The organism is Micromonospora sp. NPDC048887, from assembly GCF_040649715.1.
Lineage (GTDB): Bacteria > Actinomycetota > Actinomycetes > Mycobacteriales > Micromonosporaceae > Micromonospora.
The window spans coordinates 55,768-112,109 of record NZ_JBEZGA010000016.1 but is presented as its reverse complement, the minus strand read 5'-3'; the positions used below and the strand labels follow the sequence as shown (position 1 = coordinate 112,109).

At 73.0% G+C, this 56,342-nt stretch carries 51 protein-coding genes (1 of these 51 running past the window's edge); 29 read left to right on the top strand and 22 right to left on the bottom strand.

Annotated features, from left to right (window positions below):
• Positions 1-88: 88 nt before the first annotated feature.
• The 5 genes from AB0C17_RS23080 to AB0C17_RS23060 form a co-directional block, all read right to left on the bottom strand.
• Positions 89-580, bottom strand: a complete 492-nt coding sequence (locus tag AB0C17_RS23080; protein ID WP_357474690.1) for an N-acetyltransferase family protein — start codon at positions 578-580, stop codon at positions 89-91.
• Between the two features lie 98 nt (positions 581-678).
• Positions 679-1,410 carry a class I SAM-dependent methyltransferase gene (locus tag AB0C17_RS23075; protein ID WP_357474726.1) on the bottom strand — a complete coding sequence of 244 codons (732 nt, stop codon included), beginning with the start codon at positions 1,408-1,410 and terminating at the stop codon, positions 679-681.
• A 205-nt stretch (positions 1,411-1,615) separates the two neighbouring features.
• Positions 1,616-2,329, bottom strand: a complete 714-nt coding sequence (locus AB0C17_RS23070) for an ElyC/SanA/YdcF family protein (protein ID WP_357480387.1) — start codon at positions 2,327-2,329, stop codon at positions 1,616-1,618.
• Positions 2,330-2,351: 22 nt separating this feature from the next.
• Positions 2,352-2,714, bottom strand: coding sequence for a PH domain-containing protein (locus AB0C17_RS23065; RefSeq protein ID WP_357390957.1), 363 nt, complete (start codon positions 2,712-2,714; stop codon positions 2,352-2,354).
• 31 nt (positions 2,715-2,745) lie between these two features.
• The gene (locus AB0C17_RS23060) at positions 2,746-3,054 is read right to left on the bottom strand and encodes a 4a-hydroxytetrahydrobiopterin dehydratase (protein ID WP_357390959.1); all 309 of its coding nucleotides are present in this window, start codon (positions 3,052-3,054) and stop codon (positions 2,746-2,748) included.
• A 184-nt stretch (positions 3,055-3,238) separates the two neighbouring features.
• Here AB0C17_RS23060 and AB0C17_RS23055 point away from each other — a divergent pair, with 184 nt between their 5' ends.
• Positions 3,239-3,679 carry a (deoxy)nucleoside triphosphate pyrophosphohydrolase gene (locus AB0C17_RS23055; RefSeq protein ID WP_357390961.1) on the top strand — a complete coding sequence of 147 codons (441 nt, stop codon included), beginning with the start codon at positions 3,239-3,241 and terminating at the stop codon, positions 3,677-3,679.
• A 107-nt stretch (positions 3,680-3,786) separates the two neighbouring features.
• Here AB0C17_RS23055 and AB0C17_RS23050 read toward each other — a convergent pair whose 3' ends face one another.
• From AB0C17_RS23050 to AB0C17_RS23030, 5 genes are all read right to left on the bottom strand, one after another.
• On the bottom strand, positions 3,787-4,893 hold the full coding sequence (locus tag AB0C17_RS23050; protein ID WP_357390963.1) for a succinate dehydrogenase/fumarate reductase iron-sulfur subunit: 1,107 nt from the start codon (positions 4,891-4,893) through the stop codon (positions 3,787-3,789).
• Positions 4,893-6,806, bottom strand: coding sequence for a fumarate reductase/succinate dehydrogenase flavoprotein subunit (locus tag AB0C17_RS23045; protein WP_357390965.1), 1,914 nt, complete (start codon positions 6,804-6,806; stop codon positions 4,893-4,895). The genes AB0C17_RS23050 and AB0C17_RS23045 overlap by 1 nt, the downstream gene beginning before the upstream one ends.
• 10 nt (positions 6,807-6,816) lie before the next feature.
• Complete coding sequence (locus tag AB0C17_RS23040; protein ID WP_357474684.1) at positions 6,817-7,638, bottom strand: hypothetical protein; 822 nt, start codon at positions 7,636-7,638, stop codon at positions 6,817-6,819.
• A gap of 224 nt (positions 7,639-7,862) precedes the next feature.
• On the bottom strand, positions 7,863-9,272 hold the full coding sequence (locus tag AB0C17_RS23035) for a metallopeptidase TldD-related protein (protein WP_357390968.1): 1,410 nt from the start codon (positions 9,270-9,272) through the stop codon (positions 7,863-7,865).
• A gap of 156 nt (positions 9,273-9,428) precedes the next feature.
• On the bottom strand, positions 9,429-10,865 hold the full coding sequence (locus AB0C17_RS23030) for a TldD/PmbA family protein (protein WP_357390971.1): 1,437 nt from the start codon (positions 10,863-10,865) through the stop codon (positions 9,429-9,431).
• 193 nt (positions 10,866-11,058) lie between these two features.
• Between AB0C17_RS23030 and AB0C17_RS23025 the strand changes: the two genes are divergently transcribed.
• From AB0C17_RS23025 to AB0C17_RS23000, 6 genes are all read left to right on the top strand, one after another.
• Positions 11,059-12,630 (top strand): hypothetical protein, encoded by a 1,572-nt coding sequence (locus tag AB0C17_RS23025; protein ID WP_357480384.1) that lies wholly within the window; start codon positions 11,059-11,061, stop codon positions 12,628-12,630.
• Between the two features lie 190 nt (positions 12,631-12,820).
• Positions 12,821-13,924, top strand: coding sequence for an ABC transporter ATP-binding protein (locus tag AB0C17_RS23020; protein WP_357480381.1), 1,104 nt, complete (start codon positions 12,821-12,823; stop codon positions 13,922-13,924).
• On the top strand, positions 13,921-14,943 hold the full coding sequence (locus AB0C17_RS23015; RefSeq protein ID WP_357480378.1) for a dipeptide ABC transporter ATP-binding protein: 1,023 nt from the start codon (positions 13,921-13,923) through the stop codon (positions 14,941-14,943). The genes AB0C17_RS23020 and AB0C17_RS23015 overlap by 4 nt, the downstream gene beginning before the upstream one ends.
• Positions 14,940-15,947 (top strand): ABC transporter permease, encoded by a 1,008-nt coding sequence (locus tag AB0C17_RS23010; protein WP_357383585.1) that lies wholly within the window; start codon positions 14,940-14,942, stop codon positions 15,945-15,947. The genes AB0C17_RS23015 and AB0C17_RS23010 overlap by 4 nt, the downstream gene beginning before the upstream one ends.
• Positions 15,948-15,958: 11 nt before the next feature.
• The gene (locus AB0C17_RS23005) at positions 15,959-16,945 is read left to right on the top strand and encodes an ABC transporter permease (RefSeq protein ID WP_357383587.1); all 987 of its coding nucleotides are present in this window, start codon (positions 15,959-15,961) and stop codon (positions 16,943-16,945) included.
• A gap of 108 nt (positions 16,946-17,053) precedes the next feature.
• Positions 17,054-18,796 carry an ABC transporter substrate-binding protein gene (locus AB0C17_RS23000; protein WP_357480375.1) on the top strand — a complete coding sequence of 581 codons (1,743 nt, stop codon included), beginning with the start codon at positions 17,054-17,056 and terminating at the stop codon, positions 18,794-18,796.
• Between the two features lie 87 nt (positions 18,797-18,883).
• Here AB0C17_RS23000 and AB0C17_RS22995 read toward each other — a convergent pair whose 3' ends face one another.
• A complete protein-coding gene (locus tag AB0C17_RS22995; RefSeq protein WP_357383591.1) occupies positions 18,884-21,028 on the bottom strand; it encodes a prolyl oligopeptidase family serine peptidase in 2,145 nt (714 codons plus the stop codon).
• Positions 21,029-21,114: 86 nt separating this feature from the next.
• On the opposite strand from AB0C17_RS22995, the gene mshB reads away from it, so the two are divergent.
• From mshB to AB0C17_RS22980, 3 genes are all read left to right on the top strand, one after another.
• The gene (mshB, locus tag AB0C17_RS22990; RefSeq protein ID WP_357383593.1) at positions 21,115-22,038 is read left to right on the top strand and encodes an N-acetyl-1-D-myo-inositol-2-amino-2-deoxy-alpha-D-glucopyranoside deacetylase; all 924 of its coding nucleotides are present in this window, start codon (positions 21,115-21,117) and stop codon (positions 22,036-22,038) included.
• A gap of 17 nt (positions 22,039-22,055) precedes the next feature.
• Positions 22,056-22,529: a hypothetical protein gene (locus AB0C17_RS22985; RefSeq protein WP_357383595.1), complete on the top strand. Its 474-nt coding sequence runs from the start codon at positions 22,056-22,058 to the stop codon at positions 22,527-22,529.
• Positions 22,530-22,614: 85 nt separating this feature from the next.
• The gene (locus AB0C17_RS22980) at positions 22,615-23,079 is read left to right on the top strand and encodes a hypothetical protein (RefSeq protein WP_357383597.1); all 465 of its coding nucleotides are present in this window, start codon (positions 22,615-22,617) and stop codon (positions 23,077-23,079) included.
• Between the two features lie 12 nt (positions 23,080-23,091).
• Here the strand turns inward: AB0C17_RS22980 and AB0C17_RS22975 are convergent, their stop codons facing one another.
• Positions 23,092-24,111 carry a GNAT family N-acetyltransferase gene (locus AB0C17_RS22975; RefSeq protein ID WP_357480372.1) on the bottom strand — a complete coding sequence of 340 codons (1,020 nt, stop codon included), beginning with the start codon at positions 24,109-24,111 and terminating at the stop codon, positions 23,092-23,094.
• Positions 24,112-24,190: 79 nt separating this feature from the next.
• Between AB0C17_RS22975 and fdxA the strand changes: the two genes are divergently transcribed.
• From fdxA to AB0C17_RS22950, 5 genes are read left to right on the top strand one after another with little or no spacing between them, the layout of a single operon-like run.
• Positions 24,191-24,517, top strand: coding sequence for a ferredoxin (fdxA, locus tag AB0C17_RS22970; RefSeq protein ID WP_091422126.1), 327 nt, complete (start codon positions 24,191-24,193; stop codon positions 24,515-24,517).
• Positions 24,514-25,623: a succinyldiaminopimelate transaminase gene (dapC, locus tag AB0C17_RS22965; protein WP_357480418.1), complete on the top strand. Its 1,110-nt coding sequence runs from the start codon at positions 24,514-24,516 to the stop codon at positions 25,621-25,623. Before fdxA ends, dapC begins: the two co-directional genes overlap by 4 nt.
• A 1-nt stretch (position 25,624) precedes the next feature.
• Positions 25,625-26,641, top strand: coding sequence for a prephenate dehydrogenase/arogenate dehydrogenase family protein (locus AB0C17_RS22960; protein ID WP_357480369.1), 1,017 nt, complete (start codon positions 25,625-25,627; stop codon positions 26,639-26,641).
• Between the two features lie 5 nt (positions 26,642-26,646).
• On the top strand, positions 26,647-27,291 hold the full coding sequence (locus tag AB0C17_RS22955) for an SIMPL domain-containing protein (RefSeq protein ID WP_357480366.1): 645 nt from the start codon (positions 26,647-26,649) through the stop codon (positions 27,289-27,291).
• Positions 27,291-27,935, top strand: coding sequence for a nucleoside/nucleotide kinase family protein (locus AB0C17_RS22950; RefSeq protein WP_357383605.1), 645 nt, complete (start codon positions 27,291-27,293; stop codon positions 27,933-27,935). The genes AB0C17_RS22955 and AB0C17_RS22950 overlap by 1 nt, the downstream gene beginning before the upstream one ends.
• Before the next feature lie 17 nt (positions 27,936-27,952).
• Here the strand turns inward: AB0C17_RS22950 and AB0C17_RS22945 are convergent, their stop codons facing one another.
• The gene (locus tag AB0C17_RS22945) at positions 27,953-28,519 is read right to left on the bottom strand and encodes a sugar O-acetyltransferase (RefSeq protein WP_357383607.1); all 567 of its coding nucleotides are present in this window, start codon (positions 28,517-28,519) and stop codon (positions 27,953-27,955) included.
• A gap of 141 nt (positions 28,520-28,660) precedes the next feature.
• Here AB0C17_RS22945 and AB0C17_RS22940 point away from each other — a divergent pair, with 141 nt between their 5' ends.
• Positions 28,661-31,999, top strand: a complete 3,339-nt coding sequence (locus AB0C17_RS22940; RefSeq protein WP_357472443.1) for a S8 family serine peptidase — start codon at positions 28,661-28,663, stop codon at positions 31,997-31,999.
• 51 nt (positions 32,000-32,050) lie between these two features.
• Here the strand turns inward: AB0C17_RS22940 and dapD are convergent, their stop codons facing one another.
• Positions 32,051-33,010, bottom strand: a complete 960-nt coding sequence (dapD, locus tag AB0C17_RS22935) for a 2,3,4,5-tetrahydropyridine-2,6-dicarboxylate N-succinyltransferase (RefSeq protein ID WP_357383611.1) — start codon at positions 33,008-33,010, stop codon at positions 32,051-32,053.
• A 103-nt stretch (positions 33,011-33,113) separates the two neighbouring features.
• Here dapD and dapE point away from each other — a divergent pair, with 103 nt between their 5' ends.
• On the top strand, positions 33,114-34,187 hold the full coding sequence (dapE, locus tag AB0C17_RS22930; RefSeq protein WP_357472439.1) for a succinyl-diaminopimelate desuccinylase: 1,074 nt from the start codon (positions 33,114-33,116) through the stop codon (positions 34,185-34,187).
• Between the two features lie 49 nt (positions 34,188-34,236).
• Here dapE and AB0C17_RS22925 read toward each other — a convergent pair whose 3' ends face one another.
• Entirely contained in the window at positions 34,237-34,398 is a 162-nt protein-coding gene (locus tag AB0C17_RS22925) for a hypothetical protein (RefSeq protein WP_181726661.1), read from the bottom strand.
• Positions 34,399-34,571: 173 nt separating this feature from the next.
• On the opposite strand from AB0C17_RS22925, the gene AB0C17_RS22920 reads away from it, so the two are divergent.
• The 8 genes from AB0C17_RS22920 to AB0C17_RS22885 all read left to right on the top strand — a co-directional run bounded on the left by AB0C17_RS22920 (position 34,572) and on the right by AB0C17_RS22885 (position 46,252).
• The gene (locus AB0C17_RS22920; RefSeq protein ID WP_357383917.1) at positions 34,572-35,435 is read left to right on the top strand and encodes a TIGR00730 family Rossman fold protein; all 864 of its coding nucleotides are present in this window, start codon (positions 34,572-34,574) and stop codon (positions 35,433-35,435) included.
• A gap of 3 nt (positions 35,436-35,438) precedes the next feature.
• Entirely contained in the window at positions 35,439-35,984 is a 546-nt protein-coding gene (locus AB0C17_RS22915; protein WP_281579811.1) for a TIGR00730 family Rossman fold protein, read from the top strand.
• A gap of 319 nt (positions 35,985-36,303) precedes the next feature.
• Positions 36,304-40,032 (top strand): PD-(D/E)XK nuclease family protein, encoded by a 3,729-nt coding sequence (locus AB0C17_RS22910; RefSeq protein WP_357480415.1) that lies wholly within the window; start codon positions 36,304-36,306, stop codon positions 40,030-40,032.
• A 55-nt stretch (positions 40,033-40,087) separates the two neighbouring features.
• Complete coding sequence (locus tag AB0C17_RS22905) at positions 40,088-43,486, top strand: UvrD-helicase domain-containing protein (protein WP_357383616.1); 3,399 nt, start codon at positions 40,088-40,090, stop codon at positions 43,484-43,486.
• 204 nt (positions 43,487-43,690) lie between these two features.
• Positions 43,691-43,894, top strand: coding sequence for a cold-shock protein (locus AB0C17_RS22900; RefSeq protein ID WP_013288421.1), 204 nt, complete (start codon positions 43,691-43,693; stop codon positions 43,892-43,894).
• A gap of 177 nt (positions 43,895-44,071) precedes the next feature.
• Positions 44,072-45,325, top strand: coding sequence for a DEAD/DEAH box helicase (locus AB0C17_RS22895; protein ID WP_357480363.1), 1,254 nt, complete (start codon positions 44,072-44,074; stop codon positions 45,323-45,325).
• Between the two features lie 171 nt (positions 45,326-45,496).
• The gene (locus tag AB0C17_RS22890; RefSeq protein ID WP_357383621.1) at positions 45,497-45,682 is read left to right on the top strand and encodes a hypothetical protein; all 186 of its coding nucleotides are present in this window, start codon (positions 45,497-45,499) and stop codon (positions 45,680-45,682) included.
• 51 nt (positions 45,683-45,733) lie between these two features.
• On the top strand, positions 45,734-46,252 hold the full coding sequence (locus tag AB0C17_RS22885; RefSeq protein WP_357383623.1) for a GNAT family N-acetyltransferase: 519 nt from the start codon (positions 45,734-45,736) through the stop codon (positions 46,250-46,252).
• Positions 46,253-46,263: 11 nt separating this feature from the next.
• On the opposite strand, the gene AB0C17_RS22880 is transcribed toward AB0C17_RS22885, so the two are convergent.
• From AB0C17_RS22880 to AB0C17_RS22865, 4 genes are read right to left on the bottom strand one after another with little or no spacing between them, the layout of a single operon-like run.
• Complete coding sequence (locus AB0C17_RS22880) at positions 46,264-46,707, bottom strand: Rrf2 family transcriptional regulator (protein ID WP_357383625.1); 444 nt, start codon at positions 46,705-46,707, stop codon at positions 46,264-46,266.
• Between the two features lie 4 nt (positions 46,708-46,711).
• Entirely contained in the window at positions 46,712-47,596 is an 885-nt protein-coding gene (locus tag AB0C17_RS22875; protein ID WP_262013976.1) for an ABC transporter permease, read from the bottom strand.
• The gene (locus tag AB0C17_RS22870; protein WP_357383627.1) at positions 47,586-48,365 is read right to left on the bottom strand and encodes an ABC transporter ATP-binding protein; all 780 of its coding nucleotides are present in this window, start codon (positions 48,363-48,365) and stop codon (positions 47,586-47,588) included. The genes AB0C17_RS22875 and AB0C17_RS22870 overlap by 11 nt, the downstream gene beginning before the upstream one ends.
• Complete coding sequence (locus tag AB0C17_RS22865; RefSeq protein WP_357480360.1) at positions 48,362-49,423, bottom strand: ABC transporter substrate-binding protein; 1,062 nt, start codon at positions 49,421-49,423, stop codon at positions 48,362-48,364. Before AB0C17_RS22865 ends, AB0C17_RS22870 begins: the two co-directional genes overlap by 4 nt.
• A gap of 148 nt (positions 49,424-49,571) precedes the next feature.
• Here AB0C17_RS22865 and AB0C17_RS22860 point away from each other — a divergent pair, with 148 nt between their 5' ends.
• Genes AB0C17_RS22860 through nudC form a run of 3 tightly spaced genes read left to right on the top strand, consistent with a single transcriptional unit; the run spans position 49,572 to position 53,157 of the window.
• On the top strand, positions 49,572-50,882 hold the full coding sequence (locus tag AB0C17_RS22860) for a pitrilysin family protein (RefSeq protein ID WP_357480357.1): 1,311 nt from the start codon (positions 49,572-49,574) through the stop codon (positions 50,880-50,882).
• Complete coding sequence (locus AB0C17_RS22855) at positions 50,879-52,213, top strand: pitrilysin family protein (RefSeq protein WP_357383633.1); 1,335 nt, start codon at positions 50,879-50,881, stop codon at positions 52,211-52,213. Before AB0C17_RS22860 ends, AB0C17_RS22855 begins: the two co-directional genes overlap by 4 nt.
• Positions 52,210-53,157: an NAD(+) diphosphatase gene (gene nudC, locus AB0C17_RS22850; protein WP_357383635.1), complete on the top strand. Its 948-nt coding sequence runs from the start codon at positions 52,210-52,212 to the stop codon at positions 53,155-53,157. The genes AB0C17_RS22855 and nudC overlap by 4 nt, the downstream gene beginning before the upstream one ends.
• A 143-nt stretch (positions 53,158-53,300) precedes the next feature.
• Here nudC and AB0C17_RS22845 read toward each other — a convergent pair whose 3' ends face one another.
• From AB0C17_RS22845 to AB0C17_RS22835, 3 genes are all read right to left on the bottom strand, one after another.
• Positions 53,301-53,570, bottom strand: a complete 270-nt coding sequence (locus AB0C17_RS22845; protein ID WP_357383637.1) for a hypothetical protein — start codon at positions 53,568-53,570, stop codon at positions 53,301-53,303.
• A 196-nt stretch (positions 53,571-53,766) separates the two neighbouring features.
• Positions 53,767-54,006 (bottom strand): DUF397 domain-containing protein, encoded by a 240-nt coding sequence (locus AB0C17_RS22840; RefSeq protein WP_357383639.1) that lies wholly within the window; start codon positions 54,004-54,006, stop codon positions 53,767-53,769.
• A 71-nt stretch (positions 54,007-54,077) separates the two neighbouring features.
• Positions 54,078-55,058, bottom strand: a complete 981-nt coding sequence (locus AB0C17_RS22835; RefSeq protein WP_357383641.1) for a helix-turn-helix transcriptional regulator — start codon at positions 55,056-55,058, stop codon at positions 54,078-54,080.
• A gap of 71 nt (positions 55,059-55,129) precedes the next feature.
• Between AB0C17_RS22835 and AB0C17_RS22830 the strand changes: the two genes are divergently transcribed.
• On the top strand, positions 55,130-56,342 hold the 5' portion of the coding sequence (locus AB0C17_RS22830; protein ID WP_357383643.1) for an MFS transporter. It continues 116 nt past the right edge of the window; only the first 1,213 of its 1,329 coding nucleotides appear in the window; the start codon lies at positions 55,130-55,132; its stop codon lies off the right edge, out of view.

Below are 56,342 nucleotides of genomic sequence, written 5' to 3'. Positions count from 1 at the left end.
ACGTCACCCGGACCAGGCCGACCGGACACCAACTCCTTGATCACCGGGGTGAGCCGGGGGCGGAGGCGGGGGAGGGCGGGGGCGGGGGTCAGATCTCTGGGCTGCGGCGTTCGATCAAGGTTACGTCTCGCCAGGTGCCGTGGTGGCGGCCGACCCGCTCGCGGGTGCCGACGACGCGGAAGCCGCACGCCGCGTGCAGCGCGAGACTCGCGGTGTTCTCCGGGAACACGCCGGACTGGATGGTCCAGATCCCGGCCGCCTCGGTGGAGGCGATCAGCGCCTCCAGCAGCGCCCGGCCGACCCCGCGCCCGCGCCCCCTCGGGTGCACGTAGACGGAGTGCTCGACCACGCCGGCGTAGACGCAGCGGTCGGAGACCGCCGAGCAGGCCACCCAGCCGAGTACGTCGCCCGCCTCGTCGAGCGCCACCCAGCGGTGGCCGGGCAGCCGTCCAGCGGTGAACCGCGTCCAGTCCGGCGGCTCGGTCTCGAACGTGGCGTTCCCCTCGGCGATGCCCAGGCGGTAGATCTCCAGCACGGCGTCGGCGTGCGAGTCGTCCATGGCGGCGACGGTGACTGTCATCGGTCCCTCCTGCCCGGGACCGCGCAGACCCCGGCGGCGTCAGCGTATCGGCGCAGGCCGAGGGCCGGGACGCGAAACCCCGGCCCTCGGCGTGACCGCTACCGGCGCCGGTAGACGGAGATGTGCGCGCTGCTGTCCGCGTCGAACGGCGACCGGTCCCAGTCGGCGTACCGCTCGGTGAGCCGGAGCCCGGCCCGCTCCGCCAGCTCGTCGATCTGCTCCGGCCAGGCGTACCGCATGGCGAACGGCTTCAGGTGCACGCCGGCGGCGTCGAACGTGACGGTCTGCCGCACGAACGTCTGCGCCGCCCGGTCGTACCGGTGCATGCGGATGGTGGCCGAGTCCTCGGTCACCTCCCGCACCTGGACCTGCTCGTCCCGGTCGAAGTCCGCCGGGTCGGGCACGAAGGTCTCGATGACGAACGCCCCGCCGGGCGCGAGCACCCGGGCGACGTTGCGGAAGCACGCCGCCTGGCGCTCCTCCGAGACCAGGTTGAACAGCGTGTTGAACACCAGGAAGACCAGACGGTACGGCCCCGGGACGGGGACGTCCGCCATGTCGCCGATGGTGACCGGCATGTCGGCGCCGCCGGGCTTGGCGCGCAGGTGCGCCACCATCTCCGGGGACGCCTCGACGCCCTCCACGGCCAGGCCGCGCGCGGCGAGTGGCAGGGCCACGCGGCCGGTGCCCACAGCCAGTTCGAGCACCGGACCGCCCTCGGCCAGCGGGGCGAGGAAGTCGACGGCCGGGGCCGGGTCGGGATTGCCGGGGCCGTCGTAGGTGGCGGCCCAGAGCCGGCCGAACAGGCCGGGATCGTCGAAGAGGGACATCACGCGCCCTCCCGCCGGGCGGACGGGACAGGACGCGGCGCGAGGTCAGTGACCTCCGCCGGAATGGGGTACGACAACACGAAGCCTCGTTTCGGATGGGGTGACGACGGGGCGGCTGGGCTTCGCAGCGTGTGGCATGGCGGTGCTCCCTCCGGTCGGCTTCGCGGGTTCAGCAGAACAGCCACCGGCCCGGGCGACAACCGGATTACGCCCGCAACGCGTCGTCCACGCCGGTCTCCCGGCGGCCGAGGTGCACCGGGTCACGCCCGGTGAGCACGTCCACGGCGGCCTTCACGCACGCCCCGTACTCCCGGGTGGAGCTGATCCGCCACTGGCGGGCGTACCGGCGGGCGGTGTCGTCACCGACGCCGACGGCCTCGATGCCGGCGTCCCGGCAGAGCGCCACCGCGCGCGGCAGGTGGAACGACTGGGTGACCACTGTGGCCCGCCGCACGCCGAAGACCCGGTACGCGCGCACGCACGAGTCGTACGTGTCGAACCCGGCGTGGTCCAGCACCGTCTTCTCCGCCGGCACACCCCGCTCGACGAGCCAGCGCCGCATCGCGTCCGGCTCGTCGTAGTCCCAGTCCATGTGGTCGCCGGAGAGCAGGAGCGCCTTGACCTTGCCGGCGGCGTACAACTGGCGGGCGGTCTCCAGCCGGCCGGCCAGGAATGGCGACGGCGTGCCGTCCGGTTCCACCTTGGTGCCCAGCACCACTGCCACCGGCGTCTCCGGCGCGCCAGCGGCGTCGAACAGGTGGCCCTCGGCCGTGTCGCGGACCCAGGTCACGCTGGCGACGGTCGCGGCGCCCAGCAGCAGCGCGACGGCGGTGGCGAGCACCAAGAGGCGGCCGGCCAGGCGTACGGCCCGCCGGTGCGCGCCGCGCCAGACCCGCCACCGCGCCGTCAGCCCTCGCATGGCGGCGATTGTGCCAGGCGGGTCAGGAGATGTGGTGCAGGATCACGTTGTGGACGTGGTGGCTCTTCTGCTCGCCCCGGAACTCGACCTCGTAGGTGTGCGTGCCGACGTGCACAGCGATCGACCCGGTGGAGAAGAACGAACCACCCCAGGACTTGTTGCTCACCACGCTCACGCTGGTGATCTTCGAGTACGGGATGCTGGTGATCGCGTACCGCTTGCCGACGAAGGAGCGGTCCTGGATGATCACGCGCCGGTCGGTCAGGCCGATGAAGCCGGTGCCGGTGCCGATCGCGTCGTAGACGGCGATGATCTGCTCACCGGGCAGCAGCCCGCTCTGGATCTGCTGGAACTGTTCCTTGCGGTCGTACGTGGGGCCAGACATGCACCACAGGGTAGGCGGGACGCGCCAGCGCTCAGTGCTCGGTGACCGCCCGGACCGCGTCCTCGATGCGCGCGGCGAGCAGCACCTCACCCTCGGTGAGCGGTTCGCCGTCGTCGTGCCCGAGCCGGATCTGGGTGCGGTCGGCCCGGCGGCTGATCTCGGGGCGCAGCCGCAGCGCGTCGGCGACCACCGCCACCCGCTCGGTGAGCGCGGCGTGCTGCGTGTCGTCGAGGACGATCGTGCGGCGGATCTGTTCGCCCTCGCGCGTCCATCCGGACAGCAGGGCGAGTGCGTCGCTGAGATAGTCGTGCTTCGCACGGCCGCTGAACAGCACGCGCATCACCGCACCTCCCAGGCGTCGTTGCCGGCTTGTGGCCAAATCGTCGCCATCCCGTGTCCCAGTCGACGCCCTCTAGTCTCTCGCCGCTCAGATGGTGTGTCCACGCCCACACTTCCGTGTTCTGCTGACCTGACGGCCGACGCAGCTACCCAAACCGCCGATTGATCTGGCACGCTGGTGGCCCGTGCGGACCGAACGGGTTAGCGGAAGCGGGCAGGCCGACCGGCGGGAGCCGAGGGTGGTCGTCGGGGCGGCGATCATCGAGGGCGGCCGGGTGCTGGCATGCGAGCGCTCCGCGCCCCCCGAGGTGGCGGGGCGTTGGGAGTTCCCGGGCGGAAAGGTCGAGCCGGGCGAGGCCGAGACCGACGCGCTGGCCCGGGAGTGCGTCGAGGAACTGGGCGTACGGGTGTCCGTCGGCGCCCGTGTCGGCCGCGACGTGCGGATGGCGCACGGCCGGTCCGTGCTGCGCGTCTACGCCGCCCGTCTGCTGCACGGTGACGAGCCGAAGGCGCTGGAGCACGCCGAGCTGCGCTGGCTGTCCGCCGCCGAGCTGGACAGCGTCGACTGGCTGCCGGCCGACGTGCCGATCGTGGCCGCGCTGCGACCGCTGCTCGACGCCTCCTGAACGAGCACGGCACGGGCCGGGCCGTCCGGAGAACCGGACAGCCGGGCGGAAACGGGACGAGGGCCCGCGGCGTGTGCCGCTGGCCCCCGTCATCGTCGTGCTGCTGTTCAGTGCTTCGGCTCGTCCTGCTGCGGGTGAGCGAAGTTGAGGTGCTCCGGCGGCAGCGGGAACGTCACGTCGTCGCCGAACGGCGACGGCGCGGCGGCCTTGTTGAACGTCAGCTCGGTCAGCGGCAGCCGGCCGTTGGCGTCCACCGCCGGGGCGGTCGGGTGCGGCACCTCGCGGTGCCAGTTGACGCCCTGCTGCGCCTGACGCTCGGCGGCGCTGTCGTGCGAGCCGCCCGCGTGCGAGTGCACCCCGGCGGCGTGCGAACCGCCGCCGTGCGCGTGCGCCCCGCCGTGCGCCCCTCCGGACGTGCCGGTACCGCTCGAATGCCCGCTGGTCGCGCTGGTCTGAGGCACCTGACCCCTCCGGAAGATCTTGTTACCGAGCCACACAAGGGGATCGTACCTGCGGTCGACGACCCGTTCCTTCATGGGGATGATCCCGTTGTCGGTGATCTTGATGTGCTCGGGGCAGACCTCGGTGCAGCACTTGGTGATGTTGCAGAATCCGAGCCCCATGTCCGACTGCGCGTACTCGCGCCGGTCGGTACGCGCGTCGAGCGGGTGCATGTCCAGCTCGGCCGCCCGGATGAAGAACCGGGGCCCGGAGAACGCCGGCTTGTTCTCGTCGTGGTCGCGGATCACGTGGCAGACGTTCTGGCACAGGAAGCACTCGATGCACTTGCGGAACTCCTGCGAGCGCTCCACGTCGACCTGCTGCATCCGGTAGTCGCCGGGTGCCACGTCGGCCGGCGGCGCGAACGCCGGGGTCTCCCGGGCCTTCTCGTAGTTGAACGAGACGTCGGTGACCAGGTCCCGGATCACCGGGAAGGTGCGCAGCGGGGTGACCGTGACGGTCTCCGACTCCTCGAACGTCGACATCCGGGTCATGCAGCCCAGCCGCGGCTTGCCGTTGATCTCCATCGAGCAGGAGCCGCACTTGCCGGCCTTGCAGTTCCACCGGCACGCCAGGTCCGGCGCCTCGGTGGCCTGGAGCCGGTGGATCACGTCGAGGACGACCTCGCCCTCGTTCACCTCGACCGTGTAGTCCCGCAGGTCACCGCCGGTCTCGTCGCCCCGCCAGATGCGGAACTGGCGCTTACTTCCCATCAGTTGTTCGCCTCCTCGGTGAGGGCGTCGAACTCGGCGAGTTCCTCGTCGGTTAGGTACTTGGCCAGCTCTGCCCGGTCGAACAGCCCGATCAGCTCCGGCCGCATCTCCGGCAGCGGCTTCTCGGTGAGCCGGACCGCGTCACCGTCCAGCGAACAGACCAGGTTGACCCGCCGCCACTTCGGGTCCATCGCCGGGTAGTCCTCCCGGGTGTGCCCGCCGCGCGACTCCCGCCGCTCCAGCGCCGCCATCGCGGTGCACTCCGAGACCACGAGCATGTTGCGCAGGTCAAGCGCCAGGTGCCAGCCCGGGTTGTAGCGCCGGCCGCCGACCGCGCTCACCTTCGCCACCCGCTCCCGCAGCTCGGCCAGCCTGCGCATGGCGTCCTCCAGCTCGCTCTCCCGGCGGATGATGCCGACCAGGTCGCCCATCACCGCCTGGAGGTCCTGCTGGAGCTGGTAAGGACTCTCGCCGGTGTCCCGCTGCAACGGCGCCAGCGCCGTCTCCACCGCGGCCTCGACCGCCGCCACCGACACCGCCGGGCGGGCGGTGAGCTGGTCGGTGTACGTGGCCGCGTGCCCGCCCGCGCGCTTGCCGAAGACCAGCAGGTCGGACAGGGAGTTGCCGCCGAGCCGGTTCGAGCCGTGCATGCCGCCGGACACCTCACCGGCGGCGTAGAGGCCGCGCACCGAGCCGTACGCCGCTCCGGAGTCCGGGTCCACCTCGACGCCGCCCATCACGTAGTGACAGGTCGGGCCGACCTCCATCGGCTCCTTGGTGATGTCGACGTCGGCCAGCTCCTTGAACTGGTGGTACATCGACGGCAGGCGGCGGCGGATCTCCTCGGCCGACTTACGGGAGGCGATGTCCAGGTAGACGCCGCCGGCCGGCGTACCCCGGCCCTCCTTGACCTCGCTGTTGATCGCGCGGGCGACCTCGTCGCGGGGCAGCAGCTCCGGCGGACGCCTGTTGTTGTCCGGGTCGGTGTACCAGCGGTCCGCCTCCTCCTCGGTCTCCGCGTACTGCTTGCGGAACACGTCCGGGACGTAGTCGAACATGAACCGCTTGCCCTCGGAGTTCTTCAGCACCCCGCCGTCGCCGCGTACCGACTCGGTGACCAGGATGCCCTTCACCGACGGCGGCCAGACCATGCCGGTCGGGTGGAACTGGAGGAACTCCATGTTGATCAGCGTGGCCCCGGCGCGCAGCGCCAGCGCGTGGCCGTCGCCGGTGTACTCCCACGAGTTCGAGGTGACCTTGTAGGACCGTCCGACACCGCCGGTGGCCAGCACCACCGCCGGCGCCTCGAAGAGGATGAACTCACCGGACTCGCGGTAGTAGCCGAACGCGCCGGCGATCCGGTCGCCGTCGAGCAGCAGCTCGGTGATCGTGGTCTCGGAGAAGACCCGGATCCGCGCGTCGTAGCTGCCGAACTCCTGCTTGTCCTCCTGCTGGAGCGAGACGATCTTCTGCTGGAGCGTCCGGATCAGCTCCAGGCCGGTCCGGTCGCCGACGTGCGCCAGGCGCGGGTACTCGTGGCCACCGAAGTTGCGCTGCGAGATCTTCCCGTCCTTGGTGCGGTCGAACAGCGCGCCGTACGTCTCCAGCTCCCAGATCCGCTGCGGCGCCTCCTTGGCGTGCAGCTCGGCCATCCGGAAGTTGTTGAGGAACTTGCCGCCGCGCATGGTGTCCCGGAAGTGCACCTGCCAGTTGTCGCGCGAGTTCACGTTGCCCATCGCGGCCGCCGCGCCGCCCTCGGCCATCACCGTGTGCGCCTTGCCGAACAGCGACTTCGAGATGATCGCGGTCTTCTTGCCCGCCAGCCGGGCCTCGATCGCCGCGCGCAGGCCGGCGCCCCCGGCCCCGATCACGACGACGTCGTAGTGGTGTCGTTCGATTCGCGTCTCAGTCATGTCCAGGCTCTCAGTTGATGAACCGCAGGTCGTTGATCCAGCCGGCGGCGACCGCCATCACGTAGAAGTCGGTGAGCGCCAGCGTGCCCAGGGTGATCCAGGCGAGCTGCATGTGCCGGACGTTCAACCAGGACACCCCGGTCCACGCCTTGTAGCGCATCGGGTGCTTCGAGAAGTGCTTGAGCCGTCCGCCGATGATGTGCCGGCAGGAGTGGCAGGAGATCGTGTACGCCCACAGCATCACCACGTTGCCGACCAGGATGATGTTGCCCAGGCCGAAGCCGAAGCCCTCGGGGGAGTGGAAGGCCAGGATCGCGTCCCAGGTGTTGATCAGCGAGATGATCGCGGCGGCGTAGAAGAAGTAGCGGTGCAGGTTCTGCCCGAGCAGCGGGAACCGCGTCTCGCCGCTGTACGACTGGTGCCCGTCCGGCACCGCGCAGGCCGGCGGCGACAGCCAGAACGACCGGTAGTACGCCTTGCGGTAGTAGTAGCAGGTGAGGCGGAACAGCAGCAGGAACGGCAGGGTGAGCGCCGCGTCCGGGATGATCCACCAGCCGGGCAGGAACTGCCCGAAGTGCGAGGAGCCCTCGACACAGCGGTCGGTGACGCAGGGGGAGTAGAACGGCGTCAGGTAGTGGTACTGCTCCACCCAGTACCACTTGTGCATGAAGACCCGGACCGTCGCGTAGATGACCCACGCGCTGAGCCCCACCACTGTGATCAGCGGGGCGAGCCACCATCTGTCGGTCCGCAACGTCTTCGCCGCGATGGCGGCGCGTGCCCGCCCTCCCCGCGGCTGCGGTCTCGGCGTCCTGGCCGACGTAGTTGTCATTCGAGTCATCTCCCTGACGTCACTGTCACGTCCTGCGCACGCGCGAGGCCACACCGGCGAACCGGTGTGGCTAAGTGACACACGTTACGCCGATCTTCACGGCCCGGCCGCGCAACGCAGTGTCCCGTGTGTCCCGCAGCTTGGAAAGAGTCAGTTCATGATCAATGTGTCGGGTCGGTCGAACGGTGCGCCGAGCGGTGTCCTGGCACGTTCGGAGCGCGGCGTCACCCGGACGCGCCGCCGGTGAAGTGCCAGGAGGACAGCCGCAGCGTCGGCGCCTCGTACCAGGAGCCGTCGACGCGGCCCGGCTGGCGCACCGCCGCCCGGCCCAGGCCGAGCACCCGGCCCGGCCCCAGCGCCCGGGGATACGACTCGGTGAACCGGAAGTCGCGTACCGCGCGGGTCGGCACGCCGTCCTCGACCAGCCACACCCCGTTGCGGGTCAGCCCGGTGACCACCAGCTGCTTCGGGTCCAGCACGCGGGTGTACCAGAAGTCGCTCACCAGCAGCCCGCGCCGCACCCCGGCCACCAGCGCGGCGGTGTCCGGGTCGCCCACCGCCCCGGTCACGCCCGCGCTCACCGGCCCGGCCGCGACACCCGCGCCCGCATCGGCGACGCGCGGGTCCGCCGACAGGCGGATGTTGTGCGGGATCGGCCCGAAGGTCGCGCTGCCCGGCATACCGTGGCCGGTGGACCCGGTGCCCGCCGCCGCGCCGCCGCGCCTGTCGTACGCCACCGCGCCGGTGGTGCCCCTCTCGACCAGCGGCAACGCCCGCCGGGGTGTGCCCTCCAGGTCGAACGGCAGGGTGCCGGCGTGCAGCGGGTCGTCCACCAGCGTCACCGCCGGGTCGAACTGGGCGGTGCCCGGCTCGGCGAAGGACTGCCGTTCGGCGTACCGCTTGCCGTTGAAGCCGTACCAGGCCAGGTTCTGCAGCAGGTCGGCGACGGCGGCCGGTTCGAGCACCACCTCGTAGTGCCCGGGCGGCAGCTCGACCGGGTCGGCCGCGGCTCGCGCCTTCGCCGCCGCGCGGGCGCCGAGCGCCGCGCCGTCGAGGTCGGCCAGCCGGTCGGCGCAGAGCCGCGCCACCCCGTCCGCGCCGCCGGCCCGGGCGATGCCGTCCATCGCCGCCTCGGCCGCCCGTCCGGTCGCCGTGTGCCCGGCGGAGTTGGCGAACGCCCCCGACCGGTACGCGGTGCGGCAGTAGCCGGCCGCCTCCAGTCCTTCGACCGCTTCCACGAACGCGCGCACCCGCTCGGCCCGCTCGTCGGGCGAGGCGAACGCGGTGGCCTCGTCGACGGCCGGGCCGGACGGCACCGGCGTCGGCGCGGTGAGGCCCGGCCAGGCCGGGTCGGGCGGCGCGAGCCGGGCCGCGGCCCGGGTCCGCTCGACGAGCGCGGCCAGCCCGTCGGCGTCGACCCGGCTGCCGCTGCCGGTCGCGGTCCGCCCGTCCACGTGCAACCGCAGGTGTACGGCGACACCGGTCTCGGCCACGTTCTGGTGGATGAACGAGTTGGCGAACCGGGTCAGCGCCAGGTCGGAACGGGTCACCAGCACCTCGGCCTCGGCGGCCGGACCGGCCGTGTGCCGGACCAGGTCCACCACCCCGGCGGCGATCTCCAGCTCGGCGCTCATGCCGGCACTCCGCTTCGCTCCGTGCCGCCATGAGGCACCGTCGCCCTGAGCCTGCTGATTCGCTCGCTGCGCTCGCTCATGACGCCACTCCGCTTCGCTGCGTGGCGCCATGAGGCACCGTCGCCCTGAGCCTGCTGATTCGCTCGCTGCGCTCGCTCATGCCCGCACCCCCACCCGGACGCCGCGGAACCGGGCCGGCGCGGCCGGGTGGCCGGTGTGCCCGACCTGGCCGGGCTGCCCCTTCCCGCAGTTGGGCGTGCCCCAGGCGACCGTCTCCGAGGAGAGCATGTCCATCGAGCGCCAGAAGACCGGCCCGATGCCGGTGTAGGTCGGGTTGCGCAGCATCCGCCCCCGGCGGCCCTTCTTCACCTCCCAGCCGACCTCGCAGCCGAACTGGAAGTTGAGCCGCTTGTCGTCGATGGACCAGGAGCGGTTGACGTCCATCAGCACCCCGTCGTCGGTGGCCGCGATGATCTCGTCGAGCGTGTGGGGGCCGGGTTCCAGGCCCACGTTCGTCATCCGCACCATCGGCAGCCGGGCCCAGCCGTCGGCCCGTACGCTGCCGCCGTAGTCCAGGCCGGCGACGGCGGCCGAGTCCCGGCCGGCGAGCACCCCGACCCACCGTCCCTCGCGCACCGCGTCGCGGGCGACCGCCGGTGAGCCCTCGTCGTCGTAGCCGAAGCTGCCCAGCGCGCCCGGGATGGTCGGGTCGATCGTCACGTTCATCAGCTCCGAGCCGTAACGCAGCGAGCCGAGCCGGGCCAGGTCGAGCCAGGACGTGCCGGCGAACGCCGCCTCCCAGCCGAGGATGCGGTCCAGCTCGATGGCGTGCCCGACCGACTCGTGGATCTGAAGCGCGAGCTGCTCGCCGCCGAGGATCAGATCGGTCTCGCCGGCCGGACAGAGCGGCGCGGTCAGCAGCTCGCGGGACTCCTCGGCGATCCGGGCGGCGTGCGCGGCCAGGTCCAGCGAGGTGACCAGCTCCCAGCCGGTGGTGCCGTACTGCCCCCGGTAGCTCGGGTAGGACCGGCGCTGGGTCTCGCCGTCACCGATCGAGGTGGCCGAGATCCCGCCGCCGCACTCCCGGATGCGCTGGTCGATGCGGTGCCCCTCGCTGGAGACGAACCACTTCGAGGTGTCCCAGATCTGATAGAGCCCCTCGCCCAGGTCGGCGCCGTGCTCGCGCATCGTGGCGGTGGCCCGGACCAGCAGGTCGCCCTTGTCCGACAGCGGCACCCCGAGCGGGTCGACGGCGCACTCCGAGGCCCAGCTCGCCACCGTCGCCTCGACCGGCACCAGGTCGATCGGCGGGCCGGGAACCCGGGCGCTCGCGGTGGCGATCGCCGCGGCACGCCGGCCGGCGTCGCGGGCCGCGGCGTCGGACAGATCGGGTACGGCGTGGAAGCCCCAACCCGACCCGACGAGCGCGCGTACGCCCAGCCCGATGCTCTCGTCCTGGCTCAGCTCCTCGATGTCGCCGTTGCGTGCCGACATCGACTCGTAGCGGCGGTGCATGACACGGGCGTCGGCGTAGCGGGCGCCCGCGTCGAGGGCGGCCTGGACGGCGGCGGTCGCCGCGTCGAACTCGCTCATGCGTTCGACCCTAGGCGAGCGCACCGACATCCGTCAGGGGACGAGGTCATCCGGCGGCGCGGCCGGTTGTCGCGAAATCGACGCCGGTCAGGGCGGTTGCGGGGCAACCGGAATCGGTCAACGCTGATAAGAAATCCCCATGTCTGCCACTTCCGCGCACCGACTACTCCGCGGTGCGTTGACGCTCGTCGTCATGGTTGCCGCGACCATGTTCGGCGCCACTGCCGCCCACGCCGCGGCCCCACGACTCGGGCTGACCGCCCTCGCCTTCGCCGACACCACTGTGGACGCGACGGGTGACTACGCCGCCAACAAGCTGACCTGGACGGTCACCAACTCCGACCCGGACGCCGACTTCGTCTTCGGCACGGTCACGATGCGCATGCGCAGCACGGTCACCGGCGAACTGGTCGGTCACGACTGGATTGCGCGCTACGCGTACCAGGAGACCTGCTGCAGTGACGCCGTGTACGAGTCGGGGACGCCGCAGCGGTCCACCTACTCCTTCGACCTCCCGGTCCGGCGCTACTCCGACGCGGACACCGCCCTGTGGGAGGTCACCAAGGTCACTATCGGTTACCGGGGCACCACGGCCACGGTCTCCGGGGTCCGCCTCCAGGCGTTCGGCTACCAGTTCACGGCCCGGACGCTGATCGACTCATCCGGGCCGAGCGCCGACTCGATCTCGTTGAACTCGTTCCTGCGCCGCCCCTACCTCTACCTGGGGAACGGTCCGGCGACTGTGACCTATGACTTCACCGTGCAGGACTGGCAGTCCGGCTTCTGGAAGGGCACGATCCGGCTGGCCGGTCCGGGCGGCGCGAGCATCACCACGGCCTTCACCTGGGAACGTGAGGAATACAGCACGGGTCTGCGGTGCGGCCGGGTCAGCAGCGGCCAGCAGGACGGCGTCTACATGGCGTGCGCTGTCGACGTGGCGTTGCCCTCGGACACGGCCACCGGCAACTGGCGGGTGGCGGCCCTGGTGCTCCGGAACAATGCCGGCGGGACGACCACCTACAAGAATCCGACGGCGCCGTCCGTCACCACCACGACGAACTCCACGCTGCGAGCGAGCGACTTCGCGGTGAGCCCGAACCCGGTGGACAACTGGCGTGACTCGGTGATGACCGATGTCAGCATGGTCGTGACCGACGCGCGGAAGGGGCTCTCGACCATTCAGCTCGACCTCGTCGGCGGCTGCCAGCAGTACGGCCTGCCCACCACGAGGGCGGACGGTCGTGTGGCGGTACGGGTCATGGTCTACCAGCAGACCGAGGAGTGCGTGGTCGAGGGCTTGGCGGTGGTCGACGGCGCGGGCAACGTGGCGCTGTACGGAAGCATGTACCGCGCCCCGGATCCGGGGTTGACCATCACGCGGGTGCCGAGCACCAACCCGCCGATGGCGCGGAGCGCCACTCTCGACCCGTCCTCGGTGCCGTCGAGCGAGGTGGGGCAGTCCTCGGTCAAGCTCACCATCGACGCCGAGGTGCAGGTCGCACCGATCAACGGCGTGGGTGTCTACCTGTACGACGCCGACGGTGACATGGTGTCCCAGTCCTTCGGGGGCATCAACCAGGCGCCCGACGGGACGGTGACCACCTGGGTCTACCTTCCGTGGCAGGGGTTGTCCCCGGGGAGGTACACGGTGGGATTCGTGCTGAGTGACGCCGCCCGGGCCAGCACCGCCTGGAACATGCCGGATCGCCCGGACAGCCGCACGCTGCCCGGTGGTCCGGTGGTCCTCACCGTCACCGAAGGCTGATGTGTCTCCCGGTGGGCGGGCCGAGCCCGCCCACCGGGGGCACGTGCGGTGAGTGCGGATCTGCGGCAGGATCGGCTGATCGGAGACCATGTCGTTACGCTCCGGCCGCTGACAGCTCGCGCTTTGTAGCTTATTTTCACCTTCGGTGATTTCCTGTAGGTTCTCTTCATCACCGAAGGGGAGGCGGTCAATGGGCAGGTCGGAGGCGGTGCCGTCCGGGGAGCCGGACCGCCCGGAGGTGCCGGAGCAGCGCTCCGGCGACGGTCCCTATCTCCAGGTCAGGGATCTGCGGGTGCGGTTCGACACCGAGGACGGTGTGGTGCGGGCCGTGGACGGGGTGTCGTTCGCGGTGGAGCGGGGTCGGACGTTGGGGATCGTGGGTGAGTCCGGTTCGGGTAAGAGTGTGACGTCGCTGGCGGTTCTGGGTTTGCACGACGTGAAGCGCACGGCCGTGTCGGGGGAGATCTGGGTGGGTGGGCGTCAGCTCGTCGGGTTGGGTGAGGAGGAGGTGCGGCGGCTGCGGGGCCGGGACATGGCGATGATTTTTCAGGATCCGTTGTCGGCGTTGCATCCGTACTACTCGGTGGGTAGGCAGATCGCTGAGGCGTTCCGGGTGCATCATCCGAGGGCCGGCAGACGCGAGGCCCGGTCGCGGGCGGTGGACATGTTGGGTCGGGTGGGGATTCCGCAGCCGGCGCGGCGGTTCGACCAGTATCCGCATGAGTTCTCGGGTGGGATGCGGCAGCGGGCGATGATCGCGATGGCGTTGGTGAATGATCCGGATCTGTTGATCGCGGATGAGCCGACGACGGCCCTGGATGTGACGGTGCAGGCGCAGATCCTGGACCTGCTCGCGGATTTGCAGGGGGAGTTCCGGTCGGCGATCGTGTTGATCACCCATGACCTGGGTGTGGTGTCTCAGGTGGCTGATGACGTGTTGGTGATGTACGCGGGCCGGGCGGTGGAGCACGGCAGTGTGGGGCGGGTGTTGCGGTCGCCGCAGCATCCGTACACGTGGGGGTTGTTGTCGAGTGTGCCGTCGTTGCACGGTGACGCGGACGCGGATCTGCTGCCGATTCCGGGTAACCCGCCGTCGTTGATCAATCTGCCGTCGGGGTGTGCGTTCCGCCCGCGCTGCCGGTGGGCTGGGGTGAACGGCGACCGGTCCCGCACCGAGGTGCCCGAGCTGCGGGAAGCAGGCGAGGTGGGGCACCTGGTGGCGTGTCACCTGCCGGTCGCCGCGCGGGAGCGGATCTACCGCGACGAGGTCGCCCAGGTGGGAGTGGCCCGATGAACGCCGAGGCCGAGCCGCTGCTGTCGGTGCGCGGGCTGACGAAGCATTTCCCCGTCCGGCAGGGCCTGCGCGCCACGGGTGCGGTGCGGGCGGTGGACGGGCTGGACTTCGACGTGCGTCCCGGGGAGACGCTCGGCCTGGTGGGGGAGTCGGGGTGCGGGAAGACCACGACCGGGCGGATGCTGGTGCGGCTGCTGGAGCCCACCGCCGGCAGCATCACCTTCGGCGGGCGGGACATCACCCACGCGAAACGCGGTGAGCTGCGCGGCCTGCGGCAGGATTTGCAGATCATTTTCCAGGACCCGTACGCGTCGCTGAACCCCCGCCACACCGTCGGGCGGATCGTGGCCATGCCGTTGCAGGTCAACCGGATCACCCCACCCGGCGGCGTCAAACACCGCGTCCAGGAACTCCTCGAACTCGTCGGGTTGAACCCGGAGCACTACAACAGGTATCCGCACGAGTTCTCCGGCGGGCAACGCCAGCGCGTCGGCATCGCCCGCGCCCTGGCCCTGAAACCGAAACTCATCGTCGCCGACGAACCCGTCTCCGCCCTCGACGTGTCCATCCAGGCGCAGGTCATCAACCTGCTCCGCGGCCTGCAACGCGACCTGGACCTGGCGTTCGTGTTCATCGCCCACGACCTCGCCGTCGTCCGGCACTTCTGCCACCGCGTCGCCGTCATGTACCTCGGAAAAATCGTCGAGATCGGCGACCGCGACACCATCTACACCCGCCCCCAACACCCCTACACCCGGGCCCTGCTGTCCGCCATCCCCGACGTCACCACCCACGGCCCCGCCGGACGCATCCGCCTCACCGGCGACGTCCCTACCCCCCTCAACCCCCCATCAGGCTGCCGCTTCCGCACCCGCTGCTGGAAAGCCACCAACCACTGCGCCACCGAAGAACCCGCACTCGTCACCCGCGACGACGGCACACAACTCACCGCCTGCCACTACCCGGAGAGCGGACCAGTCGGCGTGCCGGCCGGCGAACCCGTGGAGGTGTCGAAATGAGCCTGTCGCCGGTCGAGGGCGTCGCGCTCGCCGAGATCGAGTCGCCCGGCGAGGGCAACGAGAGCGGCAAGAAGGAGTTCGTCGGCCGGTCACCCGGCCAGCTCGCCCTCGCGCGGCTCAAGCGGGATCGCACCGCGCTGATCAGCGGCGGCCTGCTGGCGTTCTTCGTGCTCGTCGCGCTTGCCGTCCCGCTCATCGAGGCGCTGTACGGGGTGGGGCCGAAGGAGCAGTTCCAGAACCGCCTCGACGGCTACGGCATGCCGCTGGGCTACGCCGGTGGGGTGACCGGTGAGCACTGGTTCGGGCTGGAGCCCGGCCTCGGCCGGGACATCTTCATCCGCATGGTGCACGGACTGCGGACGTCGCTGTTCATCGCGTTCGCCGCGGCCGTGCTGACCGCGGTGATCGGGGTGACGCTGGGAACGCTCGCCGGCTACCTGGGCGGCTGGCTGGACACGGTGATCAACTGGATCACCGACCTGACCCTGGCCATGCCGTTCCTGATCATCGCGCTGGCCCTGATGCCGACCGTCGCGCTGCGCTTCTACGGCCAGCGCGAGGCCGTGCCGGCGTACTTCCAGATCGGTGTGCTCATCGCGATCTTCGCCCTGTTCGGCTGGACCGGTACGGCCCGGCTGGTCCGGGGCCAGATCATCGCGCTGCGCGAACGCGAGTTCGTGGAGGCGGCGCGGGCCAGCGGCGCCGGTCTCGGGCACATGCTGTTCCGGCAGCTGCTGCCGAACGCCTGGGCGCCGATCCTGGTCGCCTTCTCGCTGGCGGTGCCGCAGTACATCACCAGCGAGGCCGCGCTGTCGTTCATCGGCGTCGGCCTGACCGACGAGACGCCGAGCTTCGGCCGCATGATCTACCGCAGCCTCGACTACCTGCAGACCGACCCGGCGTACGTCTTCTTCCCGGGCATCACCATCTTCGCGCTCGTGTTCGCCTTCAACCTCTTCGGGGACGCGCTGCGCGACGCGCTCGACCCGAAGTCGTCCCGGTAGGAGGCCGGCCCATGACGCGATTCCTCATCCGCCGGATGCTGTCCGCCGCGCTCACGCTGTTCGCGGTCAGCGTGCTCAGCTTCCTGATGTTCTTCGCGCTGCCGCGCGACCCGGTCACCGGCATGTGCCCCAAGAACTGCAACCCGGAGCGGCTGGAACGGGTCCGCCAGGAGCTGGGGCTGCGGGACCCGCTGATCAGCCAGTACGCCGGCTACATGAAGGGCATCGTCACCGGCCGGGACCTCGGCAGCGCGCAGGGCGGCCGGTGCGACGCACCCTGCCTCGGCTGGTCGTACGTGTCGAACGAGGCGGTCTCGGACACCATCGCCCGGGTGCTGCCGGTGACGCTGAGCATCGTCATCCCGGCTGCGATCCTCTGGCTGCTGCTCGGCGTCGGCCTGGGCATGCTCTCGGCGCTGCGGCGGGGGAGCTGGCTGGACCGGGCCGCGATCGGCTTCTCGCTGACCGGCGCCTCGTTGCAGCTCTACTTCGTGGGCGCGGTGCTGCTCATCGTCTTCGTCTACAACCTGCGCCTGCTACCGGTGCCGAGCTACACCTCGTTGTTCGAGAACCCGCTGAAGTGGACGAGCGGGCTGGTGCTGGCCTGGGTGGCGCTGGCGTTCCTCTTCTCCGCGATCTACGCGCGACTGTCCCGGGCGCAGATGCTGGAGACACTCTCGGAGGACTTCGTCCGGACCGCGCGGGCGAAGGGCCTGGCCAAACGCAAGGTGTACGGCCGGCACGCGCTGCGCGCCGCGATCACTCCGGTGGTGACGATCGCCGGGCTGGACGTGGGCGGGGCGCTGGGCGGCACGGTGATCACCGAGACGACATTCGGTCTGAACGGGATGGGGCGTACCGCAGTCGACGCGGTCCGCTCGGGCGACCTGCCGACGATCATGGCGACCGTGTTGATCGCGGCGGTCTTCGTGGTGCTGGCGAACGTGGTGGTGGACCTGCTCTACGCCGTGATCGACCCACGGGTGCGGCTCGGCTGAACCGCGACGAAATTTATCGACAACTGTTATCCAACTTGTAGTTTTTCTTCTTTACGATCCTCGGGACGTCGGCGGATGCGCTCGGCGCACGGGTGGAGGAGGTAGGACATGCGACCACGCGCAGCGGCCGCCGCTGGCGGTGCCATCGCACTGGTTGTGGCACTCGGTGCCTGCTCGGAGAACACGGGCGAAGGCACCAAGGTGGACACCAACCGTCAGCAGACCGGAGTCATCGCGACCGACCCCAAGGACTCGCAGGGGCCGGCCGCCGAGATCGACGGCGCGGCCAAGGGCGGGACGTTCACCATCATCCGGGAGACCCCCATCTCCCACCTCGACCCGCAGCGGACGTACTCGTTCGCGGGTCTGATGGCCAACCCGCTCTTCGCCCGCTACCTGACCACCTGGAAGGACGACGGCAAGGGCGGCCTGGTCCTCGTGGGTGACCTGGCCGAGACCCCGGGCAAGAACGTCAACAACGACTGCAAGGTCTGGGAATTCACCATCAAGGACGGGGTGAAGTTCGAGGACGGCAGCCCGATCACCTCGAAGGAGATCGCGTACGGCATCGCCCGCTCCTTCGACCCGGACCTCACCGGCGGCCCCACCTACATCCAGGAGTGGCTGGCCGACACCGCGCAGTACGACACCAAGTGGGACTTCAAGAAGAACAAGACGTCGCTGCCGCCGGGCCTGACCACGCCGGACGACAAGACGCTGCGCTTCGAGTTCGCCAAGCCCCGCTGCGACCTGCCGTTCGCGGTCTCGCTGCCCACCAGCGCCCCGCTCAAGCCGGAGAAGGACACCGGGGTCAACCTGGACCAGAAGCCGTTCTCGTCCGGCCCGTACAAGATCGCGGAAAACCAGGTGGGCGTTCGGATCACCCTGGACCGCAACCCGAACTGGGATCCGAAGACCGACCCGGTGCGGCACCAGTACCCGGACAAGTTCGTCTGGACCTTCGGCCCGACCGCTGACGCCGCAAACAACCGGGTCATCGCGGACAACGGCGCCGACCAGAGCGCGCTCGCCTTCAACGGCGTGCCGGCCTCGCTCGTGGCCAAGGTGGCCGGTGACCCGGCGCTGAAGTCCCGCACGCTGCTGTCCCCGACCCCGAGCGCCAACCAGCTCGTGATCAACACCCAGCGGGTCAAGGACCTGAAGGTCCGCCAGGCGCTCAACTACGCGATCGACCGTGAGGGCATGATCAAGGCGCTTGGCGGCCAGACCGTCGCGCAGCCGCTCACCACCCTGATGCCGCCGTCGACCATCGGCTACAAGGCGTACGACGCGTACCCGGCGGGCGCCAACGGCAACGTGGAGAAGGCCAAGGAACTGCTCGGCGGCCAGACGCCCGCGCTGGTTCTCGGCGTGGCGGACAACACCACCGAGCAGCAGCAGGCGGTCCAGCTCAAGGGCAACCTGGAGCGCGCCGGCTTCAAGATCACCGTCCGGAGCATCCCGGACGACGCGAAGCTGGACGAGGTGAAGAAGAAGAACAACCCCTGGGACCTCTACATCGGTAACTGGGCGGCGGACTGGCCCAGCGGCGCGTCGATCCTGCCGGTGCTCTACGACGGTCGCACCATCAAGGCCGAGGGCAACAGCAACTCGTCCTACTTCAACGACGAGGCGATCAACGCCGAGATGGACCGCATCCAGGCGCTGCCGCCGTCCGAGCAGGGCCCGGAGTGGGGCAAGCTCGACGAGCGGATCATGAAGGAGCACGCGCCGGTGGTGCCGCTCTACGTGGACGTGGCGTACAACGTGCACGGGTCCAAGGCGGGCGGGGTGTTCATCTCCTCCGTGTTCGGCTACCCGAACTTCGTCAACGCGTACGTCAAGCAGTAGCCGTAGGTGAAGGAAGGGCCCCTTGTTAACGCGCGGCGTTAACAAGGGGCCCTTCCTCTACCGCAGGCGTTAAGAAGGGGCCCTTCCTTACAAGTAGCGGCGGAGGAAGTCCAGCTCCAGCCGGAGCAGCCGCTCGGACACGCCACCCGCGGCCAGGTGGCTCGCGCCGGTCAGCGGCAGCACCGCGTGCGGGCGGCCCGTCGCCAGCAGCGCGGCCGACAGCCGCAGCGTGTGCGCGGCCAGCACGTTGTCGTCGGCCAGGCCGTGCACCAGCAGCATCGGCCGGGCCTGCCGCGGGTCGCCGAGCGGCTCGGCGGCCAGCTCGACGAGCGAGTGGTGGGCGTAGACGTCCATCCCGTCGTCCGGCATCCCCAGGTAGCGCTCGCTGTACGCGGTGTCGTACAACGCCCAGTCGGTGACCGGCGCGCCGACGATCGCGCACTTGAACAGCTCCGGGTGCCGCAGCACCGCCAGACCGGCCAGCCAGCCGCCGAACGACCAGCCGCGTACCGCCACCCGATCCAGATCCAGGTCCGGGTGCTTGTCGGCGAGCGCGGTGAGCGCGTCCACCTGGTCGGTGAGGATCACGTCGGCGACCCGGCGGTGGATCGCCTTCTCGAACGACGGCGCGATGCCCGGGGTGCCCCGGTTGTCGATGGTGACCACCGCGAAGCCCTGCTCGGCCCACCACTGCCGTTCCAGCCAGACGCTGCGGGCCGCCACCACCTCCTGGTGGCCGGGGCCGCCGTAGACGTCCAGCAGTACCGGCAACCGCGTGCCCTTGACGTGTTCGGCCGGGTAGAGCACCGCGCTGGGCAGCCGCCTGTCGGTCACCCGGACCAGCGTCGGGCGTGGCGCGTACGAGCAGGTGGCGGCGAACGAGCGCAGCTCGCCCACCTCGCGGTCGCCGTGCCACACCCGCCAGCGGACCCCGGGGTGCTCCAGCGACGCGATGCCCACGGCGAGCGTGGCCCCGCCGATCGAGGCCGTGTGCCACCCGGGGTCGCTGCCCATCCGGCGGGCGTCCATGCCACCGCCGATGGTGGTTCGCACCCGGTAGAGGTGGCGCTGGCTCGGTTCGCCCTCGCTCGCCTCCACGAGCAGGTCCGCCGCCGTGTTCGGACCGTTCGGCAGCCGCCCGACCACCCGGCGCACGTACAGCGAAGGCGGGGTGAGCAGCGTGCCGTCGGCGAACAGGCAGCGGGCGTCGTACCCGTCGTGGGCCAGCTCGCCGCCGACCAGCACCCGGCCGTCGGGCAGGTGCGCGGGGGTGCCGGGGATCGGCTCCACCCAGCGCGGGTCGGCCAGCTCGGCGTGCACCTGCGTCTCGCCGGTGCGCGGATCCACCGCGAGCACCAGGCCGTGCTGCTGCGAGCGGCGCAGCACGGTGATCAGTGGCCCGCCCTCGGTCCAGTCCACCGAGCTCAGGTACGGATAGGTCTCCCGGTCCCAGTGCACGTCGACCCAGCCGCCGTCGAGGTCGAGCAGGTGCAGGCTGACCTCCGCGTTCGGCCCACCCGCCACCGGGTACGCGAGCGACGTGGGCGGGCTCGCCGGGTCGGCCGGGTCGTGCAGGTACCAGCGTTCCAGGCGGGACTCGTCGACCCGGGCGGCGAGCACGCTGCGCCCGTCCGGCGCCCACCAGTAGCCCCGGTAGCGGTGGAACTCCTCGGCGGCGATGTGCTCGGCCAGTCCCCAGGTGACGCCGCTGTCCTCACCGGCGAGCAGGTTGTCGGTGCCGTCCGGCTCCACCACCCGCAACTGGCCCCGGCGCACCCCCTCGGCGGCGTCGGTGACGTACGCGAGCCGCTCGCCGGCCGGGTCGGGTCGCGGGTCGATCACCGGCCCGACCGCTGCCACCTCGACCACGTCGCCGTGCACCAGGTCGGCCCGGAACAGCCGGCCGGCCAGCGTGAACGCGGCGACCCGGCCGGCCGAGTCCAGCGCGTACGAGCCGATGCCGCCGGAGCTGAGCCGCAGCCGCTCGCGCAGCGCCCGCTCGCCGGGGGCGAGGCGGGCCGGTTCGGCGTCGGCGCCGAGCAGCACCGCCGGGTCCGCGACCAGTCGTTCCTCGCCGCTGTCGACGTCGAGCAGCCAGAGCGCGTCGGCCGGGTCCTCGGGTCCCGCGGAACGCAGGAAGACCACCCGGGCGCCGTCGCCCGTGACGGCGACGGCACGCGGCGCCCCGTGGCTGAACCGACGGGTACGGGCGGCCAGCTCGGGAAAGTCCACGCCTGAAGCGTAGGCGGGTACCGGGGGGTGATGTGGCCGACCTGGGCGGACGCATCACCGTCGGGGGAGCAGGACCGCCGGTTAGAGTGACGGGCGTGACGACGCTGCCCGACCGACGCCTTCTGCTGGTCCACGCGCATCCCGACGACGAGTCGATCGGCACCGGCGCGACGATGGCGCACTACGCCGCCGCCGGCGCCCACGTCACGCTCGTCACCTGCACGCTGGGTGAGGAGGGCGAGATCCACGTCCCGGCCCTGGCCCGGCTCTGCGCGGCCGAGGCGGACCAGCTCGGCGGCTACCGGATCGGCGAGCTGGCCGCCGCCTGCGCCGCGCTCGGCGTCACCGACCACCGGTTCCTCGGCGGCGCGGGCCGCTACCGCGACTCGGGCATGATGGGCCTGGCCACCAACGAGCACCCGCGCGCGTTCTGGCAGGCCGACCTGGACACCGCCGCCGGATACCTCGTGGAGGTCATCCGCGAGGTCCGTCCCCAGGTGCTCGTCACGTACGACCCGGACGGCTTCTACGGGCATCCCGACCACATCCAGGCGCACCGGGTGGCGATGCGCGCGGTGGAGCTGGCCGCGGCCGAGGGGATCGCCCCGGCGAAGGTCTACTGGACGGCCATGCCGCGCAGCGTGCTCGACGCCGGCCTGGAGACGTTCACCGAGTCGTCGGACAACCCGTTCGCCGGCATCGAGAGCGCCGACGAGCTGCCGTTCGGCACGCCGGACGCGGAGATCGCCGCCCGGATCGACGGCACCGACCAGCACGCCGCCAAGGAGGCGGCGATGCGGGCCCACGCCACCCAGATCCCGGCGAACTCCTGGCTCTACTCGATCGCGGGCAACTTCGGGGGCGAGTTCATGGGTGTGGAGTACTTCACGCTCGCGGTCGGTGAGAAGGGGCCGGGCACCGGCCCGTACGGCTGGGAGGACGACCTCTTCGCCGGGATCGCCCTGGACGACTCGCGGCGGTCCCCGGTCGCGGCGGCCGGTCTCCGGTGACGCTGCCGGCCGTACCCGTGTCGACAGTTCCCGAGCAGCCGCCCACGGACGCGACGCCGAGCCCGGCGGAGCGGGTGCTCGACCGCGCGCTGCGCGTGGCCGGCGGCGTCGTGACGGTCTGGGCCGGCGTCCTGCTGGCGCTGCTCGAACTGATCGTCGCGACCTGGGCCTGGAATGTCGTGCAGGGGCTCTCCGGCGCCGCGCAGGCGCTGGTCGGGGTCGGCGCGGTAGCTGTCGGCGCCGTCGCCGTGGTGGCGTCGACGGTGCTGCTGGGCTCGTTCGCGCACCGGTCGACCGGCGGCCGGTGGGCGATCGTGCTGGCCGCGCTGCCGTGGTTCGTGGTGATCGTGGCGGGTGGTGTCCGTACCGTCGAGGGTGATCTCGGGCTGGTCGGCGACAACGTGCTCGGCCTGGCGCTGATCGTGACCGGCGCGGTCACGTTCGCGGTGGTGGGCTTCCGGCACCTCGTGACGCCGCCCCCTCCCCGCTGAGGTGCTGACGCCGCACAGGCGGCGGTGGTAGACATTCCTGCCATAGGCCCGCCGAGGGAGCGGGCGGTACGGCGGGAGGCGTGCGATGGCTCAGCGGTGGCGTGCGGTCGGTGTGCTGGCGGCCGCGTTGTTCGCGGTGAACGTGGTGGCCCGGCTGGTCACCAGATTGGCGTTCCCGGACGACGACACCGCCGCCGGCCGGGTCTCGCTGGCGATGTTCCTGGTCATCGGGCTGATCCTGGCCGGTGCCGCGTTCCGGTGGGGCGCCGAGCAGCCGGTCAGCCGGTGGGCCGGTGACCTGGTCGGCGCGGTGGCGGTCGCGCTGGCGCTCACCGTCTTCGTCGGTCCGCTGGTGGTCGGGGAGAATCCGTTCGGCGGCGGCGCGGGCCTCTTCTTCGCCCAGATCTGGCTCTATCTCGCGGCCACCGCCGCGGGCGTGCTCGTCGGTTACCTGATCCTCACCGCGCTGGGCCGGGACTACCGGTCCCGCCAGCTCAAGCGGTACGCCGAGATGAAGCGCACCCGGCCCCGCAGGATCGTCCGGCGCTGACCGGCCCGCCGCTCAGCCCGCCGGGGCGACCCGGGTCAGGTAGGTGTGGTGGGTGGTGAAGCCGAGCCGGCGGTAGAGCGCGACCGCCCCGATGTTGCTCTGCTCCACCTGAAGGAACGCACGGGTGGCCCCCTCGTCCGCGCCCCAGCCGGCCAGGGCGCGGACGACGGCCGCGGCGAATCCCCGCCGACGCGCCTCGGGCAGCACTTCGAGCAGGCTGACGCCGAGCCAGCGGCCGTCGCCGGTCACCGTCCCCCGGGCGATGGCGAGCACCCGCCCGTCGACGCGCAGCTCCGCGAAGCGGACCCGGTCGACGGCGGTGAGCACGTGCCGCGCGGCGTCCGGCAGGCCGCCCTTGCGGCTGGCGGAGATGGCCAGCCAGTCGTCGCCGGGCGCGCCGGCCAGGGTCACCGGCGGCGTTCCGGTGGGCGGGGCGTCCGCACCCGCCGGCACGGTGCTCCCGGGGTCCGGCGGTACGTCGGCGGGGGCCTCCGGCGGCGCGATCAGGGTGCGCAGCGGGACGGTCTGCACCAGCACCGGGGGGCGGGACGTCCAGCCCCGCGCGTCCAGCTCCGCGCCGACCGGGGCGGCCAGCGGCAGCGGGGTGTTCACCAGGGCGGATCCGCCGCGTTCGGCGTACCAGCGCTGCACCGCGTCCAGCGCGTCGGGCAGCGGGCGGTCCGGGTCGCCCACCGGCAGCGCGCTGTTCGCCCGGCCGGTCCAGCCGTCGGCCCAGCGCAGCCGCCAGTCGCCGAGCCGTCCGCGTACCGGGGCGGGCCACGCCTCGTCGGCGGCCAGCTCCAGCGCGACCACCGCGGCGGCGGTGGGCCGGCGGGCCGGCGGCACCCGCTTGGCCCGGTGCACCTCGGCCACCGGCACGCGCAGCGGCCCGGCGTCGGTGGACAGCGTGATGTGGGTCTCGCTCAGCTCGACGAGCTCGCCGAGGGCGTCGGAGAACAGCGTGCGGCCCTCGCGAATCCCCACAATCCGGCGGACCACGATCCGGTGTCCCACATCCTGCTGTCGGAGCACGATCGACCCCCTCCCCGGCGAGATACTAGGCTCTTATCGTTGCGGTTGATCGCGACGAGTCTTGCGGAGGAGAAGACCGGTGACCTACATCATCGCCGAGCCGTGCGTGGATGTGCTCGACAAGGCATGCATCGAGGAGTGCCCGGTCGACTGCATCTACGAGGGCAACCGGATGCTCTACATCCACCCCGACGAGTGCGTCGACTGTGGTGCCTGCGAGCCGGTCTGCCCGGTGGAAGCGATCTTCTACGAGGACGACGTCCCGGAGCAGTGGAAGGACTACACCGGGGCGAACTACGAGTTCTTCGAGGAGCTGGGCTCGCCCGGTGGCGCCTCGAAGATCGGCAAGGTGGAGAAGGACGCCACCTTCGTCGCCGCGCAGCCGCCGCGCGGCGAGGGCCACTGAACCGGCGTACGCCGGTCTCGGCTCGGCTGCCCGACTTCACCTGGGACACGCTGGACGCCGCGGCCGCCACGGCCGCGGCGCATCCGGACGGTCTCATCAACCTGTCGATGGGCACGCCGGTCGACCCGGTGCCGGAGCTGATCCGCCGGGCCCTGGCCGACGCGTCGAACGCGCCGGGCTACCCGCTGACCGCCGGTACGCCCGCACTGCGCAACGCGATCGCGGCCTGGGTCGCGCGGGCCTGCGGCGCGGGCGTGGACGGCCTGGGCGTGCTGCCCACGATCGGCTCCAAGGAGCTGGTGGCCTGGCTGCCCACGCTGCTCGGGCTCGGCCCCGGTGACGTGGTGGTGGTGCCGTCGGTGGCCTACCCGACCTACGAGGACGGGGCTCGGCTGGCCGGCGCGACGACGGTCCGCACCGACTCGCTGACGGCGCTGGGCCCGGATCCCCGGGTCCGCCTGGTCTGGGTCAACTCGCCCGGCAACCCGACCGGCCGGGTGCTGCCCGCCGCCCACCTGCGCAAGGTGGTCGAGTGGGCGCGCGAGCGCGGGGCGGTGGTCGCCAGCGACGAGTGCTACCTGCCGCTGGGCTGGGACGCCGAGCCCGTCTCGGTGCTCTCACCCGAGGTGTGCGGCGGCCCGTACGACGGCGTGCTGGCGGTGCACTCGCTGTCCAAGCGCTCGAACCTGGCCGGCTACCGGGCCGGGTTCGTCGCCGGTGACCCGGCGCTGGTGGCCGAGCTGCTCAAGATCCGCAAGCACGCGGGCCTGATCGTTCCGGCCCCGGTGCAGGCGGCGATGGTGGCCGCGCTCGGCGACCAGGAGCACGCCGACGCCCAGCGGGAGCGTTACCGCGTCCGGCGGGAGAAGCTGCGCGAGGCCTTCACGGCCGCCGGCTTCACCGTCGAGCACTCCGAGGCCGGGCTCTACCTCTGGCTCACCCGCGACGAGGACTGCTGGGAGACCGTGGACTGGCTGGCCCGCCGGGGCATCCTGGTGGCCGCGGGCGTCTTCTACGGCCCGGCCGGCGCCCGGCACGTCCGGGTGGCGCTCACCGAGTCCGACGAGCACGTCGACGCGGTGGCCGGACGGCTCGCCGGGTCGTGACGTGGCGGGCGGGCTGGCGCGGGCGGCGGTGGTCGGCACCGGGCTGATCGGCGGTTCGGTGCTGCTGCGGCTGCGCGCGGCCGGGCTCGACGTCACCGGATGGGATCCGGATCCGGCCGCCCGCCGGCAGGTACGCGACCGGGGCGTGGCGGCACCCGACACGGTCGAGGAGGCGGTCACCGGACGGGACGTGGTGTTCCTCTGCGGCCCGCTGCCCACGCTGCCGACGATGCTGGCCCGGGTCGCCGCCGTGACCGACGACGGGTGCGTGCTCACCGACGTGGGCAGCGTCAAGGCCGAGGTCAGCACCGCCGCCACAGTGCAAGGGCTCGGGCACCGGTGCGTGCCGGGTCATCCGATGGCCGGCGCGGACCGGGCCGGAGCGGGCGCGGCCAGCGCGGACCTGCTCGACGGCGCCGCCTGGGTGCTCTGCCCGGGGCCGACCGGCCTGGCCGCGTTCCGGCGGCTGGCGACGCTGCTGGTGGACGTCTTCCACGCCCGGGTGGTGCCGATGTCCGCCCCGGAGCACGACGGGGCCGCCGCGCTCGCCTCGCACGTACCGCACGTGCTGGCCGGTGCGCTGGCCGGCACCGTGCACCGGTCGGCGCTGCGGGACGCGGTGCTGACGCTGGCCGCCGGCAGCTTCTCCGACGGCACCCGGGTCGCCGGTGGACCACCGGAGCGGACCGCGAACATGCTGCTCGGCAACCGCGACCGCGTGCTCGCCGAACTGGACGCGCTCGGCGCGTTCCTGAACGAGCTGACCGAGGCGCTGCGCGGCGGCGACGCCGGTGCGCTGGCCGACCGGTTCGCCGAGGGGCGCGACGTCCGCGCCACGCTGCGGGCACGCTCGTTCACCCCGCACCGGCGGGAGTTCCCGGCCACCGCCGACCACGCGGGCGAGCTGGCGTACCTGCGGGAGCTGGGCGCGGCGGGCGGCCACCTGAGCGAGGTGCGGGAGACGGCCGGCGCGGTCACCTACACGGCGCACCTGCCGGCCGCCCCGCCGTTAGGCTGAGCGGCATGGCGGACGCACCGGTCGTGGCGGTACGCGGTGAGGCGTACCGGGAGGTGGCTCCCGAGCTGGCCCGGTTCACTGTGACGGCGGTGGTGCGGGACCGGGACCGGGAGACCACGCTGACCCGGCTGGCCGAACGGGCCGCCGCGGTGCGCGCGTTGCTCGACGCGGCCGGGCCCGTGGTGGAGCGCCGGGAGACCGGCCAGGTCCACGTCTGGCCGGTGACGAAGCGCGCCGGCGAGCGGGTGGTGGCCTACCAGGGCAGCGTGAGCACCACCGTGACGACCACCGACTTCACCGCGCTCGGTGACCTGATGCTCCGCCTGGCCGACCAGGAGCAGGTCGAGGTGGCCGGGCCGGTGTGGTCGCTGCGTCCGGACAGCCCTGCCTACCGGGAGGCGCGGCGGGCCGCCATCGCCGACGCGCTGGTCCGGGCCCGGGAGTACGCCGAGGCGCTCGGTGCCCAGGTGATCGCGTTGCGCGAGCTGTCCGACACCGGGATGAGCGCCGGGTCGCCGATGATGATGGTCGGGGCGGCATACTCGCGCTCCGGCGAGCCGGAGCGCGAACTGGAGCTGGACCCGGCGCCGCAGCCGGTGCAGGCGGCGGTCGAGGCGCGGTTCACCATCAGCGAGCCGGTGCTGGGCTGATGCCGGCGGCGGAGGTGCTCGGGCTCGACGAGCTGGTCGTCCGGGCGCGGGCCCTGGCCGAGGACGGCCCGCGTCAGCTGCTCGGCATCGCCGGGGCACCCGGGGCGGGCAAGTCCACCCTGGCGGAAGGGATCGTGGCCGCGCTCGGCCCGGTCGCCCGGCTGGTCCCGATGGACGGGTTCCACCTGGCCGGGCCCGCGCTGGCACGGCTGGGCCGGGCGGGGCGCAAGGGCGCGCCGGACACGTTCGACGTCAACGGCTTCGTCTCCGTGCTGCGCCGGTTGCGCCGGCTGGAACCGACGTCGGTGTGGGCGCCGGAGTTCCGCCGCGACCTGGAGGAGCCGGTCGCCGGGGCGATCGAGGTGCCGCCCGAGGTGCGCCTGGTGGTGACCGAGGGCAACTACCTGCTGCTGCGGGACGACCCGTGGGAGGAGGTGCGCACCCTCCTGCACCAGATCTGGTTCCTCGACCTGGACGCGCGGGAGCGGCTGCGCCGGCTCACCGCGCGCCACGAGGCGTACGGGAAGTCGCCGGAGCAGGCGCGCGCCTGGGCGCTGGGCAGCGACGAGGAGAACGCCCGGCTGGTCGCCGGCACGGCCGGGCACGCCGACCTGGTGGTACGCCTGGCCGACCCGCCGCGGTGACGCGGGGCGCGGCCGGCTCACGAGGATTCGTGAACGCTCCGCACCGGGCGGGCCGGGTTGCCAACCGCCACGACGCCGGGCGGCAGGTCGCGCGTCACCACCGCGCCGGCGCCGACCACCGTGTTCTCGCCGATCGCCACCCCGGCCAGCACGATCACCCCGCCGCCGAGCCAGACGTTGTCGCCGATGGTGATCGGCAGGGCCGACTCCCATTTGGCCCGGCGCGCCTCCGGTTCCACCGGGTGGGTGGCGGTGAGCAGTTGCACGTTCGGTCCGATCTGGACGTCCGCGCCGATGCTGATCCGGGCGACGTCGAGGAAGACCGCGTTGAAGTTCACGAAGGTACGCGGGCCGATGTGGGTCTGGTAGCCGTAGTCGCAGTACAGCGGCGGCCGGATCCACGCGTCGTCGCCGAGTGAGCCGAGCAGCTCGCGCAGGGCGGCGAGGCGGCCCGCCGGGTCGTCGGCGGAACTGCTGTTGAAACGCTCGCTGAGCTGTGCCGCGCGCTCCAGGTCGGCGATGATCGCGGGATCGTCGGCGATGTACCGTTCGCCGGCCAGCATCCGGTCCTTCATGGAGGTCATCGCCTGATCGTCCCGGCCCGCCCGGCGGCGCGGTAGCGGTTCGGGCGGATCAGTTACTTCCTGATGCATACGCGGTATGCAATCCTGATACCCGTGTCGATGTGCCTCTTATCGATGAAACGCCCTGACGAAGGAGGAAGGTTGCCCCGAAACCGCAGAAAGCTGACGGCGTTCGGCCTCGGCCTGACGCTGGCGCTCGGCCTGCCGGTGCCCGCGCTGGCCGCCGCGCCGACCAGCCCGGCCGCCCGTACCGGCCCGTCCGCGCCGGCCGGTGCCCGACCGGTCACCGTCACCCTGATCACCGGCGACAAGGTGACTGTCGCCGCCGGTGGCCGTGCCGCGGTACGCCCCGGCCCCGGCCGTACCGGCGTCGAGTTCCTGGTCCGCCGCGACCGCGACCACCTGACCGTGCTGCCGCAGGACGCGCTCGGGCTGGTCCGCTCCGGCCGGCTGGACGGGCGGCTGTTCGACGTCACCGGGCTGATCGAGGCCGGCTACGACGACGCGCGCCGCGACACCGTACCGCTGCTCGTGTCGTACCGGCCGGGGGTGGCCCGGCGGACGGCGGCTCCGCTCGCCGGCGCCCGGGTGACCCGCGACCTGCCGGTGATCGGCGGCGCGGCGGTCACCGCCGACAAGCACGACACCGGCGCGCTCTGGAAGGCGGTGAGCGCGGACGGCTCCGGTGCCCGGCTCGACGCGGCGGGGGGTGTCGACCGGATCTGGCTCGACGGCCGGCGGCGGGTGGCGCTCGACCGCAGCGTGCCGCAGATCGGCGCACCGGCCGCCTGGGCGGCCGGCTGGACCGGCAAGGGCGTGCGGGTCGCGGTGCTCGACACCGGCGTCGACCTGACCCATCCCGACCTGGCCGGCAAGGTCGCCGAGTCACGCAACTTCACCGAGGAGGCGGACCCGGACGACATCGTCGGTCACGGCACGCACGTCGCCTCGACCATCGCCGGCAGCGGCGCCGCCTCCGGCGGGAAGTACCGGGGCGTCGCGCCGGACGCCACGCTGCTGTCCGGAAAGGTCTGCGAGGTCTACGGCTGCACCGAGTCGGCCATCCTGGCCGGCATGCAGTGGGCCGCGGCCGAGCAGCACGCCACAGTGGTCAACATGAGCCTCACCGGCGGCGACACCCCCGAGGTGGACCCGCTGGAGCAGGCGGTCGGGACGCTCACCGAGCAGCACGGGACGCTCTTCGTGATCTCCGCCGGCAACGACGGCGCCGACGGTTCGGTCGGCTCGCCGGCCACCGCCGACGCCGCGCTCGCGGTCGGCGCGGTGGACCGGGACGACGCGCTCGCCGACTTCTCCAGCCGCGGCCCCCGGGTCGGCGACGGGGCGATCAAGCCGGACATCACCGCGCCGGGCGTGGAGATCGTGGCCGCGCGGGCCGCGAACGGGCAGATCGGTGACCCGGTGGGGGACCGGTACGCCTCGCTGTCCGGCACGTCGATGGCCGCACCGCACGTGGCCGGCGCGGTCGCGTTGCTCGCCCAGCAGCACCCCGGCTGGACGCCGGCCCGCTACAAGGCGACGCTGATGGCCTCGGCGAAGCCGCACCCGGAACAGACCGCGTTCCAGCAGGGCGCGGGCCGGGTCGACCTCGCCCGCGCGATCACCCAGCAGGTGACGAGCGAACCGGCGTCCGTCTCGTTCGGCGTGGCGGCCTGGCCGCACGCCGACGACCAGCCGATCAGCCGGACGGTCACCTACCGCAACGGCGGAGACGCCCCGATCACGCTGGACCTGAGCACCGATTTCACCGGTCCGGGCGGGCGGTCCGCGCCGGCCGGCATGCTCACCCTCAGCGCCTCCCGGCTCACCGTCCCGGCGGGCGGCAGCGCCCAGGTGACGGTGGTGGTGGACACCCGGCTCGGCGGCGCCGACGGCTACTGGACCGGCCGCCTGGTCGCCCGCGCGGGCGACGCGGTGGCGGTGACCCCGCTCGCGGTGGACCGCGAGGTGGAGAGCTACGACCTGACCGTGACACACCGCGACCGCTCCGGCGCTCTGTCCGGCGGCTACTACACCAGCCTGCTCGGGCTCGACGACGGCAGCTACCGCGACGTGTACGACGTCGACGGCGAGCCTCGGATCCGGGTGCCGAAGGGCCGGTACGGCGTGCAGAGCCTGATCTTCGGCGACGGTGACCAGGGCTCGGAGGCCACCTTCCTCGCCCAGCCGGAACTGGTGGTGGCGGGCAACCAGCGGCTCACGCTGGACGCCCGGCGGGCGAAGCCGATCCGCACCACGGTGCCGCAGCGCGGCGCGGCGCCACTGCTGATCGACCTCACGGCGGCGTGGAACTTCGGCGACTACTACGCCACCTTCGGGCTCTGGGCCGACAGGTTCGAAGGGCTCTACTCGGCCCAGCTCGGCCGCACCGTCTCCGACAAGGTCTTCGTCGGCTCGCTCGCCAGTCAGTGGGTCGAGCCGACAGCGCCTGAGCGCAGCCCGTACTTCTACGGCCTGAACGACCTGTTCCCGGGCCGCTTCCCGACCGGCTTCGTCCGGCACTACCGGCCGGCCGAACTGGCTGTTGTCACCAACCGGTTCGCCGCCGGCTACACCGGGATGGAGAACGAACTGGTCGTGTACCCGGAGCCCGACTACAACATGGGCGGCTCGGCGATCGTGCTGCCGGTCCAGGTGCCGAGCAAGCGGATCGACCACCTCAGCACCGTCCGGACCCGCTGGAGCGCCGAGCTGGCCTTCGGGGAGCGGGACGAGGAGGGCTGGCTGGAGCCGAGGGCGGTGCTGGAACGAGTGCCGACCCGCTACCGGGCCGGGCACACCTACCGCGACGAGTGGAACAAGGCACCGTTCGGCCCGTCGTTCCCGCAGCCGCGCTGGCCGGAGGAGGGCATCACCCGTACCGGCGATCTGATGGTGGTCTCGCTGCCGGTGTACAGCGACGCGGCCGGGCACCCGGGCGTTTCGCTCAACGACACCGAGCAGACCCGGCTCTACCGCAACGGCAAGCTGTTCGCCGAGTCGCCCTACCCGGGGTACGGCGAGTTCACAGTGCCGCCGGGCGCGGCGAACTACCGGCTGGAGGCCGTCGCGAAGCGGGGCTTCACCGACCTGAGCACCGAGGTCTCGGCGAGCTGGACGTTCCGCTCCAAGCGGGTTCCGGGTGACGTGCCGGCCCGGCTGCCGGCCATGGCGGTCCGGTTCGCCCCACCGCTGGCGGTGGACAGCTCCGCACCGGCGGGCCGGACGTTCACCGTGCCGGTGACGGTGCGGCGCCAGCCCGGCGCGCCGTCCGGCCGGGTCGTCGCGCTCACCGTCGACGTCTCGTACGACGGCGGGAAGACCTGGCGCAAGGCGGCGCTGAAGAAGCAGGGCGGGGCGTGGACGGCCACCGTCCGGCACCCGGCCGGCCCGGGGTACGCGTCGCTGCGGGCCACCGCCCGGGACGACGCCGGCAACACCGTGACCCAGCGGATCATCCAGGCGTACCGCCTGCGGTGAGCCGGCCGTCCGGGTCCGCGCGGTGCGCGCGGACCCGGACGGGGGTACGGCTCAGTCGTTGGCGTGCAGCGCGGCGTTGAGCGTGATGCCCTGGCCGGTGCGGGGCTTCGCCTCCAGCGCGCCGGTCACCGAGTTGCGCCAGAACAGCAGCCCGTCGACACCGGACAGCTCGCGGGCCTTCACCACCCGGCCGTCCGGCAGGGTGATCTTCGAGGCGGCGGTGATGTAGCAGCCGGCCTCCACCACGCAGTCGTCGCCGAGCGTGATGCCGACACCGGCGTTCGCGCCGACCAGGCTGCGCTCACCGATGCGCACCCGCTCCGTGCCGCCGCCGGAGAGCGTGCCCATGATCGAGGCGCCACCGCCGATGTCGGAGCCGTCGCCGACCACCACGCCCTGCACGATGCGGCCCTCGACCATCGAGGTGCCGAGCGTGCCGGCGTTGTAGTTGACGAAGCCCTCGTGCATCACTGTCGTGCCGGAGGACAGGTACGCGCCCAGCCGCACCCGGTCCGCGTCGGCGATCCGCACTCCCGACGGCACCACGTAGTCGGTCATCCGGGGGAACTTGTCCACCCCGTACACGGACAGGTGGCGGCCGGCGGCGCGCTCGATGACGCGCAGCTCGTCCACCCGCTCCGGCGGGCACGGCCCGGCCGACGTCCAGGCCACGTTCGCCAGCTTGCCGAAGATGCCGTCGAGGTTCAGCTCGTTTGGTCGCACCAGGCGGTGGGAGAGCAGGTGCAACCGCAGGTACGCGTCGGCGGCGTCCTTGATCGGGTCGTCCAGCGAGCCGATCAGCGTGGTCACCTCGACGGTGCGCAGGCCGGGCAGCGCCCGCTCGCCGACCGCGCCCGGGGGCAGGTCGAGCACGTCGGCCCGGTCCTCGCCGGGCACCAGCGGCAGCTCGCCCAGACCCAGCTTGCCGGTCGGGTACCAGGTGTCGAGCACCTGGTCCTGTGCGGTGACGGTGGCCAGGCCGATGCCCCAGGCGGATGGTGCGGACGTCACTGTGTCACCTCTCTGCTCCGGCGGCGGCGTCCGCCGCTGCTCGCGGCCGGGGGCGCGGCACGTGTCCCTCGCACCCACCGAGGATGACGGTACCGTGCGAGACATGCAGAACCCGTTGACCCCCGAGGTCCTGGCCGATCCGGTGGCGCTGACCCGCGCCCTGGTCGACATCGAGTCGGTATCCCTCAACGAGAAGGCGATCGCCGACTGCGTCGAGGAGGTGCTGCGCGGTGTGCCGCACCTGACCACCTACCGGCACTCGAACACCGTCATGGCCCGTACCGACCTCGGGCGGGCGCAGCGCGTGGTGCTCGCGGGCCACCTGGACACCGTCCCGCTCAACGGCAACTTCCCCTCCACCATGCGCGGCGACCTGATGTACGGCTGCGGCACGTCCGACATGAAGTCCGGGGTGGCCTTCGCCCTGCACCTGGCGGTCACGCTGCCCGACCCGCGCTACGACGTCACGTACTTCTTCTACGAGGCCGAGGAGATCGAGTCGAAGTACAACGGCCTCACCCTGGTCGCGCAGAGCCACCCCGAGTGGCTGGAGGCCGACTTCGCGGTGCTGCTGGAGCCGACGTACGGGATCGTCGAGGCGGGCTGCCAGGGCACCATGCGGGCGGTGGTCACCACGCACGGCGAGCGGGCCCACGCGGCGCGCTCCTGGCACGGGGTGAACGCCATCCACGGCGCGAGCGAGGTGCTGCGGCGGCTGACCACGTACGAGGCCCGCCGGGTGACCATCGAGGGCTGCGACTACCGCGAGGGCCTCAACGCGGTACGGATCACCGGCGGGGTGGCCGGCAACGTCATCCCCGACCGCTGCGACATCGAGATCAACTACCGGTACGCCCCGGACCGCGACCCGGCCGGCGCCGAGGCGCACCTGCGCGAGGTCTTCGCCGGCTTCGAGCTGACGGTCACCGACGCGGCGGCCGGCGCGCCGCCCGGGCTGGACAGCCCGGCGGCGCAGGAGTTCCTGGCGGCGGTCGGCGCCGCGCCGATCGGCAAGCTGGGCTGGACGGACGTGGCGCGCTTCGCGGCCATGGGCATCCCGGCGCTGAACTTCGGCCCCGGCGACCCGAACCTCGCGCACCACAAGGACGAGCACGTCGAACTGACCAAGATCCGGGACGGTGCGGCGACGCTGCACCGCTGGCTGGCCCCGGCCTGACGCGCTGCGACCCCGGGGCCCGCTCCCACCGTGCGGGCCCCCGGGATCGTCAGACGGTCGTCGTCAGGGGTGCGTCCGCCTCGCCTGTCTCGCCGGTCAGGTCGGACCGGTGGGTCTCCATCATCCGGGCGCGGCGGCGCTCGGCCACCACGTCGCGGATCCGCCGCTGCATCTGACGGCGGATCCGGATCATCTCGCTGTTACTGATCAACGCTGGCTCCTCCCCCGAAGGCGCGTCGCCCGGGGTATACCGGGTATGTGAATAGTAAGACGTCCGTGCGACCGAATTAGTTGCCCGGATCCCAAAGATTTCTCCGGCTACCGGGCCTGCGCGCCGCGCCGGTGCCGCTCTACTACGGTGGCTCCATGGGCGAGAGCAGGGAAATGCCGGCCGAGCACGGCCAGCGGGGGGAGCAGCACCGGGCGGAACGGCACCGCGGCGCGGTCACGCTGCGCAACCGGGCGATTCCGACGAGTACGGCCGACCAGCGGCTCCTCGACTCCCGGGGCCGCAGCGACTGGAAGACCAAGGACGCCTGGCGCGCGCTGCGGATCCTCTCCGAGTTCGTCGAGGGCTTCGACACCCTCGCCGACCTGCCCCCGGCGGTGAGCGTCTTCGGTTCCGCCCGCAGCAAGCCGGACAGCCCGGAGTGCCGGATGGCCGAGGAACTGGGCGGCGCCCTGGCCCGGGCCGGCTACGCGGTGATCACCGGCGGTGGTCCCGGTGTGATGGAGGCCGCCAACCGGGGCGCCGGTGAGGCCGGCGGTCTCTCCGTCGGGCTCGGCATCGAGCTGCCGTTCGAACAGGGCCTCAACGACTGGGTCGACCTGGCCATCGACTTCCGCTACTTCTTCGCCCGCAAGACCATGTTCGTCAAGTACGCCCAGGCGTTCGTGGTGCTGCCCGGCGGCTTCGGCACGCTGGACGAGCTGTTCGAGGCGCTCACCCTGGTGCAGACCGGCAAGGTGACCCGCTTCCCGGTCGTGCTGATGGGCACCGACTACTGGCGGGGCCTGCTCGACTGGCTGCGCGCAACCATGGCCGCCGAGGGCAAGATCGGCCCGGCCGACCTCGACCTGATCCGGCTCACCGACGACGTCAACGAGGCGGTCCGGCACATCGTGGAGGCCGAGGCCGTGCTCTCCGCCGAACAGGAGGCCGTCCGCGAGGAGGCGGTCGCCCGGGCGGCCGCCGACCAGCGCGCCGCCGCCGAGGCCGCCCCCGAGGGCCCGGCGGGACGGAGCTGACCCGTGGCCAACGTCTGTGTCTTCTGCGCGTCCTCCCGTACCCTCGACGCCCGCTGGCTGGCACTCGCCACCGAGACCGGCGCGGAACTGGCCCGGCGCGGGCACACGCTGGTCAGCGGCGGCGGCTGCGTCGGCATGATGGGTGCCGTGGTGCAGGGCGCCCGGGCGGCCGGCGGCCGCACCGTCGGCGTCATCCCGCAGTCCCTGGTCGACCTGGAGGTCGCCGACCTGGACTCGGACGAACTGCTGGTCACCGACAGCCTGGCCAGCCGCAAGACGCTGATGGACGAGAAGTCCGACGCGTTCGTCGCGCTGCCCGGCGGCCTCGGCACGCTCGACGAGCTGTTCGAGGTCTGGACCACCGCCACCCTGGCCCTGCACGCCAAGCCGATGGTGATCGTCGACGTGGACGGCTTCTACCGGCCGCTGCTCGACTGGATCCGCGGGCTCGGCGAGCAGCAGTTCCTCAAGCCGGCCGCGCTGGACCTGCTGATGGTCGCCGACAGCGTCCCCGCCGCCCTCGACCTCGTCGACGCCCGCCTGACTTAACCCTCGCGTTCGCCGCCCCGCCCCGCGCCGCCCGCCGCGCCGCGCGCGGCCCCGCCGGGAGATCTTGGTAGCAGCAAATGGCCCCTATGGGGGCACTTTCCTGCCAAGATCTATTGCAATCTCGGGAATCGGACAGCTTTTCTCGGATTCTGGATGAGGGGCCGGCTCGCGTAGGCGCGGCGCCGCCTCGGCATCCGACGCCTCCGTGTCCGTCGAGCGGGAACCAGCAGGTGCCGTAGTCGCGTCACGCGGATGAGCTGCGGCGCGCGGGGTGGACGTCGGTTTCCGGGTGTCGTACCGGCGTGGTGGGATGTCGGTGATGCAGGCGTACCGGTTGGTGCGCCGGCCCGGCGGCGCGGAGGCGGGGGTCACCCACGACGCCGGGGCGGGGCAGGGGGTGGGTCGGCCCGGCGGGCCGGCCGATGCGGAGCCGCGATCCGGGGGGTCGGCGGGCGATGCCGCGCACCCGGAGACCATCCCGTCGCCCGCAGCCGCCGACGCCACGACTCCCGCGACACACGAGGAGACCCAGGAGGCCGGAGCCGGGCAGGGCCTGAGCGGTGTGCGCCGGGCCGACCCGGTGCAGGCCGAGGTGGTCGCGCACACGGCCGGGCCGATGCTCGTCGTGGGCGGTCCCGGCACCGGCAAGACGACGACGCTCGTCGAGGCGGTGGCCGCCCGGGTGGCCGAGGGCGTCGACCCGGAGCGGATCCTCGTGCTCACCTTCGGCCGGCGCGGAGCCACCGAGCTGCGCCGCCGGATCGAGGCGCGGATCGCCGGGGGCGGACACCGCGTGATCCGTGAGCCGCTGGTGCGCACGTTCCCGGCGTACGCGTTCGGGCTGCTGCGCCGGGCGGCGGCCGAACGCGGTGAGCCCTCGCCCCGGCTGCTCACCGGCCCCGAGCAGGATCTGATCATCCGGGAACTGCTCGACGTGGTGGGTGAGGAACCCGGCGACGACCCGGTCGGCTGGCCGGAGGACATGCGTCCCGCGCTGCGTACCCGGGCGTTCGCCCAGCAGCTCCGCGACCTGCTGATGCGTGCCGCGGAGCGCGGCGTCGGCCCGGTCGAGCTGGCCCGGCTGGGCGAGAGGCTGGGCCGCGCCGACTGGCTGGCCGCCGCGCGCTTCCTGCGGGAGTACGTCGCCGTGCTCGCCCTGCGTGACGTGAGCAACAGGGGTTCGGTGGCGTACGACCCGGCGGAGCTGGTGCGCGCCGCCACCGGCATGCTGCTCGACGATCCCGAGCTGCTCGCCGCCGAGCGCCGCCGCCTGTCCCACGTGTACGTCGACGAGCTGGCCGACACCGACCCGGCCCAGCTCGACCTGCTCGCCGTGGTGGCCGGAGGCGGGCGGGCACTGGTCGCGTTCGCCGACCCGGACTCGTCCACGTACGCGTTCCGCGGCGCCGACCCGGCGGGCGTCACCACGTTCCCGCACCGCTTCCGCACCGCCTCCGGCGCGCCGGCCGCCCAGGTCACGCTCACCACCTCGTACCGGGCCGGACCGGAACTGCTCGCCGCCACCGCCCGGCTGGCCCGGCGGCTGCGCGGCCCGGCGGCGCACCGGCGGCTGCGTCCGCTGCCCGGCGCTCCGGCCGGGACGGTGGAGGTGCGGACGTTCCGGTCCGCCACCAGCGAGTCGGCGTGGCTGGCCCACGCGTTGCGCGAGGCGCACCTGCTCGACGGCGTGCCCTGGTCCCGGATGGCGGTGCTGGTCCGCTCCACCGGCCGGCAGCTGCCCTCGTTGCGGCGTGCCCTGCACACGGCCGGCGTGCCGACCGTCGTGCACGGCGAGGACCTGCCGCTGCACCTCCAGCCGGCGGTGGCTCCGCTGCTGCTCCTGCTGCGCTGCGCGCTCGAACCCGACCGGCTGGACGAGGAGGCGGCTGTCGCGTTGCTGCACTCGCCGCTGGGCGGGGCCGACCCGCTGGCCGAGCGGCGGCTGCGCCAGGGGTTGCGGGCGCTGGCGCTGGCCGGCGGTGACCGCCGCCCCTCCGGCGAGCTGCTGGTGGAGGCGCTGCGGGACCCGGCCGAGATGGCCGCCATCGAACGTCGCTGGGCCGCGCCCGCGCAGGCGGTGGCGCACCTGCTCGCGACCGCCCGGGAGACGGCCGGGAGGCCCGGCGCCACTGTCGAGGACGTGCTCTGGGCGGTGTGGCGGGAGAGCGGGCTGGCCGAACGCTGGGCCGGGGTGATCACCAGGGGGCGGGCGGCCTCCGGCGAGCAGGAGACCGCTCAACGCTGGCGGGCCGAGGCCGCCGACCGGGACCTGGACGCGGTGCTCGTGCTCTTCGACGCGGCGGCCCGGTTCACCGACCGGTTGCCCGGGGCGCGTACCGAGGTGTTCCTCGACCACGTCCTCGGGCAGGAGCTGCCCGCCGACACGCTCGCCGCCGCCGCCGACCGGGGCGACGCGGTACGCCTGCTGACCGCGCACGCCGCCAAGGGCCTGGAGTGGGATCTGGTCGCGGTCGCAGGGGTGCAGGAGGGCGTCTGGCCGGACCTGCGCCTGCGCGGCAGCCTGCTCGGCTCGGAGCGGCTCGTCGACGTGCTCGCCGGCCGTGCCGACGGCGCCGGGCTGCGGGCCAGCCTGGTCGGGCAGACCTCAGCGCTGCTGGACGAGGAGCGGCGGCTGTTCCATGTCGCTGTCAGCCGGGCGCGGCGGCGGCTAGTGGTGACCGCCGTCGCGTCCGCCGCGGTCGGCGGCGACGACCACGAGGAGCAGCCGAGCCGTTTCCTGTACGAACTGGCCGCCGCCGATCCGCCCGCCACCGGCGGAACCGGCCCGGCCCCGACCGGCCCGGCCCCGACCGGCCCGGCCCCGACCGGCCCGGCCCCGACCGGCCCGGCCCCGACCGGCCCGGCCCCGACCGGCCCGAACCCGGACGGCCCGGCCTCGACCGGCCCGAGTCCGCAGCAGGCCGCGCCGGATGGTCCGGCCCGGAACCGGCCAGCTCCGACCGGCCAGGCCGCGCGCGGACGAGCCGCCGACGGGCCGGTGCCGCACGGGGACGAGCACCCGCAGGACGGGCCGCCCGCCGCGCTCCCGGTCACCCTGCCGCCGCGCGGGCTCACCCTGTCCGCGTTGGTGGCGGAGCTGCGTACCGCGGTCACCGACCCGGCGACGCCGATCACCCGGCGGCACGCGGCGGCGGGTGAGCTGGCGCGGCTGGCCGCCGCCGGGGTGCCCGGCGCGCACCCGGACGACTGGTGGGGGTTGCGCGGCCTGTCCGACGACCGGCCGCTCGTCGACGAGGGCGAGCCGGTGCGGGTCACCCCGTCGGCGATGGAGAGCGCGCTGCGGTGCAGCCTGCGGTGGCTGCTGGAACGGCACGGCGGCAGCGGGCCGGCGAGCGCCGCGCAGGGCGTCGGCAACCTGGTGCACGCCGCCGCCATGCTCGCGGAGGACGCGAGCGTCGACCGGGAGGCGTTGCTGGAGTACGTGGCCGCGCGGTTCGACGCGATCGAGCTGGCCGCCCGGTGGATGGCCGGGCCGGAGCGGCAGCGCGCCGAGGCGATGGTGGACAAGCTGCTGCGCTGGCTGGCCGGCAACCCGCGACGGCTGCTCGCGATCGAGCACGAGTTCGCGGTCCGCCTCGACGACCCGTCCCGTCCGATCGAGCTGACCGGCCGGGTCGACCGGCTGGAGGTCGACGCGGAGGGGCGGCTCGTGGTGATCGACCTGAAGACCGGCAAGTCGACGGCGGTCACCGAGCGGGAGGTGGCCGAGCATCCGCAGCTCGGTGCGTACCAGGCGGCGGTGGAGGCGGGCGGGTTCGCCGAGTTCGGCGAGGAGCCGGGCGGGGCCGCGCTGGTGCAGCTCGGCACCGGCGCGCGGGACGCCAAGGAGCAGACCCAGGCGGCGGTCGGGGAGGGCCCGGAGGCCGGTTGGGCCACCGCGCTGGTGCGCCGTACCGCGGACACGATGGCCGCCTCGACGTTCGCCGCCGTGGTCAACTCCAAGTGCCGGGTCTGCCCGGTCCGCACCAGCTGCCCGGTCTCCGGCCAGGGCCGCCAGGTGGTCGAGCCACCACCGGAGGGCTCGTGAGCGCGAGGAGTGAGCCGGTCTTGCGAGCCCCGCAGTCGCGAACAGGGACCGCACCGTGAGCGTTCAGCCGGCGCTGTTCGGCGCCTCCGCCACGCCCGCGCCGCGTACCGCCGACGCCGGGCCCCGCTACACGCCGGTCGAGCTGGCCCGGCTGCTGCGGCTGCCCGCGCCCACCCGGGAGCAGGCCGCGATCATCGCCGCGCCGGTGGAGCCGCTGCTTGTGGTAGCGGGCGCCGGCTCGGGCAAGACCGAGACGATGGCCGCGCGGGTGGTGTGGCTGGTCGCCAACTCCTACGTACGTCCCGAGCACATCCTCGGCCTGACCTTCACCCGCAAGGCGGCGGGCGAGCTGGCGCACCGGGTCCGGACCCGCCTCGACCAGCTCATCCGGCGGCTCGGCCGGCAGGGGCGGGACCCGCACGACGACCCACTGGCGGGCGAGCCGACGGTGTCGACGTACCACTCGTACGCCGGGCGGATCGTCACCGAGCACGGGCTGCGGGCCGGGTACGAGCCGACCACCCGGCTGCTCACCGAGGCGTCCCGCTGGCAGCTGGTCGACCTGCTGGTGCGCAACTACGACGGCGACATGTCCGAGGTGGACCGGATGCCGTCGACCATCACCGACGCCGTGCTGGCGCTCGCCGGTGAGCTGGACGAGCACCTGGTCGACCCGGACGAGCTGGCCGCCTGGACCGGCCGGTTCTTCGCCGACGTGCAGTCCCGGCCCGGCCGGGTCTACGCCGACGTGCGCAAGGCGCTCCAGCTCCAGCGGACCCGTCTGAAGCTGCTGCCGCTGGTGCGCTCTTACGCCCGGCGCAAGGACGACTTCGAGGCGATGGACTTCGCCGATCAGCTCGCCCGCGCGGCCCGGGTGGCCCGCGACCATCCCGGCGTCGGTGTGATCGAGCGGGACCGGTTCCGGGTGGTGCTGCTCGACGAGTACCAGGACACCAGCCACGCCCAGGTGGTGCTGCTCAACGCGCTGTTCGGTGGTGGCCACCCGGTCACCGCCGTGGGCGACCCGTGCCAGTCCATCTACGGCTGGCGCGGTGCCAGCGCGGGCACGCTCGACCGGTTCCCGGCCGAGTTCGCCCGCACCGACGGCAGCCCCGCCGACGTGCTCAGCCTCACCACGAGCTGGCGCAACCGGCCGGAGATCCTCGGCGTGGCGAACACGCTCTCGGTGCCGCTGCGGGCGGCCGGCGCGCGGGTGCCGGAACTGCACGCCGCGCTCAGCGTCCGCGATCCGATCCCGCACCGCACCCCCGGCGGGCAGGCCGGCGGCACCGTGCACTGCGCGCTGCTGGAGACGTACGCCGACGAGGCCGACTGGATCGCGGACAGCGTGCTGGCGGCCTGGCGGGGGGCGGCCGGGATGTCGGGTGCGCTGCCCGAGCACATCCCCGCCGACCGGCGGCCGACCACTGCGGTGCTGGTGCGGCTGCGCAGCCAGATCCCGGCGATCGAGGCGGCGTTGCGCGCCCGCGGGCTGCCTGTCGACGTGGTCGGCCTGGGTGGGCTGCTGGACACCCCCGAGGTACGGGACGTGGTGTGCACGCTGCGCGTGCTCGCCGACCCGACCGACGGGGCGGCGCTGCTGCGGCTGCTGACCGGCGCGCGCTGGCGGATCGGCCCGCGTGACCTGGTCGCCCTGCACCGCCGGGCCCGTGCGATCGCCCGCAGCCGCCGGGAGCTGACCGGCGACGAGGGCCCGGAGATCACCGTGGACGCGCTGGACGAGGCGACGCTCGTCGAGGCGCTGGCCGACCTGGGGCCGGCGCAGGCGTACTCGGCCGAGGGCTACGCGCGGCTGCGCTCGTACGGGATGGAGCTGGCGCTGCTGCGCTACCGGCTGGACCAGTCGCTGCCGGAGCTGATCGCGGACATCGAGCGGACCATCGGGCTCGACGTCGAGGTGGCGGTCCGGGCCGGCCGGGACGGCGCGGGCGACGCCGGGCTCGCCCGCGCCCACCTGGACGCGCTGGGCGACGTGGCGGCCCGGTTCAGCGGCGAGACCCCCGGCGCCACGCTCGCCGGTTTCCTCGCCTACCTGGCCGCCGCCGAGGACGAGGAGCGCGGGCTGGCGCCGGGCGAGGTCGAGGTGGTGGCCGGCGCGGTGCAGGTGCTCACCGCGCACGCCGCGAAGGGCCTGGAGTGGGACGTGGTGGCGGTGGCCGGGATGACCCGGGGCGGCTGGCCGGGGCCGGTCCGTAACTCCGATCACTGGCTGGGCGGGCTGGGCGTGCTGCCGTTCCCGCTGCGCGGCGACGCGGACGGGCTGCCCGAGCTGGCCCTGCCCGAGGCGGAGGACCAGCGCGGCGTGGCCCGGGCGCTCACCGAGTTCACCGACGCCTGGCGGGCGCACGACGAGCGGGAGGAGCGCCGCCTGGCGTACGTGGCGGTGACCCGCCCCCGCCGGCTGCTGCTCTGCTCCGGCTACTGGTGGGGGGAGGGGACCAAGCGGTTCCGCGGCCCGTCGGTGTTCCTGCGTGAGGTGCACGACGCCTGCCTGGCCGAACCGAACGGGCACGTGGTGGACGCGTGGACGCCCGAGCCGGCCGGGGACGCGGTGAACCCGACCACCGAGACCGTGCTGCGGGCCGAGTGGCCGGCCGACCCGCTCGGCGCCCGCCGGCCCGCGCTGACCGAGGCGGCGGCGCTGATCCGCCGTTACCTGGCCGACCCGGAGGCGGCCCGCCGCGAGGCGGCAGTGCTCGCGCCGGCCGGGGTGGACGCCGAGGTGGTCCGCTGGCGGCGGGAGGCCGATCTGCTGCTCGCCGAGCGGGCGGAGCTGGCCCGGCAGGCCGAGGCGGTCGAGGTCGAACTACCCGGCCAGCTCTCGGTGACCCAGCTCGTGGCGTTGCGCCGCGACCCGGAGGCGCTGGCCAGGACGCTGCGCCGCCCGATGCCGACCGAGCCCAACCCGTACGCCCGGCGCGGCACCGCGTTCCACGCCTGGCTGGAGCAGCGCTTCGGCGCGGACCGGCTGCTCGACGTGGACGAGCTGCCCGGCGCGGCGGACGAGGACGCGGCGCCGGACGAGGCGCTTGTCGAGTTGCAGGAGCGCTTCCTGGCCAGCGAGTGGGCCGACCGGGTGCCGGTGGAGGTGGAGGTGCCGTTCGCCACTGTCATCGCCGGAGTGGTGGTGCGGGGCCGGATGGACGCCGTGTTCGCCCGCCCGGGCGGGCGCTACGACGTGGTCGACTGGAAGACCGGGCGGCAGCCGTCCGGCCGGGAGGCCGACGCGGCGGCGGTGCAGCTGGCTGTCTACCGGCTGGCCTGGGCGGAGCTGGCCGGGGTGCCGGTGGACCGGGTGGGCGCGGCGTTCCACTACGTGCGGGACTCCGCCACCGTCCGCCCGGCCGACCTGCTCGACGCGGAGGGACTGGCCGGTCTGGTGGCCGCCGTGCCGGAGATCCCGGGGGATCTCCCGCAGCGCACGAATCCGTGATACGTTGTCTGGGTTGCAGTTTTGGTTTCCAGAGACTCTGTGTGCGCCTGGCGGATTGTGGCCCCAGGCGCTCTTTGTTGTGTCCGGAGTTCTCCGGGCGGGGCGACCAGCAGCGACAGGCACGCCGCGTATTCCACGCGCGGGGTGCTCCTCTCCGGCCCGCAACACGTGCGGGCCGACCGTTCCGTCAAGGAGACGAAACACATGGCAATTGGCACCGTCAAGTGGTTCAACGCTGACAAGGGCTTTGGCTTCATCACCCCGGACGACGGCGGCGCCGACGTCTTCGCCCACTTCTCGGCGATCCAGACCTCCGGCTACCGGAGCCTGGACGAGAACCAGCGGGTCGAGTTCGAGGTGACCCAGGGCCAGAAGGGCCCGCAGGCGGAGAACATCCGCCCGCTCTGATCTTCGGATCAACCGGCACCACCACCGCGCCCGGTCGGGCGCGGTGCACGGGCCGGCCCGCCTCTGCCGGGCCGGCCCGTCCCTTCGGTTCGTGCTTGTGACCACCGGTGACGCCGGTGACGCGCCGCAACCCGGCGCCCTTCCTCGACACGTGCCGCCTCGAGGAAGGCTTTCCGCATGACCACGACCCTGCCCACGTTCGCCGCCACCGGTCTGGCTCCGGCGCTCATCTCCGAGCTGGCCGCGCAGGGCATCTCCGCGCCGTTCCCGATCCAGACGGCCACGATCCCGGACTCGCTGGCCGGCCGGGACGTGCTCGGCCGGGGGCGTACCGGCTCCGGCAAGACGCTCGCGTTCGGGCTGCCGCTGCTGCACCGTACGGCCGGCCGCCGGGCCCGAGCGGGCCGCCCGCTCGCGCTGGTGCTCGTACCCACCCGTGAACTGGCCGCGCAGGTCACCGACGCGCTCGCCCCGTACGCCGCCGTGCTCGGCCTGCGCTGCGCCACTGTGGTCGGCGGGCTCTCGCTGGGCCGGCAGGCCGCCGCGCTGCGCGCCGGCGCCGAGGTGCTGGTCGCCACGCCGGGCCGGCTGCACGACCTGATCGACAGGGGCGACGCCCGGCTGGAGCAGGTGGCCATCACCGTGCTGGACGAGGCGGACCAGATGGCCGACATGGGCTTCCTGCCGCAGGTGACGAAGTTGCTGGAGCAGGTCGCGCCGGGCGGCCAGCGGATGCTCTTCTCCGCAACCCTGGACGGGGGCGTGGACCGGCTGGTCCGCCGGTTCCTGACCGACCCGGTGACGCACTCCGTCGACCCGGGCACCGCCACCGTCACCGCGATGACGCACCACGTGCTGCACCTGGAGGCGGAGGACAAGCCGGCCGCGCTGGCGCACATCGCCGCCCGCGAGGGCCGCACGATCGTGTTCATCGCCACCAAGCACCGCGCCGACCGGGTGGCCCGCCAGTTGCTCGCCAAGGGCGTACGCGCGGCGGCGCTGCACGGCGGCAAGTCGCAGCCGCAGCGCACCCGCATCCTGGAGCAGTTCCGCACCGGCCAGGTCACCGCGCTGGTGGCGACCGACGTGGCGGCCCGTGGCATCCACGTCGACGGGCTGGACCTGGTCGTCAACGCCGACCCGCCCACCGAGGCCAAGGACTACCTGCACCGGGGCGGCCGGACCGCGCGGGCCGGCGAGTCGGGCACCGTGGTGACGCTCGTCCTGCCGGACCAGCGCCGCGACGTGGCCCGGCTGATGAGCACCGCGGGCATCAACCCCAAGACCACGCGGGTACGCGCCGGCGACGGCGAGCTGAGCCGGCTCACCGGCGCCCGGGAGCCGTCCGGCGTGCCGGTGACCATCACCGCGCCCGCCGCCGCGCACCCCGCCCCGGGAACCCGTCCTCGCCGGCGCCCGCGCCGCCGCTGACCGCGGCCCGCGCGTGACCGGCTCGTCTCCGGTCGGGCGGAGCGTTCGCTCCTGAGTCGGGAATCAGTCGATGTTCGGTCGGCTGCCCGACTGTGCGACCGGACCCCGGGCGGTGATGCTGCTGCGCGGGGGACCGGTCGGGGGGTCGGCCGGACGCGGAGGGAGCGGTTCATGGCGGGGGAAGCCGGATCGGGCGGAGCGCGGGAAGTGGTGCTGGTGCTCGCGGTGGCGGGGGCCGGCCTGGCGCTCGCCGCGGTGGCCGCGTTCGGGCCGTGGCAGCCGTCCGACGGCGGCTCGCCGGATCGCGGCGCCGCCCGCAGCTTCACCCCCGGGATGAGCGCCCCGCACACTCAGTAGACGCCCCGAAAAGGGGCGATGCCGGAACGGCCGGCCGCCTACGATGCGGCGGTGGACCCGTCGGTGACCGTTCGCGAGGCCCGGGCCGAGGACGCCGCCCGGATGGCACGCGTGCATGTCCGGTGCTGGCAGGAGACGTACCGCGGGCTCATGCCGGACACGGTGCTCGACGACCCGGACCTGCCGGCCTTTCGGGAGCGGTTCTGGACCGCCGCGTTGACCGACGAGCGCTATCGGGAGAACCGGGCGGCGGTGGCCGAGCGGGGAGGCGAACTGGTCGGGATCGCGATGTCGGGCCCGCCGCTCGATGCCGAGGCGGCGTGGGCGCGCCAGCTGTACGTCCTCTACGTGCACGCGGCCGATCACGGCACCGGCGCCGGGCCGGCGTTGTTGCGGGCCGTCCTCGACCCGGCGGAGCCGGCGGCGCTGTGGGTCGCCGATCCCAACCCTCGTGCCCAGGCGTTCTACCGCCGGCACGGCTTCGAAGCCGACGGTACGACGCAGGTCCAGGACGGCGTATGCGAGATCCGCATGGTCCGCGACGGGCAGGTACGGCCGCCGACGTCGTGACCGGACGCGCGTCAGGGTGCCGTGGCCCGGTCGCTCAGCAGGTCGGCGAGCGTGGTCCGGTCCACGACCAGCGCGATCGCCCCGTCCACCGCCAGCCACACGTCCCGCAGGCCGGTGGCCACGCCGTGGTAGCCGGCCCGGTCGGCGGGGATGCCCCGGACGCTCGTGATCGCACCGCCGACCGCGCGCAGCACGTCACCGACGCTGATCTCGGCCGGCGGGCGGGTCAGGGCGTACCCGCCCTCGGTGCCGCGGTGGCTGTGCAGCAGGCCGGCCCGCCGCAGGTCGAGCAGGATCCCCTGAAGGAAGCTGAGCGGGATGTCCTGGCTCTCGGCCAGGCTCGCCGCCTTGACCAGCTCGCCGCCGCCGGCCGCCGGGTCGCCGGTGGAACCGGCGGCGTCGGCGACGGCGAGCATGGCCCGGAGCGCGTAGTCGGCGCGCGCGGAGATGTACACGGCGTCAGTTGCCGGCCTGGTCCAGCACGCCCCAGCGGCGGCGGATCGCCTTGTCGGCGGCACCGAACGCGGTGTCCACGAGCAGGCCCACCACCAGGATGACGATCATGATGGCCATCAGGCGCGGTGCCTCGCTCAGTTCGCGTGCGTAGGTGAGCTGGGCGCCGATCGAGGTGCGGGTGGCGATGACGACCAGCAGCTCACCTGCCATCAGGCTGCGCCACGCGAACGCCCAGCCCTGCTTGAGCCCGGCCACGATGGCTGGTAGCGCGGCCGGCGCGATCACGTACCGGTAGAGGTTGAGCCCCCGGGCGCCGAGGTTGCGGCCGGCGCGGACCAGCAGCGGCGGCACGTAGTCCACGCCGTGGATGACGCCGTTGGCGACCGACGGCGCGGCGCCGAGCACCACCACGAAGAAGATCGCCTGCTCGCTGAGCTGGAACAGCAGGATGGCCAGCGGGAACCAGGCGATCGACGGCATGGTCTGCAACGCGGTGATCATCGAGCCGAGCGCGGCCCGGAGCACCTTGACCCGGGCCACGCCCAGGCCGAGCAGCAGGCCGACCGCGACAGCGGCGGCGAACCCGACCGCCGCGCGCCGGGCGGTGGTCGCCAGGCCCTCCCACAGCGCGGAGCTGAGCAGGTAGTCCCCGAGGTCGCCGAAGACCACCGCCGGGCCGGGCAGTGCCCACGGCTCCTTCCACCCGGACCAGACCACCGCCTGCCAGATGGCGACGGCCAGCGCGAGCGCGGCGAACTTGGGCCAGGTGGCCGACCACAGGCGGCGTACCCGGGACGGGCCCTTCTCCCGGCCGGCGATCTCCAGGGCGTCGAGTCCGGAGATCTCCGCGTCGGTACGCGCCGACCCGGCGAGAGTGTCACTGGCCATGCCGGCCCACCTCCTTGCGCAGCCGGTCGGTGACCTCGGCGGCGATGGCCGAGACCTCCGGCGAGTCGATCCGCCGGGGGCGCGGCACGGCGACCTCGGTGGAGTAGATGATCCGGCCGGGCCGGCTGGAGAGCAGCACGATGCGGTCGGCGAGCCGGGCCGCCTCGCGGACGTTGTGCGTGACGAACAGGACGGTGAGCTCCCGCTCGGTCCAGATCCGCTCCAGCTCGTCGTGCAGGATGTCGCGGGTCATCGCGTCCAGCGCGCCGAACGGCTCGTCCATCAGCAGCACCGGGGTCTCCAGCGCGAGCGTGCGGGCCAGCGCGACCCGCTGCCGCATGCCGCCGGAGAGCTGGTGCGGCCGCTTGCGGCCGAACTCGGACAGGTGGACCGTGCGCAGCAGCTCGGCCACCCGTTCCTTGCGCTGGTCGCGGGGGAGCCCGCGCAGCTTCAACGGCACCTCGACGTTGCCCTCGACGGTCAGCCAGGGGAACAGCGCCGGCTCCTGGAACATCAGGCCCGGGTTGACGCCCTCGCCCAGTTCGATCGCGCCGCCGCTGGCCCGGTCCAGCCCGGCGACCAGGTTGAGCAACGTGCTCTTGCCGCAGCCGGACGCGCCGACCATGCAGACGAACTCGCCCGGCGCGATGTCCAGCGACAGCCCGTCCAGCGCCAGGACCGCCTGCTCGCCCTGGCCGTACACCTTCGTCACGCCGCGCAGCGCGACCGAGCCGGTCGCGCTGCGCGGGGTCGTGTCCGTCGACGTCACGGCTGGCTGACCTCGGCCTTGCCCTGCGCCTTGAGCACCTCGTTGAGGTACTTCAGGTCGTAGAGGCCGTTGAGGTCGACCGGCTGGGTCAGCCCGACCGCGACGGCGTGGTCCAGGCCGGCCTTCAGCGAGGCCGGGATCGGGTCGTTCGTGAATTCCAGCGTCGGCCAGGCCTGCTTGATCAGCTTGAGGTCCAGCGGCTTGCCGGTGATCTTGCCGATGTGGTCGGAGATGGCCTGCTGCGCCTCGTCCGGCTTGGTGTTGACGAACTCGTTCGCCGCGACCTGGCCCTCGACCAGCTTCTTCACCACGTCCGGGTGCGCCTTGAGGAACTTGGTGCTGACCAGCAGGTTGGTGATGACGAACTTCTTGTCCGGCCAGAGGTCACGCTCGTCGACGAGCACCTTGCCGCCGGCGTTCACAAGCCGGGAGACGAACGGCTCGGGCACCCACGCGCCGTCGATGGCGCCGCTGCCGAAGGTCTCGATCGTCTGCGCGTTCTCCTGCGGGACGATCTTGACGTCGCCGCCGCCCTCCTTGGTGGTCTCCAGGCCCTTCTCCTTGAGCCAGTAGCGCAGCGCCACGTCCTGGGTGTTGCCGAGCTGCGGGGTGGCGATCTTCTTGCCGCGCAGCTGCTCCACCGACGTGATGCCGGGCTTGACCACGAGCGCGACGCCACCCGACGCGGCACCGGAGATGACCCGGACCGCCTCGCCCTTGGACTTGGAGAAGGCGTTCACCGTCGGGTTCGGGCCGATGTACGTGGCGTCGAGCGCGCCGGAGAAGACGGCCTCGATGGCGGCCGGGCCCGCGTTGAACGTCTTGGTGTCCAGCTCGACGTCGCTGCCGAGCTTCTCGGCGAAGATCCCCTTCTCCACGCCGACCACTGCCGGTGCGTGCGTGATGTTGGGGAAGTAACCCAGGCGCAGCGTCACCGGGCCGGATCCGGCGCCGGCGTCGCTGTCCTCGCCGCAGGCGGCGGTGGTGCCGAGCGTGGCCGCGCCGAGGGCGGCCAGGGCCGCCACGGTGGCCAGGCGGCGCAGGGGAAGCCGTCTCATCGAATGTCCAATCCGCAGTATTCCTATTTAGTTGGTAGGAAGACTGGGGCAAGCGGCCGTCGGCGTCAAGACCCGTCCCGCAACAGTCCACCTTTCGGCCAGGGCACACCGGCGATAGAGCCGGTACCGAGGCGCTAGTGTCGATCTCGTGCCGACGCGGAGAGCGAAGATCCCAGCGACGAAGTACCCGGTCGAACGGTTCACCCTCGACAACGGCCTGCGCGTGGTGCTCACGCCGGACCGCAGCGCCCCGGTCATCGGGGTGACGGTGGTCTACGACGTCGGCATCCGCTCCGAGCCCGAGGGACGCACCGGGTTCGCCCACCTCTTCGAGCACCTGATGTTCCAGGGCTCGGAGAACCTGGAGAAGCTGGCCCACTTCCGGCACGTCCAGGGCGCGGGCGGGACGTTCAACGGCTCCACCCACCTGGACTACACCGACTACTTCGAGACGCTTCCCGCGAACGCCCTGGAACGGGCGCTGTTCCTGGAGGCCGACCGGATGCGCGGCCCCCGGCTGACCGAGGAGAACCTGCGCAACCAGGTCGACGTGGTCAAGGAGGAGATCCGGGTCAACGTGCTGAACCGGCCGTACGGCGGGTTCCCCTGGCTGACGCTGCCCCCGGTGATGTTCGACACCTTCCCCAACGCGCACGACGGCTACGGCTCCTTCGTTGACCTGGAGTCGGCGACAGTGGCCGACGCCGCCGACTTCTTCCGCCGCTACTACGCCAGCGGCAACGCCGTACTCGCGGTCAGCGGCGACATCGACGTGGCCGAGGCGACCAAGCTGATCGAGCGGCACTTCGGGGACGTGCCGGCCCGGCCCGCCCCGCGGCGGCCCGACTTCGCCGAGCCCGACCTGACCACCGAGCGGCGCAGCACGTACACCGACGCGCTGGCCCCGCTCCCGGCGGTGGCCGGCGCGTGGCGGGTGCCCGACCCGGTCAGCGACTTCGCCGGTTATCTGCCGTACGTGGTGCTGGCCGAGGTGCTCACCGACGGCGACGCCTCCCGGCTGGTCGAGCGGCTGGTGCAGCGCGACCGGTCGGTGACCAGCCTCGGCGGGTACCTCGGCTTCATGGGCGACCCGTTCGACGTCCGCGACCCCACCGCGCTGTTGCTCCAGGCGCACCTGCCGCCCGGCGGCGACGTGGACAAGGTGCTGCGCACCATGGACGAGGAACTGGACCGGCTGGCGACCGACGGGCTGACCGAGGGCGAGCTGGCGCGTACCCAGGCCCGGATGGCCACCCACCTGCTGCGCGACACCGACGCGGTGCTCGGCCGGGCGTTGCGGATGGCGGTGCTGGAACAGCAACGCGGCGAACCCGGCCTGCTCAACGACCTGCCCCGGCTGGTCGGCGAGGTGACCGAGGAGCAGGTCCGCGCCGCAGCCGCCACCCTGCGGCCCGAGCGCCGCGCGTCCGTCGAGGTCGTCGCCGGAGGTTCCCGATGAGTACGCCGACCACCACCGTCCGGCCGCTGCCGGCGCTGGGCCCCAACCGCCGTCTCAAGGTGCCCAAGCAGGCCGAGCGCACGCTCCGCAACGGCCTCACCGTGATCGCGGTACGCCGCTCCTCCGTACCGCTGGCCGAGCTGCGACTGTGGATGCCGTTCGGGCGTACCCACCTGGCCCGTGGCGCGATGCTGGCGCAGACCATGCTCTCCGGCACCGAGGCGCACAGCGCCACCGAGCTGGCCGCCGAGTTGCAGAAGGTCGGCGGCGGGCTGACCGCCGGCCTCGACCCGGACCGGCTGATGCTCTCCGGCGCGGGCCTGGTCACCGGGCTGGACCGGATGCTGGAGCTGCTGGCCGAGGTGCTCACCGGCGCCACCTACCCGGCCGACTGGGTGGAGACCGAACGGGACCGGCTGGTCGACCGCATCCAGGTCGCCCAGAGCCAGCCGTCCCACCTGGCCCGCACCGCGCTGCTCAAGCGGGTGTACGGGCGGCACCCGTACGCGGTGCAGACGCCCGACCCGGACCAGGTCCGGGCGGTCCGCCCGGCCGCGTTGCGCCGGCTGCACGCCGAGCGGGTGCATCCGGCCGGCGGGGTGCTTGTGCTCGTCGGCGACGTGGCGCCGGAGCGGGCGCTGGACGCGGCCGAGAAGGCGCTCGCCGGGTGGCGCGGTGACGGCCACGTCGCCGAGCTGCCGCCCGCGCCGCCGCTGGAACCCGGGCCACTGCTGCTCGTCGACCGGCCCGGCTCGGTGCAGTCCTCGGTACGCCTCGCGCTCCCGGCGGTGCCCCGTACCCACCCGGACCACGCCGCGTTGCAGCTCGCCAACCTGATCTTCGGCGGCTATTTCTCCTCTCGCTGGGTGGAGAACATCCGCGAGGACAAGGGCTACACGTACGGGCCGCACTCGCTGGTGGAGCACTCGGTGGCCGGTTCGCTGCTCGTCGCCGGCGCCGAGGTGGCCACCGAGGTGACAGCGGCGGCGCTGGTGGAGACGACCTACGAGCTGGGCCGCCTGGCCACGGTGCCGCCGAAGCCCGACGAGCTGGAGCAGGCCCGCCAGTACGCGCTCGGCACGCTCCAGCTCGGCATGTCCACCCAGGCCGGTCTCGCGTCGCTGACCAGCGCGTACGCCGGCAACGGGCTGCGGCTGGACTTCCTCGCCGAGTACGCCGCCCGGCTGGCCGCCGCGACTGTGGACGACGTGGCCGAGGTGGCGTCCCGCTACCTGGCGCCGGCGCGCGCGGTCACCGTCGTGCTCGGCGACGCGGCGCGGGTGGCCGGCTCGCTCGCCGCGCTGACACCGGTGCGTACGGAATCGGCATGAGCGGCGAATCCGCGCCGCCGCTGGCCCGGTCGACGCTCGACCGGGCCGCGCACCGGCGTGCCGACCCGGCCTGGCTCACCGAGGCGTGGGAGCGGGCCCGGGTGCTGGTGCTCGACTCCGCAGCCGAGGGGCGGGCGCTGGTCCGGGGCGCGGCGGTTCCGCCGGAGCTGGTCCTGGTGGCTCCCGGTGAGCTGCCCGAGGTGCCCCGGTCGGTGCCGATGTTCCTCGGTGTCGAGCCGGACGGCGTGCCGGTCTTCGCCGTGGACGGGCCGCTGCCGGCGCTGCCGGACACCCGTCCGGCTCACCTGCGCGAGGTCGGCCATCTGATGACCGACCGGGACGCGGGCCTGTTCACCACCGCGCTGGCGCTGCTCAACTGGCACCTGCGGCACGGCTACTCGTCGACCACCGGCAAACCGACCCGCGCCGACGAGGCCGGCTGGTCGCGGATCGACCCGGGCGGCGACCGGGTCTGGCCGCGTACCGACCCGGCCATGATCGTGCTGGTGCACGACGGGGTGGACGGCCCGGACGGCCGCTGCCTGCTCGGCAACAACGCGGCCTGGCCGCGCACCCCGGGCATGCGCCGCTACTCCTGCCTGGCCGGATACGTCGAGCCCGGCGAGTCGGCCGAGGCCGCCGTGCTGCGCGAGGTGCGCGAGGAGGTCGGCGTCCCGGTCGACGAGATCGCGTACGTGGGCAGCCAGTCCTGGCCGTTCCCCGGCTCGCTGATGCTCGGCTTCCTGGCCCGCGCCGACGCGGACGCGCCGATCCGGGTCGACCTGGCCGAGATCGCGCACGCGCGCTGGTTCACCCGCCGGGAGATCGGCGCGGCGCTCGCGGACGAGCCGGTGCCGGTGGGCGGGGGAGACCGGCTGGTGCTGCCGCCGCCGTCGTCGATCGCGTTGTTCCTGGTGCACCGCTGGCTCGACGGGCACTGCTGACCACCCGGCCGGCCGGACGCGGCCCCGACCCGGGTCGCCGTTGCCGCGACGGCCACGGGTCGGGAACACGTGCCGTCGCGGCCGGATGTGGCGGGATGACGGCGGGGGAGGCCGGTCCGGCCGCGACGGACGTCAGCGTCCGGTCATCCACCGTCCCAGCGGTACGGGTGCCCGGCTGCGGGCTCCTCGATCGGCAGCACCTTGACCCGGTGCCGGCCGGTGCGTACCGCCCCGACGGCGGACAGCGCTCGGGCGAGCAGGAGGGCGGCGTCCCGATCCTCGGCGTGGACGACCTGGCGGCGGGGTTCCGGCGTGCTCTTCTCGTCCCGCAGCCGGCGACCGCCGGCCCAGGCGGCGGCGATGTCGGCGTCGGCGGCGGTACGGATCTCGGTGCGGACGATCAGGAACCGCATGGTGTCCCCCGGACAATCGGCGGTTACACGCTGGAACTTCCACGTCACTCCCGCGTCATGTTACGCCGATGTGTCCGCCCGGCAAGGGGAACGCGCCACCTCGACCGATCGGGGGATCCCAGGTCAGTGCCGTTGTCGAGGGCGGACAGGTGAGGGGGCCGCCGGTTCGCGCCGACGGCCCCCGTGGTTCGCCGGATCAGTCCAGATCGAACTGACCGCTCTTGGTGCCGGCGAGGAAGCCGAGCCAGCCGGTCCGGTCGAACAGCAGGACCGGCCCGTTCGGGTCCTTGCTGTCCCGCAGCGCCACAGTCGCCGGCCCGGGGTCGAGCGGCGCGACCTCCACGCAGTTGGAGGTCTGGCTACGGGTGCTCTTGCGCCAGGCGGCACCGGCGAGCCGTGCCGAGAGGGCGGTCGTGCTGGTGTGGATCTCGTTCATGGTGCTTGCTCCTGATGAGGTGCTCCGATGGGGACGAGCGACACCCGCGCGCGGGCGGCGTCCCGGTCGGATCACCGCTCCGTGGTGAGGCGTCCCGAGTCCCGGCGACGTTGGGTCGGCGCCGTTGCCGGCCCGTACGCCACCGTGGACTCGACTGCCGTGCCGGTCAGCCGTCCCGTCGCCTCGATCAACCAGGAGAGGGTGTCCGATGCGGAGAGCGCCGACGAGCATAGCCACTCGAACACCACTTTATAGCGATTTAGAGTGTTTATCTCGGTCGACATGACGTCGGTGAACCCACCTTCGATGGCGAGCGTCTCCGGATCGAGGGGATCGGCGAACCGGTAGACCGAGAACGCGGTCGGCGGAAGGTACCAGTCACCGACCCGGGTGTCCCGTAGCAGCAGGCGCAGCGTCACGTTCGGCAGCAGCGCCATCTCGCACAGGTGGACGAGCTGCTCGTGCAGCACCTCCGGCGGCCCGGCCCGGCGGCCGAGCGCGGCCTCCTCCAGCACCGCCGTGTAGCGGGGCACGTCCGGGGAGCGGGTCAGCAGCGACTGGCGGGCCTGCCGGGCGCGTACCTCGGTCTCGGGATCCTCGCTCTCCGGGTCGCCGGCCTCGGCGGCCACCTGCGCGGCGGAGATGATCCGGTGCCGGGCGTACCCGGGCGTCTGCAACAGCCCCGGCACCAGCACCGGGTTGTACTCGGAGATCTCCGCGCAACCGCCCTCCAGCTCGGCGAAGGCGCGCTGCTGCTGGGTCATCACCGGGAAGTTGCGCAGCCAGCCGCGCATGTCGCCGGCCTCGTGGGTGATCCCGGTCAGCTCGGCGCGCTGCTCCTCGTCGGCGCCGTAGAGCGTCAGCAACGCGTCCACGTCGTCCGGGTCGGGACGACTGCGGCCGTTCTCCAGACGGGACAGCTTGGATGCGGAGGCCCAGCCGATCCGCTCGATGACCTGGTCACCGGTCAGACCGGCCTGTTCGCGGAGCCGGCGCAGCTCGGTGCCGAGCCGGCGACGGCGCAGAATCGGGCCTGGTACGGCAGGAGGCACGGCGTCCTCTTTCCCGTCGACCGTCGCTTGACGCGACGGTAACTGTATGAAATTCGCCCCCCACGGTCAGTATGGACGGCGCGACCGGCGTCGGAGGTTCCGGCGAGGGCGTGTCACGTGACAAAAAGAGGACCGTGGAGGACCCGATGCGCACCGTCCTGCGCCGCCCCGACTTCCGTCTCCTCTTCGCCGCGCTCGTCGCGAGCATGGCGGCGGAGTCGGTCCTGCTGCTCGCCCTGGCCGTCTGGGTAAAGGACCTGACCGGTTCGGACAGCATGGCCGGGGCGACCATCTTCGCGGTCATCGCGCCGATGGCGCTCGCCCCGCTGGTCGGCTGGGTGGTCGACCGCTGTCGCAGGCGACCGTTCTTCATCGCCGCCAACCTGGTCGCGGCGGTGCTGCTCGGGCCGTTGCTGGCCGTCCGGGACCGGTCCGACGTCTGGGTGATCTACGTGGTCGCCGCGCTCTACGGGCTGTCGTACATCACCCTCACCGCCGTGCTCAACGGACTCATCCGGCATCTGGTTCCGGCCGAGCTGCTGGCCGACGCGAACGGACTGCTCCAGACCGTCCGGCAGGGCCTGCGCCTGATCGGGCCGCTGGCCGGGGCGGGCGTGTACGCCGCCGTGGGCGGGTGGCTGCTGGTCCTGCTCGCCATGACCGGCTTCGTCACCGCGGCGGCGGTGGTCGCGCGGCTGCGCGTGGAGGAGGGCACACCGTCGCGGCCGGCCCGCCGGGGGCCGTCCGAGCTGGGCGCGGGGCTGCGCCACCTGACCGGCGAGCCGGCGCTGCGCCGGGCGCTGCTCGGGTACGGGCTCGGCTCGCTGGTGATGGGCTTCACCGAGTCGCTGATCTTCGCGTACGTCGATCTGGGCCTGGGCCGCGACGCCGCGTTCGTCGGCGTGCTCGTCATGGTGCAGGGCGTCGGCGGGCTGGCCGGCGGCCTGTTCTCGGCCGCCGTGGTCCGCCGGTTCGGCGAAGTCGGGGCGCTGGCCGCCGGGGTGACGTTCTTCGGACCGGCCGCGCTGGCGCTCGCGTACCCCCGGTTGTGGCTCGGGGTGGTGGCGCTGCTGATGGCCGGCCTCTCGCTGCCACTGACCATGGTGGGGTTGCACACGCTGATCCAGCGGCGGACGCCGCCGCGGCTGCTCGGCCGGGTCACCGCCGCGTCCGAGGCCCTGGTCAGCGGGCCGCAGGCGCTCTCCATCGGCACCGGCGCGCTGCTCGTCGGCGTGTTCGACTACCGGCTGCTGTTCGCGGTGGTGGGGATCGTCACCACGGCGG

Bases quoted from the DNA above. Each gene is read 5' to 3' on its own strand.
- AB0C17_RS23080 (WP_357474690.1), bottom strand. From the start codon at position 580: ATGACAGTCACCGTCGCCGCCATGGACGACTCGCACGCCGACGCCGTG.
- AB0C17_RS23075 (WP_357474726.1), bottom strand. From the start codon at position 1,410: ATGTCCCTCTTCGACGATCCCGGCCTGTTCGGCCGGCTCTGGGCCGCC.
- AB0C17_RS23070 (WP_357480387.1), bottom strand. From the start codon at position 2,329: ATGCGAGGGCTGACGGCGCGGTGGCGGGTCTGGCGCGGCGCGCACCGG.
- AB0C17_RS23065 (WP_357390957.1), bottom strand. From the start codon at position 2,714: ATGTCTGGCCCCACGTACGACCGCAAGGAACAGTTCCAGCAGATCCAG.
- AB0C17_RS23060 (WP_357390959.1), bottom strand. From the start codon at position 3,054: ATGCGCGTGCTGTTCAGCGGCCGTGCGAAGCACGACTATCTCAGCGAC.
- AB0C17_RS23050 (WP_357390963.1), bottom strand. From the start codon at position 4,893: ATGGGAAGTAAGCGCCAGTTCCGCATCTGGCGGGGCGACGAGACCGGC.
- AB0C17_RS23045 (WP_357390965.1), bottom strand. From the start codon at position 6,806: ATGACTGAGACGCGAATCGAACGACACCACTACGACGTCGTCGTGATC.
- AB0C17_RS23040 (WP_357474684.1), bottom strand. From the start codon at position 7,638: ATGACAACTACGTCGGCCAGGACGCCGAGACCGCAGCCGCGGGGAGGG.
- AB0C17_RS23035 (WP_357390968.1), bottom strand. From the start codon at position 9,272: ATGAGCGCCGAGCTGGAGATCGCCGCCGGGGTGGTGGACCTGGTCCGG.
- AB0C17_RS23030 (WP_357390971.1), bottom strand. From the start codon at position 10,865: ATGAGCGAGTTCGACGCGGCGACCGCCGCCGTCCAGGCCGCCCTCGAC.
- AB0C17_RS23025 (WP_357480384.1), top strand. From the start codon at position 11,059: ATGGTTGCCGCGACCATGTTCGGCGCCACTGCCGCCCACGCCGCGGCC.
- AB0C17_RS23020 (WP_357480381.1), top strand. From the start codon at position 12,821: ATGGGCAGGTCGGAGGCGGTGCCGTCCGGGGAGCCGGACCGCCCGGAG.
- AB0C17_RS23015 (WP_357480378.1), top strand. From the start codon at position 13,921: ATGAACGCCGAGGCCGAGCCGCTGCTGTCGGTGCGCGGGCTGACGAAG.
- AB0C17_RS23010 (WP_357383585.1), top strand. From the start codon at position 14,940: ATGAGCCTGTCGCCGGTCGAGGGCGTCGCGCTCGCCGAGATCGAGTCG.
- AB0C17_RS23005 (WP_357383587.1), top strand. From the start codon at position 15,959: ATGACGCGATTCCTCATCCGCCGGATGCTGTCCGCCGCGCTCACGCTG.
- AB0C17_RS23000 (WP_357480375.1), top strand. From the start codon at position 17,054: ATGCGACCACGCGCAGCGGCCGCCGCTGGCGGTGCCATCGCACTGGTT.
- AB0C17_RS22980 (WP_357383597.1), top strand. From the start codon at position 22,615: ATGGCTCAGCGGTGGCGTGCGGTCGGTGTGCTGGCGGCCGCGTTGTTC.
- AB0C17_RS22955 (WP_357480366.1), top strand. From the start codon at position 26,647: ATGGCGGACGCACCGGTCGTGGCGGTACGCGGTGAGGCGTACCGGGAG.
- AB0C17_RS22950 (WP_357383605.1), top strand. From the start codon at position 27,291: ATGCCGGCGGCGGAGGTGCTCGGGCTCGACGAGCTGGTCGTCCGGGCG.
- AB0C17_RS22945 (WP_357383607.1), bottom strand. From the start codon at position 28,519: ATGACCTCCATGAAGGACCGGATGCTGGCCGGCGAACGGTACATCGCC.
- dapE (WP_357472439.1), top strand. From the start codon at position 33,114: ATGCAGAACCCGTTGACCCCCGAGGTCCTGGCCGATCCGGTGGCGCTG.
- AB0C17_RS22920 (WP_357383917.1), top strand. From the start codon at position 34,572: ATGCCGGCCGAGCACGGCCAGCGGGGGGAGCAGCACCGGGCGGAACGG.
- AB0C17_RS22910 (WP_357480415.1), top strand. From the start codon at position 36,304: ATGCAGGCGTACCGGTTGGTGCGCCGGCCCGGCGGCGCGGAGGCGGGG.
- AB0C17_RS22900 (WP_013288421.1), top strand. From the start codon at position 43,691: ATGGCAATTGGCACCGTCAAGTGGTTCAACGCTGACAAGGGCTTTGGC.
- AB0C17_RS22895 (WP_357480363.1), top strand. From the start codon at position 44,072: ATGACCACGACCCTGCCCACGTTCGCCGCCACCGGTCTGGCTCCGGCG.
- AB0C17_RS22890 (WP_357383621.1), top strand. From the start codon at position 45,497: ATGGCGGGGGAAGCCGGATCGGGCGGAGCGCGGGAAGTGGTGCTGGTG.
- AB0C17_RS22875 (WP_262013976.1), bottom strand. From the start codon at position 47,596: ATGGCCAGTGACACTCTCGCCGGGTCGGCGCGTACCGACGCGGAGATC.
- AB0C17_RS22865 (WP_357480360.1), bottom strand. From the start codon at position 49,423: ATGAGACGGCTTCCCCTGCGCCGCCTGGCCACCGTGGCGGCCCTGGCC.
- AB0C17_RS22855 (WP_357383633.1), top strand. From the start codon at position 50,879: ATGAGTACGCCGACCACCACCGTCCGGCCGCTGCCGGCGCTGGGCCCC.
- nudC (WP_357383635.1), top strand. From the start codon at position 52,210: ATGAGCGGCGAATCCGCGCCGCCGCTGGCCCGGTCGACGCTCGACCGG.
- AB0C17_RS22845 (WP_357383637.1), bottom strand. From the start codon at position 53,570: ATGCGGTTCCTGATCGTCCGCACCGAGATCCGTACCGCCGCCGACGCC.
- AB0C17_RS22840 (WP_357383639.1), bottom strand. From the start codon at position 54,006: ATGAACGAGATCCACACCAGCACGACCGCCCTCTCGGCACGGCTCGCC.